This is a genomic window from Arthrobacter sp. NPDC057013, assembly GCF_042674585.1.
Taxonomy (GTDB): Bacteria; Actinomycetota; Actinomycetes; order Actinomycetales; family Micrococcaceae; genus Arthrobacter.
Genome location: NZ_JBHUSE010000015.1, coordinates 57,672 through 113,519, shown reverse-complemented (window position 1 = coordinate 113,519; position 55,848 = coordinate 57,672). Strand labels below are relative to the sequence as shown.

Sequence of the window (55,848 nt, the reverse complement as noted above, 5' to 3'; positions counted from 1 at the left end):
CCGTCCACGTCCAGGGCGATCATGAGTTTCTGTTGTGCTTCTCGCCGGTCTTCGATGCCGGCGGCTGAGGATTCAGTCAGTGTAGTCATGCTTCCTAGTAGAACAGACACCTCTGACACCAGCTAGGACGCAGAGCACAGCAACGGGTGAACAGCGGGTAAATACCCACAGGTTTTCCCCGGTGTGAGTGTTTACCCCCGCAACAGATTGGTGCTTAGAGAACCGGGAGAACCTCAAGGCCGCCGAGGTACTTCTGCAGTGCCGCCGGCACGTTAACCGAGCCGTCAGCGTTCTGGTGGTGCTCCAGCAGGGCCACGATCCAGCGGGTGGTTGCCAGCGTGCCGTTGAGCGTGGCCACAGCACGGGTGCCCTTGGGCGTACCATCCTCGGTGAACACGCGCTCACGGATGTTGAGGCGGCGGGCCTGGAAGGTGGTGCAGTTGGACGTGGACGTCAGCTCGCGGTACGCACCCTGCGTGGGGACCCAGGCCTCGCAGTCGAACTTGCGGGCCGCGGACATGCCCAGGTCGCCCGCGGCGGTGTCGATCACCCGGTACGGAAGCTCGCACTTGGCCAGCATCTGCTCTTCCCAGGCGAGCAGGCGCTCGTGCTCGGCCGCGGCTTCCTCCACCGTGGTGTAGATGAACATCTCCACCTTGTTGAACTGGTGAACGCGGATGATCCCGCGGGTGTCCTTGCCGTGCGAGCCGGCCTCACGGCGGTAGCAGGAGCTCTGGCCCGCGAAACGGATGGGGCCGGCGGAGAGGTCCAGGATCTCGTCCGCATGGTACCCGGCGAGCGGTACCTCCGAGGTGCCCACAAGGTAAAGGTCGTCTTCGGCGAGACGGTAGATCTCGGCGTCGTGCTTTACATCGAATCCGGTGCCCTGCATGGTCTCGGGGCGCACCAGGGTGGGGGTGATCATCGGAATGAAGCCGGCCTCGATGGCCTGCTCCATGGCCATCTGGAGCAGGGCCATTTCCAGCCGGGCGCCCACGCCGCGGAGGAAGTAGAAGCGGGCGCCGGAAACCTTGGCGCCGCGCTCCATGTCGATCGCGCCGATCAGCTCGCCGATCTCGAGGTGGTCGCGGGGTTCGAAGTCAGGGAATTCGCGCGGTGCGCCGACGGTCTTGACCACAACGTAGTCGTCTTCGCCGCCGGCGGGAACGCCGTCTTCAATGAGGTTGGGGATGGTGCGCAGCAGTTCTTCCTGCTTGGCCTGGGCGGCGTCGGCCTCGGCGGAGGCTGCCTTCACCGCACCCGCGAGTTCGCGGACCTCGGCGAGCAGTGCCTGCTTTTCCTCGCCCTTGGCCTGCGCCACCTTCTTGCCGAACGCGTTCTGTTCGGCCCGGAGGTTTTCGAAGCTGATCAGTGCTGTGCGGCGCGCGGCGTCGGCGTCGATGATCGCGTCCACCAGGGTTTCGTCCGCACCGCGGGCGCGCTGGCTGGCGCGGAACTTGTCCGGATTTTCGCTGAGGTCTTTTACGTCGATCACCAGACAAGGGTATCGAATCTGCGGGACACTCCGGGCGGGATAGTGTTGGAGCACCATGAGCGACCTGCTTCTTTACGTCCTGATCGCTGCAGCCCTGGCCTTCGCCGTCTCCAGCTGGTGGGGCGTGCGCAGGCTGAAGGCCCTGCACATCCGCAGCGCCGTGCGCGAAGAGGCCCACGAGCACGGCCTGGACCGCCAGCGCGTCGCCGTCATCCTCAACCCCGTCAAAGCCAAGGCCGATGAAGCCCGCGCCACCATCCAGCGCGCCTGCCTGGCCGCCGGCTGGGAGGAGCCCCGCTTCTTCGAAACGACGCCGGAGGACCCGGGCCACTCGCAGGTCAGGGCGGCGCTGGAGTATGGCGCCGACGTCGTCCTGGTGGGCGGCGGCGACGGCACAGTGCGCGTGGCGGCCGAGGCCCTGGCGCACAGCGGGGTGGCTATGGGGCTGATCCCGCTGGGCACCGGCAACCTGCTGGCCCGCAACGTGGACCTGGACGTCTACGATCTGTACGGCAGCATCCAGACCGCGCTCTTTGGCCACCAGCGGTACATCGACACGGCACGGATGGAGATCGAGAACTCGCTTACGGGCCATTCCTCAAGCCACTCGTTCCTCGTCATCGCCGGCATCGGGATGGACGCCGAGGTGGTGGGCGACACCAACGCTGACCTCAAGCGCGCTGTCGGCTGGCTGGCCTACACGGAGGCCGGCGTCCGCCACCTTCCCGGGCGCAGGAAGAAGGTCGCCATCTCGCTGGATGACCAGCCGGACCAGTCACGGAAGATCCGCAGCATTCTGTTCGCCAACTGCGGCCTGGTTCCGGGCGGCATCGACTTCATCCCGCAGGCCATGATCGACGACGGGATGCTGGACGTGGTGGTCATGAGCCCCCGCAGCGCCGTGGGCTGGCTGGCGATGTACGCCAAGATCCTGTTCAAGCACAAGCGGCACCTGCCCGTCATGAGCGTGTACCGCTCCGGCAAGGTGGTCATCAAAAGCCCTGAGCCCCTGCCGACGCAGCTCGACGGCGACACGTCCGGGGACGCCACGAAGGTGACTGTCCACGTGGAGCCCAGATCGCTGCTGGTGCGGGTCAGGGAAACCCTAGGATGACTGCGCCCTAGGCTGACTGCGCTGTGCCGGCATGCTTGGCTGACTCGGCAGCGGCCTTTGCGGCTGCCCGGGCTTCGGACTGTTCGCGGATCATGGCCTGCTCCTCTTCGAAGCGCAGGCGGTCCGCACGGTCGGCCTCGTCCCCGTCCCAGTCCTGGTTCTCGGCTGTGGGCTTGGGATTGACGATCATTCCTTGGCCGTCATTGTCATTCTTGTCCGACATGACCCGCTCCTTTCGTTGGGGCCATCCCTTTATTGATCATGCAAGCATACGCACAGCAACAGAGGCAGGGAAGTGCCCCGAGGGGCATTTATCTACGCTGACGGCGAAGCTTCCACCGGTGTCTCCGCGTTCAGGGAGCCGCTGGAGAGTATCCCTTTGACCCATGCATGCGCCGCTTGGAATGCCTCGTCGGACGTGTGCTCCGGCACCACGGCAGCCTGCGCATCGGCACGGCCGTAGGACCCAAGGAACCGGGTGGCGGGGCTGATGCGGTGCAGGCCTGCGAGGGCATCGGCCACCCGTGCATCGCCCACGTGGCCGTCGGCGTCGATGCTGAAGAAGTAGTGGCCCAGGTACTGCCCGGTAGGGCGCGACTCGATGCGGCTCAGATTCACGCCGCGGGTAGCGAACTGGTCCAGGATTTCCATCAGTGCGCCCGGCCGGTCCTCGGGAAGCGGCACCACCACAGTTGTCTTGTCCGCGCCGGTCCGGGCCGGCAGGACGCCCGGACGGCTGACCAGGATGAACCGGGTCACGGCGCCGGGGTTGTCGCCGATGTTCTCGGCCAGCACATGCAGCCCGGGCTGCTCCGCAGCGATGATCGGCGCGCAGATGGCGGCGTCGTAATGCGCGTCATCCTCCAGCAGGCCCAGCGCAGCAGCAGCCGTTGAGGACCCGGGAATGTATTCTGCGCCGGGAATATGCTCGTCCACCCACAGGCGGCACTGCGCCCAGGCGTGCCCGTGGGTGGAGATCCGGCGGATTTGGGACAACTCCATTCCGGGCCTCGCAACCAGCACGAAGCTGATGGGCACCAGGGCCTCACGGATGATCCGCAGTTCCTGTCCTGTGGCAATGGCGTCCAGGGTGGCCGTGACGCCGCCCTCCACAGAATTCTCGATGGGCACCATCGCAGCGTCGACAGACCCCTCCCGCACCCTGTCCAGCGCCGCGTTGACGTTGGAGGACGGAATGCGGACGGCTTCGGCAGCATCAGGAACCTGCAGGAGCGCCGCCTCCGTGAACGTGCCCTCGGGGCCGAGGAAAGTATAGGTGCGGCGGGCGGAGGGCATGAATATTCCTTTGCGGGTGGGAAGGGAAGGACGACGGCGGGCCCGCCTGATGGCGGAAAGGCCTACAGAACCACGGGCTTGAGGCCGTTGTCGGACACCAGCGGCTTGCCGGATTCCAGCCACTGGTCCATGCCGCCGGCCACGTTCACGGCCGAGTATCCCTGGCCCACCAGCCACTGCGCTGCGCGGAAGGAGCGCCCGCCGGTCCGGCAGATGACATACAGGTCCTCGTCCGGGTCGAGGTCGTCCAGGCGTCCGGGCAGCTGGTCCATCGGGATGTGCAGGGCACCTTCAGCGTGGCCTGCTGACCATTCGTAGTCCTCCCGCACGTCCAGGATGGTGGCGTCCGCGGGGACGTCCTTCACGGTGACGGTATCGAAGTCGCTCATGGGAGTCCTCTCCTTGGCCTCAAGCTCTCAGCTCCAGCGTATCGCCAGCACAGCGCCCCGCACCCGCCGGCCGGCACAGGTTACGCTGGTCCGAAGCCCGCGAGCCGGTTAAAAAGGAGCACAGCAAAGGAGCACAGTGTCCGCCCCAAACACCCTGGCTGACATCCACCGCCTGCCGGCCGTCGAACTGAGGGCAGCGCTGCGTTCCGGGGAGCTTTCCGCCCGCGAGGTCACGGAGCATTTCCTGGCGCGGATCGAGGAATCGAACCCGAGGCTGGGCGCGTTCATTACCGTCACCGGGCCGCGAGCGGTGGCCGAGGCCGCCGCAGCCGACGCCCTGTTCGCCCGGCGTCGTGCGGACGAACCACTCCCGCCGCTGCACGGGATGCCTGTTGCGTTCAAGGACCTCACCGACGTCGCCGGCGTGGTCACCACCCACGGCAGCGCGGCGCTGGACCGGCGTCCGGCACCGGCCGACGGCGCCCTCGCGGCGGCGCTCAGGGGCGCAGGTGCCATCTCCCTGGGCAAGACCCAGGTTCCCGAATTCGGTTTGACGGCCTACAGCGAAAACCGCATCGCACCGCCGTCGCGCAATCCCTATGCCCTGAGCAGGAGCTCGGGAGGTTCCTCGGGCGGCAGCGCCGCTGCCGTGGCGGCGGGGTTGGTGCCGTTCGCCCCCGGAACCGATGGCGGCGGCTCGATCCGGATTCCGGCGGCGGCATGCGGGCTGCTCGGCCTAAAGCCCGGCCGGGGCGTGGTCCCGGCGGGCGAAAGCAGCGGGGATCCCGCGAGCCTGGTGGCGGCCGGACCGCTGGCGCGTACGGCGGCCGACGCCGCACTGTTGCTGGATGTCCTGTCGCCCAAAGCCCCATCGCCCGGCGGTCCTGCCCCCAGAACCCCAGCTACCGGAAGCCCCGACGGGACGGGTTACCTGGATGCCGTGTACCGCGCCCCCGCTTCGCTGCGGATCGGCGTCAGTCTGGACAGCCCCTGGGCCGGGATCTTCCCGTTCACGTCGGATCCTGAGGCACTGGACGCGCTGGACGCCGGCATCCGACTGCTCACCGGTGCCGGGCACGACGTCGTCGAGGCCGGGATCCGGTACGACAACCGCTACCCCGACGCCTTCACCACCGCCTGGACGGCAGGGGTGGGCGCGGCCCGGATCGCGCCGCACCGCGAGGCCCTGCTGACGCCCCTGACGCGGACTTTCCGGCGGCGCGCGCAGCAGCGGAGCGCCGCCAAGCTCAACGAGTGCCTGGCGTTCCTGCGGCAGTTCGAGCGCGACACTCTGGCGCAGTACTCGGCCTGGGACCTGATTTTGACACCCGCGCTGGCTCAGACACCGCGCCCGGTGGGCTGGTTCACAGGGTCGGGGCACGGTGACGGCCGGTGGCCGTCACCGGAATGGGCAGGCGACGCCGACAGCGACTACCGCAGGCAGTGCGAATTCGCACCGTGGTCGTCCATGGTCAACGTGTGCGGCCTGCCGGCCGTCAGCATTCCCGTGCACTGGACCGGAGGCAGCCCCGGGACGGGGCTGCCGATGGGCATCCAGCTGATTGGCCGCCCCGGCTCGGAAGCACTGCTGCTTCAGGTGGCGGCCCAACTGGGGTTCTAACCGGTCAGATGGTGCTGGACGTGCCGGCGACGCTCGCCAGAATGGTGATCCCCACGATGGCGAGGACGGTCAGGACCAGGCCAAGGTACCCCATGACCAGTCCGGCAATGGCGAAGCCGCGGCCTGACGGTTCGCGGCGCAGCGCCAGGTGGCCCAGGATCACAGCGGCGATCTGCGGCAGGATGAAGAACCCGAAGCCCAGGTAGACGGCGATGCCGCAGCACAGGCTGGCGATGCTCAGGCCCTTCGGCTGGGGTGCCGCGCCGTAGTAGGACGGCTGGCCGTAAGGGCTCGAGTGCTGCTGACCGTACTGGCTCGAGTATTGCTGGCCGTACTGGTAGCCGTACTGCTGTCCGTAGGGGCTGGCCGGCTGGCTGTACTGCTGGCCAGCGTCACCGTATTGGCCGCCATACTGCTGGCCGGGCGGGGTGTACTGCGACGCGTTGTGCTGCGACGCGTTGTGCTGTGCCGGGTTGTACAGTGGCGGATCGTAGAGCGGCGGGGCCGGGATGTCCGGGCCCTGGGTGCTGTACGACGGTGGCTGGTTGTGGGTGTCCGGCGTCGGCTCGTCGCCGGATCCGGGACGCTGCTCTGTCATGGAAATCCCCCTCATTTGGTCCTCAACAGAACATTACCGCCGCCACCATGCAATGGCTCGGGAAGCCTGCTCACTTGGGGAGCAGCTCCCATATCAGCCACAGGGCCGGCGCCAGCAGCGCCGCGGAGACCAGTCCCGCGACGAGCGACCTTCCGACAACGCGCAGCACGGTGACCGGCCTCCGCTCCCGGCCGTATAGGTAGTGCGGCGGAAGGGAACGGCTCTGGACCGGACGCCTGACGACCAGGCGCTGTGGGGCCGGGCGGGGTGCAGCCGGGCACCCTGCGGCCGGCCGGTATGCAGGGTTCCGGACGGTTCCGGCCCCCGGCACCTGCGGTCGGGTGAGGAGCTGGCCGAGCTGCGCGTAGAGCAACAGGACCGAGGGCGAATCCAGCACATCCGGCAGGTTGGTCACGCCCGCCGCCACGCAGTCGATCCCCCGCACCTCAATGCCCGAGCCGGTGGTGGCCTGCATTTCCGGCTGGGCCGTCAGGCAGATCAGGGACCGGACCAGCCTCCGCCACGGCGCCGGCAGCACAGCAGCCACCGCCGCCGCCTGCGCCAGCGCAGTCTCCACGGCCGGGAACCGATCATGACCGTTCTGCCTAAGCGCGCCATCCACGACGTCGACCTCGCCGGACCACGTCTTGGCGTTGACCACCACCACACCGCCGGGCCCCACCAGGACATGCTCCAGCCGGGCCAGCGGACGGCCGGGCCAATGGACGTCGTGGAGGAGGAACCAGCCGTAAGGCGCCAGCTGGGCAAGTTTTTCGACTACCAGATGGCTGTTGCGCTCTGCGCTTGCAGGAGCAGCCAAGACGCCTTGGTCCGCGCGGCCAGCGCCGCCGGGGGCGTCCGGCTCAAGAGGGGCGAGATGACGCTTCAGCCGCGCGATCCGTTCGGAGGCGAGCCTCGTCCGTTCAAATGCTGCGTCTCCAGCCCCCATTGTTCACCTCTGCATTACTCGCTCGTCGGCCAAATGACCGGACCAATTCAACCGGACTGAATCTCCCTGCCGTTAAAGACCCGGCAGAAAATCCGGACAAATTACCGGCCCAAAGGGCCGAGAATTACCCCGGCAGCGGATGGCACGGCTGTAATTCAGCCACCGGCTTCCGGGACGTTTCCGCTGGTCCGGGCACCCGGCGTCGTACATGGCACCGGACGTTCCTGCCGTTTGAACGTAACAGCCTTGCCAGGGGCGGGTATATAAGTAGTTTTCTGCACTACTCAGTTTTTTATCGCGGATAAATGCAAGTAGTGCGGAAAAATGGTGACATTCTGCGTCACAGGGACCGGATTCCGGACACGTCGTGTTGCCGTTCGCCGTCGTCTGGCATGCTGGTGCAATGGCTAGCCGAGCGGGCACAGTTGCCCAACCCCAAGACCTTGTTGACCTGACCGCACTGCTCGACGCGTACTACGACGTCAAGCCTGATCTGGGGGACCCTGGCCAGCGCGTGGCCTTCGGCACCTCCGGGCACCGCGGATCAAGCCTGAAAGCGTCCTTCAATGAAGGACATATTGTGGCGATCACGCAGGCGATCGTGGAGTACCGCGCCGGAGAGGGCATCACCGGCCCGCTGTTCCTGGCCAAAGACACCCACGGGCTGAGCGAACCGGCGCAGAACTCCGCCCTTGAAGTCCTGGCGGCCAACGGCGTGAACGTCCTCATCGACGCGCGGCACGGCTACACCCCCACGCCCGCTCTGAGCCACGCCATCCTCACCTACAACCGCAACGCACCGGCCGGAGCCCCGCAGGCTGACGGCATTGTTGTCACTCCCAGCCACAACCCGCCGGCCGACGGCGGCTTCAAGTACAACCCTCCCCATGGCGGCCCGGCCGACACCGACGCGACGGGCTGGATTGCCAACCGCGCCAACGAACTGCTGGAGAACGGGCTCCGCGGCGTGAAGCGGATTCCGCTGGCCCAGGCACTCGAGGCCGAGACCACCGGAAAGTTCGATTTCCTGAGCAGCTACGTGGACGATCTGCCCTCCGTCCTGAACCTGGACGCCATCCGCGACGCCGGGGTCCGGATCGGGGCCGACCCCATGGGTGGCGCGTCCGTGGACTACTGGGGCGAGATCGGCGAACGCCACCAGCTGAACCTCACCGTGGTCAACCCCACCGTGGACCCGCAGTGGGCCTTCATGACGCTGGACTGGGACGAGAAGATCCGGATGGACTGCTCTTCGCCGTCGGCCATGGCCTCGCTCATCAACCGGATGGCTGTCGGTGCGGACGGATCCGCCGCCTACGACGTCGCCACCGGGAACGACGCCGACGCCGACCGGCACGGCATCGTCACCCCTGACGGCGGCCTGATGAACCCCAACCACTACCTCGCCGTGGCCATCGACTACCTCTACCGCAACCGCAGTGGCTGGAACCCGAATTCCGTTGTGGGCAAGACCCTCGTCTCCTCCTCGATCATCGACCGCGTGGCGGACGGCCTGGGCCGCAAGCTCGTGGAGGTCCCCGTGGGCTTCAAGTGGTTCGTGCCGGGCCTGCTTTCGGGCGAAGGTGCATTCGGCGGCGAGGAATCGGCCGGTGCTTCCTTCAACAAGCGCGACGGCAGCGTCTGGACCACGGACAAGGACGGCATCCTGCTGGCGCTGCTGGCCTCGGAAATCACCGCAGTCACCGGCAAGTCGCCGTCCCAGCTCTACAAGGGCCTCACGGACCAGTTCGGCGCTCCGGTCTATGCCCGGATCGACGCCGCCGCCACCCGGGACCAGAAAGCTGCGCTCGGCAAGCTGTCCCCGGAGGACGTCACCGCCACCGACCTGGCCGGTGAGACGATCACGGCCAAGCTGACCAAGGCGCCGGGCAACGGCGCCTCCATCGGCGGCCTGAAGGTGGTCACCGAGAATGCGTGGTTCGCCGCCCGCCCCTCCGGCACCGAGGACGTCTACAAGATCTACGCGGAGTCTTTCAAGGGCGCCGACCACCTCAAGCAGGTCCAGGCCGAAGCCAAGGCCCTGGTGGACGGGGTCATTTCCTAGGACCCTCTGGGGCTACCCGGGAACCAGAAAGCGCCGGATGGCTTAGCCATCCGGCGCTTTCTTGCTGCTCTCCCTGGCCCATCTGGCGCCAGGACGGACCCGCTCAACAGGTCGAAAGAGGACTAATATTGGAATTGGCCCGGATGCATGCCTTGCAGTTCTGAACTGCAAAAATACTGTCCCGAATGCCTCCGGAATGTCCCCCATATTGCCGGAGGCATTCCGTGTCCGGAGCTTGAGGCCCGGGCATCCAAGCGGCGATTAGACGGTGCGGACCACGTCTTCGTACGCGAACTTGGGCTTCGCGTCACCCCAGGCCTCGGGACCGGGCTGGCCGATGTTGACCACCAGGAAGCTCTTCTGGTCGCCTGCCGGGAAGAACTCGGCGTCGATGGCGGCGAAGTCCGCACCGGTCATCGGGCCGGCAGCGAAGCCGAGCGAGCGGACAGCCAGGATGAAGTAGCCGGCCTGCAGGTGGGCGTTGTTGTTGCCCGTCGAGGTGGCAAGGTCCGGGGAAGCGTCGTACATGGCCTTGGGAGCGTTGTAGCCCGGGAGGAAGTTGTCCCACTGCTCCTGCCAGGCGGTGTCGTAGCTGAGGATCGCTACCAGCGGCGCGGACGCCGTCTTGGCCCGGTTCCCGTTGGACAGCGTGGGCACGAGCTTGGCGCGGGCCTCCTCCGAGCGCACGTAGGTGACGCGCAGCGGCTGGGAGTTGAAGGCCGTGGGGCCGAACTTGGTGAGTTCATAGATGGCGCGGGCCTGCTGCTCGCTGACCTCGCCGGTGAAGGCGTTGGCGGTGCGGGCTTCGGCGAAGATGGCGTCCACGGCGGCGGAGTCGATCACTGCTTCTTCATGGGCGATGGTCATTCGCGCCCCTTTCACTAGGCCGACATCCCTGCGGGCGGCGTCGGGCAGTCCTGTTTGCTTTCGTGGGGTTCAACCGGATTCGGTGGGCCGCTCTTCCCGGAGCCGCCAAATAGGCCGCGTGACGTTTGACACACGCCGTCCCTAATGTGCTGGACAGTGCCGCGCATCCTGGCACCAGGAGGCCCTCTCGCGCCCGCGTCCGGCGGGGTATTCTTGCTCCTGAAGATCCAGCCCGGCGAGCGGGCACACTCCCCTCCGAAAGGCCCCGCCAATGAGCATGCTCGGAATCAAATGGAAGCTGCACGGCAACGGCAAGGCAGTCCGCCCGGGCGAGGTGGTGGCTCCCGGCGAACGGCTCGCGTGGCCGCTGACCATCGGCGTGGGGATGCAGCACGTTGTGGCCATGTTCGGCGCCACGTTCCTGGTGCCGATCATCACCGGAATGCCGCCGGCAACCACGCTCTTCTTCTCCGGCATAGGCACGCTCCTGTTCCTCGTGATCACCCAGGGCCGCGTTCCCAGCTACCTTGGCTCGAGCTTTGCGTTCATCGCGCCCATCTTGGCGTCCCAGCAACAGTTCGGGATCCCCGGAGCGCTCGGCGGCGTGGTGCTGGCCGGCGCTGCGCTGGCAGTGGTCGGTGCGATCGTGCAGAAGTTCGGTGCCGGCTGGATCAATCGGCTGATGCCACCGATTGTCACCGGCGCCATCGTGGCCCTGATCGGGTTGAACCTGGCTCCGGCCGCCAAGAACAACTTTGACGCCGCCCCCGTGACGGCGCTGATCACGCTGGTGACCATCATCGCGGTGAGCGTCCTGTTCCGCGGCATCTTTGGCCGCCTGAGCATCCTGGTGGGCGTGGTGGCGGGCTACCTCGTGGCCATGATCCGGGGCGAAGTGGACTACTCCAAGATGGACGCCGCCGCCTGGGTGGGCCTCCCCCACTTCCAGACCCCCGAGTTCCACCTCGGCGTGGTGGGCCTCTTCGTGCCGGTGGTCCTGGTCCTTGTCGCGGAGAACATCGGCCACGTGAAGTCCGTGTCCGCGATGACCGGCCAGAACCTCGACGGTGTGTCCGGCCGTGCCCTGCTGGCCGACGGCGCCGCCACGGTGCTTGCCGGCTTCGGCGGCGGCTCCGGCACCACCACCTATGCGGAAAACATCGGCGTGATGGCGGCCACCAAGGTCTACTCCACTGCCGCCTACTGGGTGGCCGGCATCTTCGCCATCCTGCTGAGCTTCTCGCCGAAGTTCGGCGAACTGATCGCCACCGTTCCGCCCGGCGTGCTGGGCGGCGCCGCCACCATGCTGTACGGCATGATCGGCATCCTCGGCGTGAAGATCTGGGTCCAGAACAAGGTCAACTTTTCGAACCCGGTCAACCTGACCACGGCCGCCGTTTCCCTGATCATCGGCATCGCGGACTACACCTGGACCGTCGGGGACCTGAAGTTCACGGGCATCGCGCTCGGGTCCGCCGCAGCCCTGGTGATCTACCACGGCATGCGGGCCATCGCGAAGGCGCGCGGTACCGCTGCAGAGCCCGAGACCGAGCAGCAGGGCCTGCCGCCGGCTGCCAAGGCCGCCATCAACGCCGCGGCAAAGAGGCAGCCCAGGAAGCGCTGACGCTTCCCGGGCTGGTACCCGGCGCATTTCTGCTCCACTTCAGGCAGGCAAAAGGCCCTGGCACCCCGGAATTGCAGGGGAACCAGGGCCTTGCCGGTTTCAAAGTGGTGCAGAAATGCAGGCACCCGGGCTACGTGGCCGTGGGCTTATCCGGCGTCGAACGTTTCGTCGTCGTCATTGGGTGACTGTTCCTTTGGCAGGTCGTTTCCGCTGCCGTCCGGAAGGCCCGCCGCCTCTTGGCCCGGCTCCGAGGAAAACTGCCCGGCACCGGATTCGTCAGCGTTGCCCTCGTCAATTTCGGCTTCCGCTGAGGGCACAGCCGTGTCTCCGTCCTCGGCGCCGGCCCCGGGTGAGGCGTCCGGATCCCGCGGCAGGGGTGACTCACCGGGAACCGGGTCAAAGCCCGCCACGGTACTCTCGCTCTCGGCATGGAGCTGATCGTCGGTACCACCGAAGCGTCCTGCCCCGGGCTCGCCGGAGCTATCCTGGTCCTCCTCGGCGAAGTGGCTGAGGTTCGGCGTGCCGGTCTGGAAGGTCTCACCCTCCGGGCTGTTCTGGTTCAGGCCCGCGGCGTCAAAGTCCTCCTCCTCGCGCGGCTGGGCGAACTGCTGGCCGCCGGCTTCCTGTTCCGCCGTAGGCGTGCCATAGCCCCCCGCTTCCTCTTCGGGGGCTGCGTGCTGGTTGTCCTGGCTCATCTGTTCCTCCTGCTTGGTGGGGAATTACTTGGCTGGGAAATCTCTGGCTGGGAACGAGGGAAATTCAAAGGCCCTTGCCGCCGGTGACGGGAACCACCGCTCCGGAGATGTACGAACCGGCATCGGAGGCCAGCAGTACGTAGGCGGGCGCCAGCTCGGCGGGCTGCCCGGCGCGCTGCAGCGGGGTGTCCTGACCGAACGTGGGCAGCTTGTCCGGCCATTCTGTGGCCGGGATAAGCGGCGTCCAGATGGGCCCGGGCGCCACCGCATTGACCCGGATCCCCTTGGGTCCGAGTTCCTGGGCCAGGGCCTTGGTGAATGCCACCTGTGCGGCCTTGGTCATGGCGTAGTCAATCAGTCCGGGAGACGGATTGAAGGCCTGGATGGAGGCCGTGGTGATGATCGAGGCGCCGGCGTTCAGGTGCGGCACCGCTGCCCGGGCGGTCCACAGCAGGGAGTACAGGTTGGTCTTGAAGACGCGGTCGAATTCCTCGGTGGGCAGCGTCTCAAGGCTGTCACGGTTCTTCTGGTACGCCGCGTTCAGCACCACCACATCCAGCTGGCCAAACTCGGCGACGGTGTCCTGCACTATCGCCGTGCTGAAGTCCTCATTCCTGCCGTCACCGGCCAGGAGCAGTGCCCTCCGTCCGGTCTTGCGGATCCACTCGGCGGTGTCCTGTGCGTCGTCTTCCTCCTCGGGAAGATAGGAAATGGCGACGTCGGCCCCCTCGCGTGCGAAGGCGATGGCCACCGCCTTGCCGATGCCCGAATCGCCGCCCGTGATCAGCGCCGCCTTGCCCTCCAGCGCCCCGCTGCCCTCGTAGCTCAGCTCACCGTGGTCCGGCTGCGGATCCATCGGCGCGGTCAGGCCCGGCTGCTTCTGTTCCTGCCTGGGAAAGGGCCCTGAATGGTACGTTCCCCGGGGATCACCGGGCTGGTCAGACTGTTTTCCTGGGTCGCTCATTGTCCACCTGCTCACATTGTCGGGCTGCCGGTTGTTCGAACCTAACGCAGGTCTGAGGAGCAAGTCCACCACCTGGCGCAAAGTTAGTCAGCAAGCTTAGCATTTGTTGAGTTAGGGCAGACTTGAGCCTAGGTTTGGAGCAAGCACGCCCGCTGCGGGCCCAGACAGAGGAGGTTCCATGACCGATCCGGACGCCTTGGCTGGCAGCGGCAGAAACGAGACCCGCGAGGAGCAGCTGGATCGGAACTGGGGGGAGCTGCTCCAGGAATTGCGCGTCCTTCAGACAGGCGTCCAGATCCTTGCCGGGTTCCTGCTGACGCTGCCGTTCCAGCAGCGTTTCCAGACCCTCGATCAATTCCAGATCACGCTTTACCTCGTGAACGTGACCCTCGCGGCGCTGACCACGGCGTTCATCCTCCTGCCGGTCAGCGTCCACCGCCGCCTGTTCCGGAAGCGGCTCAAGGCAACCCTCGTGGCCAGCGCGGACAACATCACCAAGATCGCCCTCGGCGGGGTCGCCGCCCTGAGCGTGGGAACCGCCGCGCTGGTGTTCGACGTCACGGCCGGGCGCACCGTGGGCCTCATCGCCGGCGGCGTTCTCTTCGCCGTGCTGGCCATCCTCCTGGCCTATGTCCCGGTCCATCTGCACCGGAAGGCCAAGAAGGCGGAGCAGTAGCGTCAGGCGCCTTCGAGCACCTGGCGTGTGGCCCACGCGAGGTATTTGCCGGCGTCGGAAATCGCGTCCTGCGTGCTGGGCGCGACGTCCAGAAGCTGCGCCGCAGCGACCACACCGTGTTCGGCCAGTTCCTCTGGCGTGACCAGGATGCGTCCTGCCACCGCCACCACGGGAATCCCGCGCTCCCGGGCGGCCTCGGCGAGCGCGATCGGGGCCTTTCCGGTGAGCGACTGGGAGTCCATGGAGCCCTCGCCGGTGATCACGAGGTCGGCGTCGGCAAGTTTCTCGGCCAACCCCGTCAGCGCGGCCACCAGCGCGAAGCCGCCTTCCAGCGTGGCCTGGGTGAAGGCCAGGAACGACGCCGGGAAGCCGCCGGCGGCGCCGGCACCCGGCACGTTGACGTCCCGGCCCGTCGCTTCCCGGAGGAGGGACGCCCAGTTGCGCAGCCCGGCGTCGAGCTTCTCAACGGCGTCGTCGTCGGCGCCTTTCTGGCGGCCAAAGACATGGGCGGCGCCGGTGGTGCCGTAAAGGGGGCTTTGGACGTCGCAGGCGATCCGGAACCTGACGGCGGACAGCCGCGGGTCCAGCCCGGTGACGTCCAGGGAAACCGCGTCGGCCAGCGAACCGCCTCCCAGCGGCACCACGTTCCCGGCGGCGTCGAGCGGTTTGAGCCCCAGCGCGCGCAGGGCGCCGCTGCCGGCGTCGGTCATGGCCGAGCCGCCGACCCCCAGCACGATTTCGGTGGCGCCGGCGTCCAGGGCCGCGGCTATGAGCTGCCCGCAGCCGTAGCTGTGCGCCCGGAGGGAGTTTTCCGGCGTGGGCTCCATGTGGGCCAGGCCGGAAGCCTGCGCCGTTTCAATGACTGCGGTGGTGGCGCCGGACACGTCCTTCCGGAGCGCCCAGGCCGCACCGATGGGGGCCAGGATGGGACCAACGACGGCGTTGATCCGCTCCTCGTAGCCGGCGGCTACGGCGGCTTCGAGGGTTCCCTCGCCGCCGTCGGCCACCGGGAACTGGGTGGTCACGGCGTCCGGGTAGACGCGGAGTGCACCCTCGGCGATGGCGGCGGCGGCTTCGACGGCGGTGAGTGATCCCTTGAACTTGTCAGGGGCGATGAGGATACGCATGCCCCCTATCCTGCCATTTCCGTTCCGGAATGCGCTTGCCGGACGCGTAATGGAAGTCACACAGTCCGGTCGGTCAGCTGCGGGACTCCTCCTGGCCCGCATAGGTGTCCAGCAGGGTCGCCGCACCCTCCCCGGATTCGCCCTCTTGGGTGAGCGCGGACCGCATGCCGTCCAGTTTTTCCGCCCCTGCGGGGAAAGGCGGCAGCAGGGGCACGTCCGGATCGGTCAGGACCTCGATCACCACCGGGCGCTCCGCCGCCAGTGCGCGGTCCCACGCACTGGCGAGCTGTTCGGGAGCGTCCACGCGGATGCCGGCCAGCCCCAGCAGCTCTGCGTATCCGGCGTAGGGGAAGTCAGGGATTTCCTGGCTGTCCGGGAACCTCGGCTCGGACTCGGTTTCGCGCTGCTCCCACGTGACTTCGGCCAGCTCGCGGTTGTTGAAGACGCACACTACGAAGCGCGGGTCGGCCCACCGCCGCCAGCGGTGGGCCACGGTGACCAGCTCGGCGATCCCTGCCATCTGCATGGCCCCATCGCCGGCCAACGCCACCACGGGCCTGTCCGGACGTGCCAGCTTGGCCGCGATCCCGTACGGGACCGAGCACCCCATGCTGGCGAGCGTCCCGGAAAGGTGGGCCGGCACTCCGGCCGGAAGGGTCAGCTGGCGGGCATACCAGTAAACGCAGCTCCCGACGTCGACGCTCATCTGGGCGTTGCGCGGCAGCCGGCCGCTGAGCTCCCGGACCACGAGCTCCGGATTGATTGGTTTGGCCGGGACGCGGGAGCGCTCCTCGGAAAGGGCCCGCCAGCTGCGGACCTGCTCCTCCACGTCCGCGCGCCACTGCTTGCGGGCGTCTGCCTGCTGCTGGCCGTCTGCTTGCCCGCCTGGCTGCCCGTCAGCGCCGTTCAGCAGCTCCGCGAGCCTGGCAAGGGTTTCGGCGGCATCGCCCACCAGGCCCACCTCGACGGGGTAGCGGTTGCCGACCTTGCGGCCGTCGATGTCCACCTGGACAGCGCGGGCAGCGCCGGGTTTGGGATAAAACTCGGTCCAGGGGTCGTTGGAGCCGATGATCAGGAGGGTGTCGCAGTTCCCCATCAGGTGGGCGCTGGCCGTGGAGCCGAGGTGCCCCATGGTGCCCGCAGCGAAGGGCAGCGTCTCGTCCATGTACGGCTTACCCAGGAGGCTGGTGGTGATGCCGGCGTCCAGCTGCTGCGCCAGTGCGGTCACCTCGGCCTGGGCGTTCTTGGCGCCCTGCCCCACCAGGAACGCCACCTTGCTGCCGGCCCGCAGCACCGCAGCCGCCCTGGCCAGGTCGTCATCGTGGGGCAGCACCCGGGCGGGCTGCCATTCCGGCGCGGTGACAATGATGCCGTGCTCCTGGTCGAGCTCGGGCGCCGGGGCCTTCTGGATATCGTGCGGCACAATCACGACGCACGGCGTGCGGGTTTCGAGGGCCGTGCGGAAGGCGCGGTCCAGCACCATCGGAAGCTGTTCCGGGGTGGTGACCATCTGCGCGAACTGCGCCGCCACGTCCTTGAAGAGCGTGAGGAGATCGATTTCCTGCATGTAGGCCGACCCCAGTACGCTGCGGCTCTGCTGGCCGATGATGGCCACTACCGGGGCGCCGTCCAGTTTGGCGTCGTAGAGCCCGTTGAGGAGGTGCACCGCGCCCGGCCCCTGCGTGGAGGTCACCACGCCCACCTTGCCGGTGTACTTGGCGTGCCCGACGGCCATGAACGCCGCCGTTTCCTCGTGCCGGGCCTGGACGAATTCGACGCCGGCACTGCCGTTCTCCCCGGATCCCCCGGCGCCGCTGCTGCGACCCTCGGTGCTGCGGCGGAGGGCGCCCATGAAGCCGTTGATGCCGTCCCCGCTGTAGCCGAAGACCCTGTTGACGCCCCAGGCCCTGAGGCGTTCCACCATTACGTCGGCAACCAGCCGGTCAGCCATCGCACACTCCTTCTGATTGTTGTCCCGTTTATTCCTCGTGGCCCTTATTCGTCGTGCCCCTGGTCACCGCTCATCTGGTCTTCGGCCGGCGGCGTCTCACCCGGAGGCACTCCCCCGCCGGGCTCGAGTCCCGTGACGTTGCCGTTCAAGGGGTCGGGGTTGGGCGTGGCGGCCGAGTCCCCGCCTGCATTTTTGTTCGCGTCCCGGCTGTTGGCGGCGTCCCGGTCCGGGTTGGCCGGGTCGTTTTCGGGGTGGTAGCTGCTCATGATCGGGCGGTCCTCCTTGATTCAGGCCGCCGGTGCGGCGGCGGACTTCGGTAACGGACTCGTGCAGCCCCGGCCTGGCTACTCGGGACCCGTCTGGCAAACCCGGGACCCACGCGGCAGCACTGGACCGGTCCGGCAGCACTGGACTAATTGTAAGCATGCTGATAATTCTGGAACAGTCAGATGCCGCAGAGTCCGGCCCGGCGCCGGAACGTATCGAAGGAGCAAACTGATGGGAATCGGCGACAGCATTGGCAAAGCAGCGGAAAACGCGATGGAGGACCTGGCGCAGACGTCTGATCCCACGGATGACGCCCATGCGCCTGAGCCCGGAGCATCCGACGAGGATATCCAGGTGCACTCCTCCATCAGCGAGGGCTCCAACGCGAGGGACGGCGAAGCCGGCCCGAGGGCGGGCGTCCACACGACCTCCACTCCGCAGGACACGGGCACCGGGGCGAGCGGCGGCCAGGCGTCTGCCGGAGCGGGCAGCGCCCAGGGCACGTCCGGCTCGGCCAGCACGTCCAATCCGGCCAGCACGTCCAACCCGGCCAGCACGTACGGCTCAGACGCGGCAGACGGGTCAGCCGGGACGGCCACGTCCGGCGGCATCGGCGCGGCCGGCAGCACGGACGCCCCGGAAGCAGCGCGCGGCGTCCCGGGCCCGGCAGGTCTTCCCGATCCGGATCCGGAAGAAATGCGGGCAGATCCTTCCGAAGGGGACCAGGATCCGGGCACCGGCCTGGGACGCGGCTAACCCCACAGCCCCGCTAACCCCACAGCCCAGTCAAGCCCACTGCCCGCGCGCCTGCAGGACGTCCTTCAGCAGGTCGGCGCGATCGGAGACAATCCCGTCGACGCCGAGATCGAGCAGCCGGTGCATCTCGGCGGGGTCGTTGATGGTCCAGACGTGCACATAGAGCCCGAGCTCATGCGCCCGGCGCACAAATCCCGCCGTGACGACGGGTATGGCCCGGTAGCGGACCGGCACCTGCAGGGCATCGACGTCGCGCAGTGCCCGGCGCAGCACGGCCCTCGCCGGGGACCCCAGTACGCGCGCGGACAGCAGCGGCCCCAGCACCAGGAACAGCGTGTCCGCCATCGTCCCCGCCGATGATGCGGTCCTGCGGCTGAGCTGCTTCAGAACCGCGCGGCGCCGGCGGTCGGAGAAACTGGCGATCAGCACGCGGTCGTGGACCTGATGCCGCTCGATCGCGGCCACGGTGCTGGGCACGGAGTGCCAGTCCTTGACGTCGAGGTTGAACCGCGCATCCGGAAACGCCGCCACGAGTTCGTCGAAGGTGGGCACAGGCTCCGTCCCGCCGATGCGCGCCCGCCGCACCTCGTCCGCCGTGAGGTCATGGATCCTGCCGTGGCCGTCGGTGACGCGGTTCAGGGTGCCGTCGTGGAAAAGGAGGAGCTCGCCGTCGGACGTGGTGTGGACGTCCGTCTCCAGGTGGGAATAGCCGAGTTCGACGGCGGCGCGGAACGCCGCCAAAGTATTCTCCAGACCGGCCAGCGAGAACCCGCGGTGGGCCATGGCCACCGGCCTGCCCAGCCCGGGCCCGGAAGCAGACCGCGGAGCAGTCCCGGATTCAGAGCCCAGAGCAGCGAAGTAAGGCAGCGTTCCCGTCATCCCCGAAGCTTAACGGAGCACCCTCAGGCGGGCAGGATCTCCACGCCGTCGCTGCAGTGCAGGAGCGTGCGGCCCCGGCCGCCGTCGAGATCCACCCACACCACGGTGCGGTCCGGCGTAACGGCAGAGACGCGGCCGCCGGTTTCAAATCCCGGCGCCAGCCGGACGTTGACCCGGTCCCCCTCGGCCAGTTCCGACCAGTGCGGGGCCGGCTCCACGGGGCGCAGCGGAGCCTCGGCAGCATTTTTGGTCTTTTTCCTGGCCACGATGTCCCCTATCGGTCACTCACCCAACAGGCCACACCCTATGGTGCGGACATGAACGCAAGTTGACCGCCAGCCGGGAGTTCGGTGGCAGGCGGGCGACGTCAGCCTTACGGGCGCTGAAGGCCCAGCGCGGCAAGCTTTTCCTCGAGAATCTGGGCCACGCCGTCGTCGTCAAAGTGCGGCGCCTGCTGGCCGGCCGCGCGGATGGCTTCCGGGTGCCCACTGGCCATGGCGTAGCCGTGGCCGGCCCAGCGGAGCATCTCGATGTCGTTGGGCATGTCGCCGAACGCCACGACGTCCGCGGCGTCGATCCCCAGCGAGGCGGCGTAGTCGGCCAGCGTGACGGCCTTGTTGATCCCCGGAACGGCGAGCTCCAGCATGGCGACGGTGGGTGCCGAGTGCGTCACGGAGGCGAGGTCCCCGACGGCGGGGCCCACTTCTGCGAGGAACTCGTCGGCAGTGCCTTCGCGGACAATCGCCAGGAATTTGACGACGGCGTCTTCCGCGGTGAGCGTCGAGTCCAGCGGGGCGGGCGTGAATTCGGAGAGCAGCTCGCTCGAGCCGTTCTCGATGAAGCCGGGCTCGAGGTGGAAACCGGTCAGGGTCTCGGCGGCGAAAAGGGCCGCGGGGCGCAGCTTCTTGATGATGCGGCGGATCTCGAAAATGTCCTTGATGGCCATGGTCTGCGCCGAGACCACCTTGTCCGCCTCAAGGTCCCACACCACGGCACCGTTCGAACAGATCACCGTGCCCGTGTGGCCCAGCTGCTCCTCGAGCGGGTGCAGCCAGCGCGGCGGGCGGCCGGTGACAAAGACGAGTTCGACGCCGGCACTACGGCAGGCGTGGAAGGCACGGACGGTGCGGTCACTGATTTTTCCGTCGTGCCCAAGGATCGTTCCGTCTATGTCACTCGCTACCAACCGCATGCTGCCAGTTTACGTGGGCGGGCCGGATGCTCAGGCGACGGGGAGACGCACCGTCACCGTGGTCCCCTTGCCCGGCGCACTCCCCAGGCTGATGGAACCGCCGTGGCCCTCCACGATGGTCTTGCTGATGGGCAACCCCAGGCCGGCGCCGGGAATGGCCGTTTCGCGTGAGCGGGCGGACCGGAAAAACTTGGTGAATGCCTGCTCCTGTTCCTGGCTGTCCATGCCGATGCCGGTGTCCGCGATGGAGCAGACGACGTGGCTGTTCGCCCGGTAGGCACGGGCGATGACGCGCCCCCCGTCCGGCGAGAACTTGATCGCGTTGGAGACCAGGTTGCCGAACACCTGGCGGATCCGCCCGGGGTCGATGCGGGCGGTCAGGGGCTCCTCGACGTCGAGGACGAGTTCCACACCGCTGACCGTCGCCCTGGCGTGCGAGGAGGCCACGACGCCGGCCAGCAGTCCGGCGACGTCGGTATCCTGCAGGGTCAGCTCGATCCGCTCCGAGGCAACCGCAATCAGATCGTTCACGAGGCCCAGCAGATGGTGGGCGTTGCGCTCCACAATCCGCAATTCCTCCTCGATGTCCTCGTGGCCGGGCTCGTCGAGGACGAGCTCAAGGTAGCCCAGGATGGACGTCAGCGGGGTGCGGAGCTCGTGGGAGACAGTGGCCACGAAGTTGTCCTTGGCCGACAGGGCCCGGATCAGTGCCGTGACCTCGGCGAAGGTGATCACCGCACCCGCATGCTTTCCGTCGGTGGAACTCATGGTGCGGGCCGTGACGGAGTAGGCGCGCATCTCCTCGCCCTCGCCTGCCCAGTACAACTCGTCGGTGAACGTTTCGCCGCCGGCCGCACGCGCCGTCGGGAAGCGCTCCGGCGGCACCGGAGTGGTGCGGTCAGACTGGAACAGCCGCGGCTGGTTGCCGGACGGTGCCGGTCCTGACAGTGCTGCTCCAGACAATGCCGCGTCCGTCTCCAGCGCCCTGTTGGTCAGCACGTCCCGTCCGTCCTGGTCCACGACCCATACGGCTACGTTGACCGTGGAAAGCACAGCATCCAGGAGCCGCTGCCGCCGGATGCTCTCGGCGGCTGTTTCCGCCAGGGCTTCGTCCTTTCTGACCAGCGTCCGGCGCTGGCGGTAGAGCGTGCCCGCCACCACATGCGCCGTGACCGCGATGGCGGCCATGACCAGCGGCAGGAAAATCGTCCGGATCATCGAGCCCTGCGTGACCGGGGTGCCCAAGGCCGCCGAAGGCAGCACAGTGCTCATGACAGTTGAGGCCACGGCGAGGACGACGCCGGCCCGGTTGCGGTCCACGGACAGCCACACCACCGGGAAGACCAGCAGGAGACTCAGGACGTTAAAGTTCGGGCCGCCGGCCTCCCTCGTAAAGCCGATGGCCACGCAGTCCAGCGCCGGAATCACGGCGTAGGCTCCTTTCGGGAGCCTCCCCCAGGGCACGGCAACGCTCACGACAAAAAGCGCGGTATGGGCCAGCAAGGCCAGGCGGAAGCTTGGATCCGCCAGCGTCTCCGGGTGGAAGACCGCGGCGGCTGCAACCACCAGCAGCACAGTGATTGAGAGGGGCAACTGCCGCACGATGACGCGGCCGCGCTCCCCGAGGCGGCCAAAGAAGGCGTCTATCTTGTCGGCCAGGTGGGACTTGTCGGCCGACGTTGAGTTGTCGGGAAGTCCAGAACGGGCGCCGCCGCCAGGCCGAAGGTCCTGCTGGACGCCCGGTTCCCCCACACGACTCATCAGTCTCTTCCCCCGGAGCAGCCTCAAGTAAGGCCTCCGGCTGCTTGAAGGACACTGGTCTCAGAATAACCCGCAGGTGGGGACCGGACGGAGGCCATCCCGGGAAAATCCCATCTTTACGGAGCCGGATTTTTACGGGGCCGGATTCTTATGAGGCCAATCCCTTCCGGGCGCTGCCCTCCCGAAGGCTGTCACTCCGGGGCGGCGCGGTGGACTCCCTGACCACCAGCTCAGTGGCAAGCTCCACCCTTCGCGAATCCAGCAGCTCCCCGCGCATCTGGCGCAGAACGAACCGCAGGGCGGTGGCACCCATCTCCTGGAGGGGCTGGGAAACCGACGTCAGCGGCGGCACCGACTCCTCGGCCTGGTAGGTGCCGTCGAAGCCCACTAGGCTCATGTCCTCGGGCACCCGGATTCCCTGCCGGCGCGCTTCGGCGAGAACCCCGAGCGCAATGCTGTCGCTGCCGGCAAAGATGGCGGTGGGAGGCTGGTCCAGTCCAAGCAGGTGCTTCATACCCTTGGCCCCGTGTTCCGACCGGAACTGGCCCGACAGCACATACTCGTCCTCGACGCCCACACCTGCCGACCTCATGGCGGCCATGAAGCCGTGCAGCCTCGCCTGGTTGCATTCGGCTGCATCGGGGCCGCCGAGGTAGGCAATCCTGCGGTGGCCAAGCTCCAGCAAGTGGGTGGTCGCAGCCTTTCCCCCCGCCCAGTTGCTTGCCCCGACGCTGACCACGTCCCCCGGCGGAGGATTCAGTGGATCAATGACCACCACCGGGATGTCCCGCCGGTGAAAGGCATCCAGCTGGGCATCCCCGAAGGCTGATGTCACAACGATCATGCCGCACCGGCCCTCATCGATGATCCGCTGGGCACGCTGCTCCGGAGTCAGGGTTGATGCGCCTTGCTTGCCGGTGACGTTCAGCAGCACTTCGATGTCCGAGACGGCTGCGGACTCCACCACTCCGTTGAGCACCTCTACGGCATAGCCGGACTCGAGGCTGTCGATGACCACCTCGACCATCTGCCGCCCCGAAACGTTCCTGCGGTTCTGCAGCGGGGACTTGTAACCCGTCCTCGCCAGCGCGGTCAGCACTTTGGCGCGGGTGTCCGCAGAGACGTCGTCCCTGCCGTTAATCACCTTGGAGACGGTGGGAGTGGAGACACCCGCCTCCCTGGCCACGGCCGCCAAGGTGAGCTTGCCTTGAGATTCGATCCTGGACATCCGTTCCCTTTTCGAAAGTTTTCGAGCCCTCAGTCTGCAGGGCGCATCCAGTTTCGTCAACGCCCTCCCGCTCTACAAACCCACCGGAGGCTCTTGACGCATCAGGAACGGCTCGTTATGTTGTATCTCACACCGCAAGTTTTATCGAAATATTTCGAAACGGCGGTGAACGTCTCAGCAACCAGTTCAAGGGCAGTGCCGCCTTCTTCAGGGCGGCCTCCCGTACAGGCTAAAACCGGGCGATCAGCGTCGAGCCCGATGGATGAATGGAAATGTGTAGATGACAACTCGAAAGTTGCGCTCAGTCGCGATGGCAATCTCGGCGGCCGCCCTCTCGGTGAGCCTGGCGGCCTGCGGTTCCAGCGGGCCGGCGGGATCGACAGGTGCCAGCGGAGGCTCGGCCACGATGTGGGGCCTCACGGGCGGAAACCAGCCGGTGCTGCAGAAGTCAGTGGAAGCCTGGAACAGTGCACACTCCGGCCAGTCCATCAAGCTGGACTTCTTCGCCAACGATGCCTACAAGACCAAGGTGCGCACCGCTGTCGGCGCCGGCGAAGGCCCCACCTTCATCTACGGGTGGGGCGGCGGCGTCCTGAAGTCCTACGTTGATGCTGGTCAGGTGGAGGACCTCTCGGCCTTCGTCAAGGACAACCCCGAGGTTAAGGACCGCTATCTTCCCGCCGTTCTGAAGAACGGCGAAATCGGCGGCAAGACCTACGCCCTGCCCAACAACAACGTCCAGCCCGTGGTTCTGTACTACAACAAGGAAGTCTTCGACAAGGTCGGCGCGCAGCCGCCGAAGACCTGGGACGAGCTGATGGCACTCGTACCGAAATTCAAGGAAGCCGGAGTCGCGCCGTTCTCCTTGGGCGGCCAGTCCAAGTGGCCGGACCTGATGTGGCTGGAGTACCTCGTTGAGCGCATCGGCGGTCCCGAGGTCTTCACGAGCATCGCCGCCAACAAGCCCAACGCCTGGTCCGATCCCGCAGTGACCGAGGCGCTGACCAAAATCCAGCAGCTGGTGGAGGCCGGCGGCTTCGTGAACGGCTTCTCCTCCATCGCCGCGGACAGCAATGCCGACCAGGCCCTGCTCTACACGGGCAAGGCGGCCATGGTCCTGCAGGGCGGCTGGATCTACCAGGGAATGAAGAAGGACGCCGGAAATTTCGTTACCGGAGGCAAGCTCGGCTTCACCACCTTCCCCACCGTCGAAGGCGGCAAGGGCGACCCCGCGAACGTGGTGGGCAACCCGTCCAACTTCTGGTCCATCTCTTCCAAGGCCACTGACGAGCAAAAGAAGGCTGCCCTCGAATACGTCAAGGACGGCATGTTCACCGACGCCGACACCGACGCCCTCATTGCTTCCGGAGCCGTTCCGGTGATCAACGGCATCGAAAGCAAGCTCGAGGCATCACCGGACAAGGACTTCCTGTCCTTCGTTTACGGCCTGGCCAAGAAGGCCCCGAGCTTCACCCTCTCCTGGGACCAGGCGCTGAGCCCGGCCCAGGGCGATGCAATGCTGTCCAACCTGGACCAGATCTTCCTCAAGAAGATCACCCCGGAGCAGTTCGTCGCCACGATGAACGCCACGATCGGGAAGTAACGGCGTGTCCTCCACCAGTCCCATCCGCCGTGGGGTCCGCGACGCGGGCCCCACGGGGTGGCTGGCAGTGCCAGCCCTTGTCTTCTTCCTGGTGTTCGCTGTCGTGCCGCTGGGCGGCGTCGTCTTTCTCAGCTTCACCAGCTGGGACGGCCTGCGCGAGATCCGGCTCGAGGGTCTGGCCAGCTGGACCACGGTACTCACGGACCCGGTCACCGGCAACGCCCTCTTGGTGACCGCCAAGATCATGTTCTTCTCGTTTATCGTCCAGGCACCGATCAGCCTGCTGCTCGGCGTCTTCACGGCAGGAGGCCAGAAATACCGGGCAGCCCTCGCGGTCCTGTACTTCCTGCCGCTGCTGCTCTCCTCGGCCGCCGTTGCCATTGCCTTCAAGGCGCTGCTGGACCCGAACTTCGGCCTCGGCCCGGGCCTCCAGGTGCCCATCCTGATTCAGGACTGGCTGGGCAACTCGGACCTCGTCCTGTTCGTGGTCGTCTTCGTCATCGCGTGGCAGTTCGTCCCGTTCCACACGCTCATCTACCAAGGCGGTGTCCGGCAGATCCCCGCCTCGCTGTATGAGGCCGCGGAAATCGACGGCGCCGGGCGGGTCCGGCAGTTCCTGAACATCACGCTGCCCCAGCTGAAATACACGGTCATCACCTCCTCCACCCTCATGGTGGTGGGCAGCCTGGCCTACTTCGACCTGATCTTCGTGCTCACCGGCGGAGGCCCGGGCTACAGCACGCGCCTGCTGCCGCTGCACATGTACCTGACGGGCTTCAAAGCGAATGACATGGGTGCTGCGAGCGCACTGGGCGTCATCCTGATCGTCATCGGGCTGGGCCTGGCCCTGCTCCTGCAGCGCCTCGGCGGCAAGAACCGGAACGACAGCCAATTGGAAGGAGCCTGATGGCTTCCACGACTCAGCTCCCCGCAGCGCCGGAGGCGCCCGTCCTCCCCCAAGCGGCACCGCGCCAGAACTCCAGGCGCGCCGGCCGGCGCCGGCCAAACCTGCCCGGCGGGCTCGGCGGCTGGCTCTGGCTCGCGGTGATCGTGCTGCCCATTTACTACGTGGTGGTCACAAGCCTGAAGAACCAGGCAGGCTTCTTCGCCACCAACCCGATGCTCCCGCCCGCCGAGCCGACGCTGGACAACTACAAGCTCGTCCTTGAAAACGATTTTGCGCGGTACTTCCTGAACAGCGTGGTGGTTACGCTGGGCACGGTCATTCCTGCGCTGTTCGTCTCCTTCATGGCCGCCTACGCGATCGTCCGGGGCAAGGGACGGTTCGTGAACTGGACCAACAACCTGTTCCTTTTGGGCCTGGCCATTCCGTTGCATGCCACCATCATCCCGATCTACTGGATGATCACCCGGGCCCACCTCTACGACACCCTGCTGGCACTGATCCTGCCGTCCATCGCGTTCGCCATTCCGGTCTCAGTCCTGATCCTCTCGAACTTCATGCGGGACGTCCCGAACGAACTGTTCGAGTCGATGCGGCTGGACGGCTGCTCGGACTGGGCCATGCTGTGGCGGCTGGCCCTGCCGATGACCAAGCCGGCAGTGATCACGGTGGGTATCTACAACGCCCTCCACGTCTGGAACGGCTTCCTCTTCCCGCTGATCCTCACCCAAAGCCCGGGCACCCGGGTGCTGCCGCTGTCGCTGTGGACGTTCCAGGGCGAATTCAGCGTCAACATCCCGGCCGTGCTCGCCTCGGTGGTACTGGCCACGCTGCCGCTGCTGGTTCTGTACATCGTTGCCCGCCGCCAGTTGATCAGCGGCCTGACGGCCGGTTTCAGCAAGTAACCAGACAGATTTTCACGAAGGGACATTGGATGACAACCGTTAAGCCGCTGCGGGTAGGCATGGTGGGCTACGCCTTCATGGGCGCCGCCCACTCCCACGCCTGGCGGACAGCACCCCGTTTCTTCGACCTGCCCCTGCAGCCGCAGCTCACCGCCGTCGCCGGCCGGAACGCCAGCGGCGTCAGGGCAGCCGCGGACAAACTCGGCTGGGAGTCGACCGAAACGGACTGGCGCCGCCTGGTGGAACGGGACGATATCGACCTGATCGACATCTGCACCCCTGGCAACACGCACGCCGAGATCGCGACCGCCGCGCTCGAGGCCGGCAAGCACGTGCTGTGCGAAAAGCCGCTCGCCAACTCCGTCGAGGAGGCGGAGCGGATGACCGTCGTGGCTGAAGCCGCCGCCAAGCGGGGCGTCTTTGCGATGTGCGGGTTCAGCTACCGCCGCACGCCTGCGCTGGCGCTGGCCAAACGGATGGTGGAGGAAGGCCGGCTCGGAACCATCCGGCACGTCCGCGCGCAGTACCTGCAGGACTGGCTGTCCGATGAGAACGCCCCCATGACCTGGCGGCTGGACAGGAGCAAGTCCGGATCCGGGTCGCTGGGCGACATCGGTGCGCACAGCATTGACGCAGCGCAGTGGATCACCGGGCAGAACATCACCGGCGTTTCCGCGCTTCTGGAGACTTTTGTTCCCGAGCGGCCCCTTGCCGGGGACCTGGTGGGCCTGGGTGGTCACGGCGACGCAGGCCGGGACGCGCCGCGCGGGGCAGTCACCGTGGATGACGCCGCTATCTTCAGTGCCAGGTTCGACGGCGGCGGTACTTCAGCGGGCGCCGTCGGGGTTTTCGAGGCAACGCGCTACGCGCTGGGACGGAAGAACGCCATGCGGCTGGAACTGAACGGCACCAAGGCATCCCTCGCCTTCGACTTCGAGGACATGAACGCGCTCTCCTTCTACGATGCCGCCGAATCGCCAGACGCCGGCTTCCGCCGGATCTTCGTCACCGAACCCGAGCATCCCTACGCCGGCAACTGGTGGCCCACCGGCCACGGTCTGGGGTACGAGCACGGCTTTACCCATCAGGTGGTGGACCTGGTCACCGCGATCGCGCACGGCACGCAGCCGGAGCCGTCCTTCGCGGACGCCCTGCAGGTCCAGCGCGTGCTGGCGGCGGTGGAGGCCAGCGCCGCCAACTCCAGCCAGTGGCAGAAAGTCTGAGAAACGTGAGTGCAGAAGGAACCCCGATGACGCGACCCATTACTCTTTTCACCGGCCAGTGGGCCGATCTGCCCTTCGAGGAGGTGGCCCGGCTCGCCGGCCAGTGGGGCTTTGACGGCCTGGAGATCGCCTGCTGGGGCGACCACCTCGATCCGCGCCGAGCCGCAGAGGACGATTCCTATCTCCAGGGGCGGCTGGACATCCTCGAGAAGAACAACCTTCAGGTGTTTGCCATCGCCAACCACCTCACCGGGCAAGCCGTTTGCGACGACCCGATCGACGAGCGCCATCAAGGCATCCTGACCCCTGAAGTCTGGGGCAACGGCGAACCCGAGGGCGTACGGGCCCGGGCAACACAGTCCATGATGGATACCGCCAGGGCCGCGGCCAGGCTGGGAGTCGAAACAGTAACCGGGTTCACCGGCTCCTCCATCTGGAAGGCCGTGGCCATGTTTCCGCCCGCTTCGGAGGCCATGATCGACGCCGGCTACCGGGACTTCGCGGACAGGTGGAACCCCATCCTCGACGTCTTTGACGAGGTGGGGGTCCGCTTCGCCCTCGAGGTGCACCCCTCCGAGATCGCCTACGACTACTGGACCACCAAGCGCACCCTGGAGGCCATCGGGCACCGGAGTGCCTTCGGCCTGAACTTCGACCCCTCCCACTTCATCTGGCAGGACCTTGACCCTGTGATGTTCCTGCAGGACTTCGCCGAGCACATCCTGCACGTGCACGTGAAGGAGTCGGTGCGCCAGCTCGACGGGCGCAACGGCCGGCTCGGCTCGCACCTGGCCTGGGCCGATCCGCGACGCGGCTGGGACTTCGTCACCGCGGGGCACGGCGACGTGCAGTGGAACAGGATCTTCCGCACCCTGAACGCGATCGGCTATACCGGCCCCACCAGCATCGAATGGGAAGACGCCGGGATGGACCGGCTGACCGGCGCGCCGCAGGCACTGGCCCTGGTCAGGGACCTGGCGGCCATCGCCCCGCCCGCCGCGGCCTTCGACGCCGCTTTTGCCACCCGCTGAACCACCAAACCTGTTAACCAAAGGAGCCCTGTCATGTCCGAAAACAAGTCCGCCCTGGTGGTGCGCGGCGGCTGGGACGGCCACCAGCCCTTCGAAGCCACCGAACTGTTTATCCCGTACCTGAAACGGAGCGGGTACGACGTCCGGGTCGAGGAATCGCCCAAGGTCTATGCCGACGCCGGTTACATGGCGGGTGTGGACCTGATCGTGCAGTGCATGACCATGACCACCATCGAGAAGGACGAGTTTGAGGGGCTGCGGGCCGCCGTCGAAAATGGCACAGGCCTGGCCGGCTGGCACGGCGGGATCGCGGATTCCTACCGCAACAACTCCGACTACCTGCACCTGATCGGCGGTCAGTTCGCCTGCCACCCGGGCAAGCACCCGGACGAGCGCACCGGCGAGCAGTCCGACAACTACGTGCCGTACACCGTCAACATGCTCCCGGCAGCCGCAGACCACCCCATCACCGAAGGCATCGGCGACTTCGAACTTGTCACGGAACAGTACTGGGTCCTGGCAGACGACTACATCGACGTCCTCGCCACCACCACCCAAAAGGTCCGCGAATGGGACCCCTGGCACCGGGAAGTGACCTCACCCGCCATCTGGACCCGCCAGTGGGGCAAGGGCCGCATCTTCGTGGCCACCCCCGGCCACCGCGTCGACATCCTCCAGGACACCAACGTCCGCACCATCATCGAAAGGGGCGTGCTGTGGGCAAGCCGGTAAATGTAGGAATCATTGGCTGCGGCGCCATCATCGCCCAGTACCTCGCGAACTTCCGCCGGCTCGACCAAATCGAACTGGTGGCAGTGGCCGACTTGGATCAGGCGCGTGCCCAGGCCGTTGCGGACGACTACGACGGCGTCCGGGCGCTTTCCGTGGACGGCCTCCTGGCCGCGGACGACGTCGATCTCGTCCTCAACCTGACCATTCCCGCCGCCCATGCAGAGGTGGCGCTGAAGGCCATCGCCGCGGGAAAGAGCGTCTACGGGGAGAAGCCGCTGGCGGCCACAACCGCCGAGGCGCGGCAGGTGCTGGAGGCGGCACGTGAGGCGGGCGTCGTCGTCGGCTGTGCCCCGGACACGGTGCTCGGCACCGGGATCCAGACAGCCCGCAAGGCGATCGACGACGGCCTGATCGGCGCGCCTATCAGCGCAACAGCCACCATGGTGACGCCCGGCCATGAACGCTGGCACCCGAACCCGGACTTCTACTACCAGCCCGGCGGGGGTCCCCTGCTGGACATGGGTCCGTACTACGTCAGCGCGCTGGTCACGCTGCTGGGGCCGGTGGTCTCGGTCATCGGTGCCGCGAGCCACACCCGCAGCGAACGGACCATCGGTTCCGGGGCGCGTGCCGGCGAGACTGTGCCGGTAAACATTGATTCCCACGTCACGGGGGTCCTGGTGCACGCCTCCGGTGCCCTGTCGACGCTGTTCATGAGCTTCGATGCCGTGAAGTCCAAGTCACCGAACATCGAAATCCACGGAGAGCGCGGCTCGCTGGTGGTCCCGGACCCGAATCATTTCGACGGCGACGTCCAGCTTTTCGCGCTGGGCGCCGATGACTGGCAGACACTTCCCGTCTCGGCCGGTTATGTGGATTCGGGGCGGGGATTCGGGATCGCCGACCTCGCGGCCACCCCGTCGGGCTCCGAACCTCGCGCGGGCGGCCAGCTTGCCTACCACGCCCTCGAGGTGATGGAGTCGGTGCTCGCGTCAGCCCGAACGGGTTCCGCGGTGCAGATCCAGAGCACGGCGGAACGCCCGGAGGCCGTGGAACTGACAACCCTGGCAGCGCAGGTCGCGGAGGTCAGCTCGTAGGGCCGGCCAGCTCATAGGGCTGGAACCTGGTACCGCCCGGTTCTTATTGCCCGATTCGGCGGCGGCGGAATTTTCCGCCGCCGCCTTACTCATAGGGTGGGCCGTGGCCACTCCGCTGACCGTTTTCGGGCAGGCAGGCGGTGGATCGGCTGGTTCCCGGGAGCGGCGGTGCTGTGGAGCGGTAGGTATGACCGGTGGGGGTGGTGATTTCGAAGATATGCCGCGGCCCTGGTCTGGGTTGGGCTTTCCAGCCGGGGAGTTCTTTGGTGTGGTTGCAGGCTTAGCAGAGTCCGGCGCCGTTGGCGAGGGATGTTGGACCATCGTCGTGCCACGGGATGATGTGGTCGTGGTGGCGGATTGGTGCGTCGCAGTATGGGGTGCGGCAGGTGTCGTCTCTTACTTGGATGAAGCGGCGCAGTGGTGGAGGGAAGAGCCGCCGTTTCGAGTCCATGGCGACAAGGTCACCGGTTTCCGGGGCCGTGTAGAGCCGCCGGAGCCAGATCTTGAGGTCGGCCACGGTGTCTTTCTGGCCGGTGCTTTCGCCCGATGCGTTTGAGCCACCGGCGGCTGACCGGCCACCTGTCTGCCCTGCTTGTCCTTGCTCATCCCCCTGTCCGACGAGTTCGCGTGCCCATCCTGCGGGGACGATGCCGTAGCCTGCGAGTCTTGCGGGTTCACTGTCCCCTTGGAGGAGGGTGCGGTCGGTCATGACGAGATTTATGTCGATGCCGGTGATCCCGCCGGGCATGCCGGTGGTCCATTCGACGAGGGTGTCGGCCATGGCCTGATTCCGGGGGCGCGGGTCGCCGGCGGAGCGGAGGGCATCGGCCTGCCGGGAGAGCGCCTTGTAGACGGCGACGCCCTGGTGGGCGGGCAGCAGGGCGGTCAGGTAGGTCATGCAATCTGGGGCCGGGCGCAAGCTCACACCCCGTTCCGACGCGGCGTGGCTGGCCCGCTGGGTGACCGAGCGGGGGTCCCGCCGGGTGGCGGCGGCTTTGACTGCGGCGATGACGCCGCGGGTCCCGACCCCGTCGAAGGTCCCGGTATCGGCAGCGAGTTCTTCATCCACCGCTGCCCGGTCTTCCACCGTCAGGCAGGCTGTTTCCTTAACGACATACATGGCCTCTTCTTCACTCAGCTGGCCGCTATCCAAGGCTCCCAGGGTGTGCGGCATTTCGATGACCAGGGCTTTGGCCATGCCCAGCAGCCGGCCCCCGCGGTGCGGGGATTCACCACGGGCGAGGGCGATCTGCTCAGCCACACCCAGGGAGCGTTCCTTGGGTCGCTTCCTGCCCAAGTCCTCAGCCGACAGGGTTCCGGGACTGGTCTGCGCGGGGCTGGTCCCGGTCGCGAGTTCGGCTTGTTCCTGGCGCTGTCTCGCTTCGAACTCGACGGCAAGCCCGGCTTGTTGGCCGGTGGCCCAGCGTTTGAATTTCTCCAGCGCCTTGGTCTGGTCGATCAGTCCAGGACCGTCGGCGCTGAGATCGGCGCGTAAAAGTGTCTTTGCCGCCCCGACCCGGCTGTCGAGTTTGAGCGCAGAGGCAGTAGGTGTATCAGCGCCGGGGAGAGTGCCTCCTACACTGGAAGCCGCGCCGGAGGCGTCCGCGAACAGATGGTCCTTAGAACGGAGCTCGAGAAACGGGTTATCGAGGAGCTCGGGAAAGAGGTCCTCCGGAAAAACGTGGTCGGGATACTCCCCACCGGGGAAGAGGTCCTCCGGAACCATCGCGCCGAGGTAATCGTCATACACGAACCCGCCAGCCGCGAATTCATCATCGGACAGAAACGCTTCGCCCGTGAACCAGCCGTCGAGAACGGCGCCAAGGGGGAAGGCTGCGTCGGGGAAAAGGGCATCCGGAACTTTGCCCTCGGGAACTGCGGCAGCATGCGGAGCGCTGCCGTGCAGCGCCCCTACCTTTACTGCTGAATTCCCGAGAACCTCCATGAACACAGTCTGCCTCGGGGGACTGACATTTAGGGGCTGTTCGGAGCCCAAACGAAGACTGATCTAAAACTTTTTTCGATCCGTCCTGGGACGAATCCAATAAGCCGGATCAGGGCGCTTCCAGCTTTGAAAACGCCCTGATCGACGATGAGTCTGGCCCATCGGCCGGGAGAGGTTCCGCAGGTTTCGGCAAGCTCAACCGGCGGCCTCGGCCACCTTGCGCTGCTCTACGCGGTACTGTTCCGCAATGGCAGGCCGAAAATCCGGCTCGGGATGGCCGTCCAGTGCCACGTTCCACGCCGGCCGCTCCCCCGTCAGCGCCCAGGCCGCCTGCACCGCCGCGCCCCTGGCCACGTACTCGCCTGGGCTCGGAACCAGCACAGGCAGGTCGAACACCTGGGCTGCAATCCGCTGGACCGCCGGGTTCTGCACGGCGCCGCCAATCAGCAGAAGCCGCTCGGCCGGATGGCCCAGGCCGCGGAGCGCGTCCAGTCCTCCCGCCAGCCCGCACAGCATCCCCTCGACGGCGGCCCGGGCAATGTTGCTGCGCGTCGTCGAGGCGATGGACAGCCCGGAGAAGCTGGCCGTCGCGTGCGGAAGGTTGGGCGTCCGCTCTCCCTCAAAGTACGGCACCAGGACCACGCCGCCCGCACCCGGTTCCGCCTCCAGCGCCAATTGGGACAGCTCGTCGAAGTCCACACCGAGCAGACCTGCGACCGACGTCAGCACGCGGGCGGCGTTGAGGGTCACGGCGATCGGCAGGAACATGCCGCTCGCGTCCGCGAAGCCCGCCACCGTCCCGCTCGGGTCGCCGATGGGCTCGTCGGAGACGGCAAACACCGTCCCGCTGGTGCCCACGGACACGACGACGTCACCCGCCCGGGCGCCCAGCCCCAGTGCCGCTGCGGCGTTATCCCCGGCCCCGGCTCCCAGCTTTACGGGCTGAGCGGGCTGCCCCAGCACCGCAGCACCCAGCACGGAAGCATGCACCTCGCCGGGTGACGCACCGGGGGCCAGGACCCGGGGCAGGATCACGGCATCCCCGGCTGACCCCGCCGCGCCAAACGCATCCGTACCCGCCTCGACGGCGCCGCGTCCGAAGGCGAGGCGGAACAGCTCCAGGTCGTAGGTGCCGGCCGCCGGGTTCCAGTAGCCGGTGCCGCTGGCGTCGGAGCGGTCGGTGGTGAGCTGACCCAGGTCGGGTCCCAGGGGGCTGGCGCCGGCGGGGCCGTAACCCCGCAGCCGCCACGTCAGCCAGTCATGCGGGAGCGCGACGGCGGCCACCCGGGCGGCGATGTCCGGCTCATGGTCGCGGACCCAGCGGACCTTGGTGACCGTGAAGGAGGCCACGGGCACCAGGCCCGTCCGCTTCGCATAGTCCTCCGCCCCGACTTCCTCGGTGAGGGCCGCAGCCGACTCAGCAGAACGGGTGTCGTTCCAGAGCAGGGCCTGCCGCAGCACGTTGCCCTCACGGTCCAGCAGCACCATGCCGTGCTGCTGGCCGCCCACGGAAAGCGCGCTGACCCCGGAAAGTCCGCCGGCGTCGTCGAGCGCTTCGGAAAGCGCCCGCCACCAGTGGTCCGGGTGGACCTCGGTTCCGTCCGGATGGCCTGCACGGCCTTCCCGGACCAGTGCGCCGGTGCCGGCGTCCAGCACTACCACCTTGCAGCTTTGGGTCGAGGAATCGATGCCGGCAACGAGAGACACAGGAGCAGCCGTCACAGTACTAGCGGGCGCCGAGCAGGTGCTCGATGAAGAGCTGCTGGAGCTTGACGAAACCGAAGCCCTTGCCGCCGAAGTAGGCGTCGGCGTCGAAATCCTCGTAGGACGAGCGGTCCGCGAGGAGCTGTTCGTAGCCTTCGCCCGGGTTCAGCGTTGGGACGTTGATCTCGGAGACGCGCGAGGCCTCCAGGGCTGCCTGCACCTCAGGATCGGAGCGGAAGGCCTTGGCGCGTTCCTTGAGCAGCAGGTAGGTCTGCATGTTGGCAGCCGCGGAATCCCAGACACCGTTGATGTCCTCGGTGCGGCTGGGCTTGTAGTCGAAGTGGCGCGGGCCGTCGTAGGCCGGACCACCCTGCGGACCGCCGTTTTCCAGCAGGTCAACGAGCGAGAAGGCGTTCTGCAGGTCGCCGTGGCCGAACACCAGGTCCTGGTCGAATTTGATGCTGCGCTGGCCGTTAAGGTCGATGTGGAAGAGCTTGCCCTGGTACAGCGCCTGCGCGATGCCGTGGGTGAAGTTCAGCCCGGCCATCTGCTCGTGTCCGGTTTCGGGGTTGATGCCCACCAGCTCCGGGCGTTCGAGGGTCTCGATGAACGCCAGGGCGTGGCCAAGCGTGGGCAGCAGGATGTCGCCGCGCGGCTCGTTGGGCTTGGGCTCGATCGCGAAGCGGATGTTGTAGCCCTTGTCCGTCACGTAGTCGCCGAGCAGGTTCACGGCCTCGCGGTAGCGCTCGAGGGCACCGCGGATGTCCTTGGCGGCGTCGTACTCGCTGCCTTCCCGGCCGCCCCACATCACGAATGTCCCGGCACCCAGTTCGGCGGCGAGGTCGATGTTCTCCAGGACCTTGCGGAGGGCAAAGCGGCGCACACCCCGGTCGTTGCTGGTGAAGCCGCCGTCCTTGAAGACCGGGTGGCTGAACAGGTTGGTGGTAATCATGGGCACCACCATGCCGGTGGCCTTCAGGGCGCCCGTCAGGCGGTCGATCTCCCGCTGCCGGTCAGCCGCGGAGCAGCCGAACGGGAAGAGGTCGTTGTCGTGGAAGGTGATGCCGTAGGCGCCCAGGTCACTGAGGCGGTTGATGGCCTCAACCGTGTCCAGCGGCGGGCGGGTAGCGGACCCGAACTGGTCCTGCGCCTCCCAGCCGACAGTCCACAGGCCGAAGGAAAACTTGTCATCACGCGTGGGCTGAATCGCCATTGAGTGCTCCCGTTTGATTTGGAGGGACCTGTCCCGCGGGAAGATCCGGTAAATGTTCCACAAACAAACATATTCGCTTTTGAGCTGATGTCAACCACTTTTTCAAGAGGAAACTCCCCGGCTGGATATCCAAAAACCCCTATCCGACCCTATGCGGGCGGGACCTGCCGGTGTTATGTTCTCTGAAACACCAAAAAGAAGGGCAGGCGATGGTCAGCGAAGCAGGAACTGAGCTGCACACCGAGGAGTACAACTGGGCCGGCAACCTCAGGTATGCAGCCGCGGAGATCCGCGAACCGCGGACGGTGCCGGAACTGCAGGAACTCGTGTCCGGCGCTTCCCGGCTTCGCGCGCTTGGATCGCGGCACTCCTTCAACCGCATCGCCGACACCGAGGGCGTCCTGGTTTCGCTCGAGCACCTTGCCCCCGCTATCGACGTCGATCCTGAGTCCCTGACGGTGACCGTGAGCGGCGGCGTCCGCTACGGAACCCTGACGGCCGAACTGCAGCGGCAGGGCTTCGCCCTGCACAACCTGGCTTCCCTCCCCCACATCTCGGTGGCCGGCGCCGTCGCCACCGCCACCCACGGCTCCGGCGACCGCAACGGGAACCTGGCCACCGCCGTCGCCGGCCTTGAAATTGTCACGGCCGACGGCGGGATCCTCACCTTCCGCCGCGGCGACGCCGACTTCGACGGCATGGTGGTGAACCTGGGCGCCCTGGGCGTGGTCAGCAGCCTGACCCTGGACATCGAGCCTGCCTTCACGGTGGCGCAGACGGTCTTTGAAGACCTTTCATGGGATCAGGTGCTGGAGAATTTCGACGACGTGACCTCCGCGGCCTACAGCGTCAGCCTCTTCACGAACTGGAGCGGGGACAGAATTGCGCAGGCGTGGCTGAAGTCCCGCGCGGCAGCGGATGCAAACGCGGAACCGCAGGGGACTGCGTTCTTCGGCGGCACCCCGGCAACGGAGGCCCGGCACCCCATTCCCGGGGTCTCCGGCAGCACCTGCACGCAGCAGTTGGGCGTCCCGGGCCCGTGGTCGGACAGGCTGGCCCACTTCCGGATGGAGTTCACGCCGAGCAAGGGCGACGAGCTGCAGAGCGAATACCTGGTCCCCCGCAAGCACGCCGTGGACGCCATCCGGGCCATGCGCCGGCTGTCCCATCTGGTGTCTCCGCTGCTGCTGGTCTCGGAAATCCGAACCATGGCCGCGGACAGCCTCTGGCTGAGCCCGAACTACCGAACGGACAGCATCGGCCTTCACCTCACGTGGCGGCAGGACCAGCCCGCCGTCGAGGCCGTGCTCCCGGTGATCGAGGCCGAGCTGGCGCCGTTCGCCGCCCGTCCGCACTGGGGCAAACTGTTCGACGGCGACGCCTCCCGCGTCGCGCCGCTGTACCCGCGCTTCGCCGACTTCAAGGCCCTCGCGGGCCGTCTCGATCCCGAAGGAAAGTTCCGCAACGGCTTCCTCGACACCAAGGTCTTCGGCAGCTGATATCGTTCCGATGATGTCTTCCCCCCGCCAACGGGCCGCCCCGACCGCCGCGCCCAGCGAGCTGGACCCCTCGCGGCGGAACAACCTGGCGCTGATCACGTCCCTGGTCCACCATCACCGTGTCCTCAGCCGGGCACAGCTGACGAAACGAACAGGGCTCAACAGGTCAACGGTCGGAACCCTGATCGGCCAGCTCACGTCACTCGGCCTGGTCTACGAGACCGCGCCCACCGGCGAGGCCCAGGTGGGCCGGCCGAGCCCCGAGGTGCGGCCGAGCCCGTCCATTGCGGCGCTGGCTGTTTATCCGGAGATCGACGCGGTTACCATCGGGCTGGTCAACCTCGGCGGCATCGTCCAGAAGAAGATCCGGTTCGCCACGGAACGGATTCCCAGCGCACGGGAGGCGGCGAATATTGCCGCAGCCGTAATTGAGGGGATGCGCACGGAGCTGGAGCACTCGTACCGGATCACCGGCATCGGCGTGGCGGTCCCGGGCCTGGTAAACCCCGACGACGGAACGGTCACCCATGCGCCGCACCTGGGCTGGCGGGACGAACCGGTGGCCCGGATGCTCAGCGAGGCCACGGGCTACGACTGCCAGGCAGCCAACGATGCCTCGCTGGCGGCCGAGGCGGAGCTGATCTTCGGGGCCGGCGCCGGGCGGGACAACCTCATCTACCTCAACGGCGGAGCCAGCGGCATCGGCGGCGGGATCATTTCCGACGGCAGGCTGCTGCGCGGGGCGTCCGGCTATGCCGGGGAACTGGGCCATACCTTCGTCCGGACGGATGGCGAACAGTGCCACTGCGGCGCCACCGGCTGCCTGGAAACCGAGGTGTCGCAGGGTCGGCTTTTTGAGTTCCTCGGCCTCAGCGGCGGCGACACGCCCCAGCTGGAACAGGCGCTCCGGGCGTCGGGCAGCCCCGCCGTCGCCGAGGAGATCTCCCGGCAGCTGGGCTACCTGGCCATCGCGCTGCGGAATGCCGTCAACACCTTCAACCCGGAGGTGATCATTCTCGACGGCTTCCTGGGGGTCCTCTATGCGCTGGCGCCGTCCACCCTCGACGGCCTGCTGCTGTCCCAGGCGATGGACGGCCCCGCCGGCCAGGTCAAGGTGCACCCCGCGGCGCTGGGATCCAACCTCATGATGATTGGCGCAGCGGAGCTCGGGTTCGCCAGGTTCCTGGCCGACCCCGCAGGCTTCGGGGCGGCCGCGGACTAAGGGCTGCGGCGAAGGCTCAGAAACACGGAAGCAGGGCACCGGGTGCGCCCTAAGGGGATGCACCTGCTGCCCTGCCATGAGCTGCCAGACCTACCGGCCGAAAACGACCTCGTACGTCCGGGTCTGGCTGCCGTCCTCGCTCCGGACGGTTACGACGGCGGTGCCGGACTTCGCGTCAACCTGACGCACAGTGACCGTGGCGTAGGGGTCTGCCGCGGTGGCCGTGACCTCCTGGTGCTGCCCCTGGACACCGGTCAGGTAGGAGGTGACGCCCGGGTCGAAGCCGGCAAGTGGCCGGCCGTTGACGGAAATTCCCGCTGCCGCGGCATAAGAGGACTGGCCTGGTGCCTGCGCGAGGACCTGCACTTCGCTGACGGTCATGTGCGTGTTCGCCCGGGCGGTGAGCACCACGCGCACGTCCTTGGTGTCCGCATTGGAAACCGGAACCGTCACCACCGGGGCGGGGCTGCCGCTGGGAACCTGGACCGCAGTGCCCGCGTTCTTCCACGTGCCGTCGGCGGCCCTCGTCTGCACCTGAAGGCTCTGGGCGTAGCTGTCGGTTGATCCGTCACGGTAGAAGTGGACCTTCACGCCGGTCACCATCTTCTGGCCGGCCAGCGACACGGACAGCGTGTCGGTGGTGTTCTTGGTGCCGGATTTCCAGTTGGACCAGGCCTTGTCGGTGAGGTTGCCGTTGCCCAGTCCGGCCGTTCCGTAGCCGGGCTCGGTGAACGAGGCGCTGAACGTGGTACCGGGGTCATCCGCAACGTTGTCGGCCGTTCCCGCCGTGACCTGCACACGCACCGTGGCCGGCAGCGTGCGTCCGTCGGCGGCGTCCGCGGTGCCGGCAACGCTCACCACGCCAGTTTCGGTGAACGTGGGAGCCGCATGCCAGGCCACGGGCCGTTCCACCTTGCTACGTCCTGCAGCAGCTCCGCATCAACACCACGGAACCTTCGTCACCCTGGTACCCACCCAGCTTGTCATCCGGGCGAGCACGGCGGCACCGCATGCGGCTCACGGTGCAGGATAGCTCCTTGTCATCCAGCAAAGGCGGGGAGCGATTGTTGATATGATCAATGATTGTTTTTCACCACTACCGGAGCAGGCAACGCTATGCACGACACTAAAGCCGGAACGCCGCGGCTGGCGGCCGCCAAGGTCGGCGACGACGCCGGCCTCCTGCTGGCCAAGCTGCACACGGCGGGGTCCGCGCTTAACAACCGGGCCCTCGGGGACTTTGGGCTGCGGGAGCGGTCGTTCTGGATTCTGACGCTCGCCTGCAGCGGACTGGAGCCGACCCAGCGGGAACTCGCCACTTTCCTGAGCCTGGACCCCAGCCAGGTAGTCAGCCTCGTGGACGACCTCGAACGCCGGGGGCTCGTGGAGCGCGCCACCGGCAAGCAGGACCGGCGTGCCAGGATCATCGTCTCCACCGCGGAGGGCCGCCGGATCCACACGAAAGCCCGCGCCTTGCTGGAAGCCTGCGAACACGAACAGCTCACCGCGCTTTCAGAGGACGAAGCCGGCCAGTTGAGGACGCTGCTGCGCAAGGCCCTGTGGGGCGGGACGGACTAGACGCCCCGCGTGTGCCGTGATTTAACGGCGAAAGCCCCGCCCCGTCCGCCTGAGCGAACGGAGCGGGGCCTCCCCGGCAACATCAGCCAGTTACTTCTCCACGAGGGAAACATCCCGGACGGCGCCCTTGTCCGCAGACAGGGCCATGGCGGCATAGGCGCGCAGGGCAGCGGAAACCTGGCGGTCCCGGTTCTTGGGCTTGTAACCGCCGTTGACTTCCAGTTTTTCACGGCGTTCGGCGAGGACCTCGTCGGAGACCTCCAACTGCATTGAGCGCTGGCTGATGTCGATGCTGATGATGTCGCCGTTCTCCACCAGGGCGATGGTGCCGCCGGAGGCTGCCTCAGGGGAAATGTGCCCGATCGACAGGCCGGAGGTGCCGCCGGAGAAGCGGCCGTCCGTGATGAGGGCGCACTTCTTGCCCAGGCCGCGGCCCTTGAGGAACGACGTGGGGTAGAGCATTTCCTGCATGCCCGGACCGCCCTTGGGGCCTTCGTAGCGGATGACCACTACGTCGCCTTCCTTGACGGTCTTGTTCAGGATCTTTTCCACCGCTTCGTCCTGGGACTCGCACACAACGGCCGGGCCGGAGAAGGTCCAGATGGACTCGTCCACGCCGGCGGTCTTCACCACGGCGCCGTCGACGGCCACGTTGCCCCGGAGCACGGCCAGTCCGCCATCCTGGGAGTAGGCATGCTCCACGGAACGGATGCAGCCTTCCGCGGCGTCGGTGTCCAAAGAGGTCCACTCGTTCGACTGCGAGAATGCGGTGGAGGACCGGACGCCGCCGGGGGCAGCGTGCCACAGGGCCTGTGCTTCCTCAGTGGCCTTGCCGCCGCGGATGTCCCAGTCATCCAGCCAGCCGTCCAGGTCGGCGGAGTGCACGGAGTGGACGTCCTTGTGCAGGAGACCGCCGCGGTTCAGCTCGCCCAGCAGGGCGGGGATGCCGCCGGCGCGGTGCACGTCCTCCATGTAATAGGTCTTGTCCTTGGCGACGTTCGGGGCCACCTTGGCCAGGCAGGGCACCTGGCGGGACTTGGCGTCCATCTCGGCGAGCCCGTAATCCACGCCTGCCTCCTGGGCCGCGGCCAGCAGGTGCAGGATGGTGTTGGTGGAGCCGCCCATGGAGATGTCCAGGGCCATGGCGTTGTCGAAGGCATTGGCGGTGGCGATGGAGCGCGGCAGCACGGAGGCGTCGTCGCCGTCGTAATAGCGTTTCACCAGCTCGACGACGGTGGAACCGGCCTTCTCGTACAGTGCCTTGCGCGCGGTGTGGGTGGCCAGAACGGAGCCGTTGCCCGGCAGGGACAGGCCGATGGCCTCGGTGAGGCAGTTCATTGAGTTGGCGGTGAACATGCCGGAGCAGGAACCGCAGGTGGGACAGGCGTTCTCTTCGATGAGGTTGATGTCCGCATCGGAGATGGACTCGTCCACGGCGTCGGCAATGGCGTTCACCAGGTCCAGGGAGCGCACGGAGCCGTCGGTCAGGGTCACGCGGCCGGCCTCCATGGGGCCACCGGAGACGAACACGGTGGGGATGTTCAGGCGCAGCGCGGCCATGAGCATGCCGGGGGTGATCTTGTCGCAGTTGGAGATGCAGACCAGGGCGTCGGCGCAGTGGGCATTGACCATGTACTCCACAGAGTCGGCGATCAAATCGCGGGAAGGCAGCGAGTAGAGCATGCCGGAGTGGCCCATGGCGATGCCGTCATCCACGGCGATGGTGTTGAACTCGCGCGGCACCGCGCCGGCGGCGAGGATCGCATCGGAGACGATCCGGCCCACGGGGGCGAGGTGCGTGTGCCCGGGCACGAACTCGGTGAAGGAGTTGGCCACGGCGATGATGGGCTTGCCGATGTCTGAGTTGGCGACGCCGGAGGCGCGCAGCAGCGCGCGGGCTCCGGCCATGTTGCGGCCATGGGTGACTGTTTTTGAGCGTAGAGCAGGCATGAATATCATCCTGTCCGCTCCGTCCCGCACGCGGAAGTCGCTCCTAATACTAGTAGTTGGAGTACTAGAGTAATAGTATTTGCGGATGCAGGGATCTGAGAGACGGAAGGAGCTTGGCCTCTTCCTCCGGGCCCGCCGGGACCAGGCAGTGCGGGCCGAGTACGGCCTTCCGCCCATAGCCCGCAAGCGCGAGGGCGAGCGCGGCCTCCGCCGGGAAGAGATCGCGTTCCTCTCCGGGGTGAGCGTCACCTGGTACACGTGGCTTGAGCAGGGCAGGGACATCAGTCCGTCCCGGCAGGTCCTGGAGTCCATCTGCCGCTCCCTCCATCTTTCGGACACCGGGCTCGCCTACGTCCTGTCGCTCGCCGGCTACGCAACAACGGCCCCTGCCAGCCCCGCGGCCGCCAGCGCGCCGGCCCACGTTCAGCGGTTGATGGATGCACTGGATCCCAACCCCGCCTTCGCCTTGTTCCCTGACTGGGGAGTCGCCGGCTGGAACACGGCATACGCGGCGCTCTACCCCAACATCGCAAAGGTTCCTGCTCCGGACCGCAATCTTTTGTGGCTGGTTTTCACGGACCCCTACGTCCGGGACCTGCTTCCCGACTGGGAGGTTACGAGCAAACGCTTCCTTGCGGAGTTCCGGGCCGAAACCGGACAGCGCCTCGGCGATCCGGATATCAAGTACCAAGTGGAACGGCTCCGGGGGGCCAGCCCCGAATTCCGGGCGGCCTGGGACCGGTACGACATCCTCGGCTTCGAATCCCGCGAGCGGCTTTTCCACCATCCTGCAGTCGGAATCCTGCAGCTGGAACACCACCAACTTTCCCCTTCGGACCGGCCCGATCTCCACCTCGTGGTGTATACACCGGCCCCCGGAAGCGAGGCCAGCGACCAGATGCTGCGCCTCATATCCGGCTCCCGCTAGACATATTTCACATGGCCGGCGGTTGCGGCAGCGCCAGCTTCGGACGACAATAGTTAGCAATGCTAATTAGCTACGCTAATCATCACCTTTAGGAGGCGTAGGATGTCACCAGCACCAGCGACAGACGCAGAAGCTATCGATTCCATCAGCCCCGATTCCCTGGCCATCGATCTCCGCACAGCAGTTATGCGGACATCCCGTCGGCTCCGCGTCGAGGCAACAGGCGAGACCATCACTCCCGGCCAGTACACCGTGCTGGCCCAGCTCCACAGCGACGGCCCGCGGACACCCCGGGAACTGGCGGCACGGGAACACGTGCAGGCACCGTCGATGACCCGGATTGTGAACGCCCTCGCAGAGCAGGGGTTTGTATCCCGGTCTGCGCACCCGGAGGACGGCCGCCAGATCCAGGTGTGCATCACCCCTGCCGGCGTGGAAGTCCTGGAGGAGGCGCGGGAACAGCGGACCGCCTGGCTGGCACAGCGTGTGGCCGGCCTGAGCCCGGAGGACCGGCTGACCCTGAGCCGTGCCGCGCAGATCATGCAGCAGATGAGCGGCCGATGAGCGCCACCTTCCGGGCATTGCAGAACCCCAACTACCGTCTCTGGGCCGGCGGGGCGCTCGTGTCCAACATCGGCACCTGGATGCAGAGGGTCGCACAGGACTGGCTGGTGCTGACCGTCCTCACGGACCATTCCGGGACCGCCGTCGGCATCACCACGGCCCTGCAGTTCCTGCCCATGCTGCTGCTTGGCCCCTACGCCGGCGTCCTCGCCGACCGGCACCGGAAACGCGTGATCCTGCTGTGGACCCAGACGGCAATGGGCCTGTGCGGGCTGGCCGTCGGGCTCGTGGTGGTGACCGGCGTGGCCCAATTGTGGCAGGTGTACGCGGCCGCCCTCTGCCTGGGGCTGGCCAGCGCCATTGACGGGCCGGCACGCCAGGCCTTCGTCTCCGAACTCGTGGGGCACGATGACATCGCCAATGCGGTGTCCCTTAACTCCGCATCCTTCAACACCGCGCGGCTGACGGGACCTGCGATCGCCGGAGTGCTCATCGCCTGGGTGGGCACAGGTCCAGTGTTCCTGCTCAACGCCGCCAGCTTCGCGGCCGTCCTGGTCTCGCTGGCCAGGATCCGCACGGCAGAGCTGGCCCCGGCCGCACAGGCAGTCCGCAGCAAGCACCAGGTGGTGGAGGGGCTGGGCTATGTGCGCAGGCGCCCGGATCTGGTGCTGATCCTCGTCCTCGTGGGCATTCTGGGGGCCTTCGGCATGAATTTCCCCATCACTAATGCGCTGATGTCCACGGCGGAATTCGGCATGGGCCCCGGTGAATTCGGCCTCCTGGGCTCCATCATGGCTGTCGGGACCCTGGCCGGAGCGTTGCTGGCCGCCCGCCGGTCCGGCCCCCGGCTGCGTTTCCTGCTCGGCGGGGCGCTGGGCCTGGGTTTCTTCTTGCTTGTCGGCAGCGTCTCGCCGTCGTTCTGGCTGTACGCCGCCATCCTTGTTCCGGTAGGACTGGCCTCGATGACCTTCCTGAACAGCTGCAATACGAGCATCCAGCTTTCGGTGGAGCCGCAGTTCCGGGGCCGTGTGCTGGCCCTCTACCTGGCAACTCTGCAGGGCGGGACGGCCCTGGGGGCTCCGCTCATGGGCTGGCTCGGCAGCACCTTCGGCGCCCGCTGGTCGGTGGCCGCTGGCGGCGCCGTCGTGCTACTGGCCGGACTGCTCGGCGTGTTTGTGGTGGTCCGGAGCAGCCGGCTCACCATGCGGCAGCAGCTGCTGGCTTCCTTCCCGCGGAGGGGTCGCGCGGTCAGCTCTGCGCCGGGAGCGGGTGCTCCAGAATGAAGTCGCTCTCCACCGAGTCGCCCAGGGTGAAGGACTTCGTCCCGATCCTGGTGAAGCCGGACTTTTCGTAGAAGCGGATGGCCTTGGCGTTCTGGCCATTGACTCCGAGCCAGACGCTCGCCGCACCCTGCTCCGCTGCCCAGTCCAGCGAGGCCCGCATCAGCGCGGCGGCCGCGCCCCGTCCGTGGCGGTCCGGGTGAACGTAGCATTTGCTCAGCTCAACGGACCGGTGGCCGCCCAGGGCACGGAGCACATCAGGGTCCGTTGACTCCCGGTCGACGAGCAGGGTGTACCCGTCAAGCCGGCCGTCCCCGTCAAGTACCAGGATGGCGATTTTGTTGTCCGCGAGGTACTCCGCGAACCGCTCCTCGCTGAGTGTCCGGTTGAGGTGCAGCCGGATGTCCTCCGGCGAGGAGCCAGGCGGGCAAGCCAGCGGGAAAGTCGCCGCCGCCAGGTCAGCAAGGGCGCGGGCGTCCCCGGCAACAGCCTTCCGGATCATTGAAACTCCAAAGCGTGGGGCGGGCAGAAATCACTAAGAGGATTCTAGGCCGCCAGGAGCTTACCGCCGGGGTCAGCGGTTACCGGACACCCTCGGCTCAACGGCCCAGGCGAGGCAGTGCAGTGCGCTGGCGGTCCTGCCCCGGAAGCTGTTCCAGGCAGTTGACCGCGGCGCCCGCTCCTCGGTGACCGTGGGGGCCTGGGGCAGGGCGCTTGTGGCCAGGCTGTCAGAGCCAGCCAGAAAGAGGGCCATCATGCCAGTGCTTTCCATACTTTTGCTCCAGAAAGATTCTCAGAAATTTTTGCGGATCGGGACGGAGCCCGCAGTCAACCCCATCCATTATTCCTCACTGGTCAACCGGTTGATGAATAATGCGACCGCCGCCACATCCGCAGGCGGCCGCCGCCTACCAACTGCCGCACGCCGAGGGCCGTCAACTTTCGTTGACACACCATCCGTCGTCAACTAACGTTGACGCCATGGAGGTGGACCGGTTGAAAACTTTGGTGGGATCCATGGACGGCGACAACCCGGTGAATGGTCTGCAGGCCGTGGCGGAACTGCACCGGGAAATCGGGCGGGCGGAGGCGGCCCTGGTGCGGCGGGCCCGGCTGGCGGGTTTGTCCTGGGAGGCGATCGCGCACGCACTTGGCGTCAGCAAGCAGGCCGTGCACAAGAAGTACGGCAAGAGATAGAGCGGAAAGAACAGGGGGTTCCGCCGGGACGGCGGAACCCCCTGTCAGCCATCGCTGCCATGGAGGGGTCGTCGTCGGCCTTCCTGCAGCGGGGTGGCCTGTCGGATGCTGCCGGCGCCTCCTTCGAGTCCGTGGACGTCCCGGGCTCCTACCTTGTGCTCCGGCAGGGTGCCCTTGCAGTGGCGAAGGTGGGCAAGAACGAGCGACCGGCAGCCACGTTCTTCCTGCGTTCCTAGCCACTCATGGCACTCGGGCAGGGCCGGCGGATTCTCCGCCGGCCCTGCTGTTTTTTGCGGCTTTCAACTGGCCCCACCCGAAAGGGTAGTCAGAACCGTCAGAAAACGGCGTTACCCCCGCCCGCTTGCTTCGGAATCATGGATGTCAGGCAGAAAGTACCAGCAACCGCTGGTTCAAGTTCCATTCGATAGGAAAGACCATGACTCGGGAAGAAGCTTATGCAAGGTGCCCTCCGGATTCGTATGTCGAGTTTTACGGCGGACGTTGGCTTGTCGTTCCGTTCGCACCGGTTGAGCAACCGGAATTCTTCGTGTGCTCGCCGGAAAGTGTGGGCGTCTTTAGCGCCGCGCGAGGGCTCGAAGTCGCGGGCTTTGAAGGTCAGCGGGCAGCATGAAGTTCCCGGAAACGGTGTAAAACTGCGCCTTGAAGAGACGCCGCTTTGGCCGCGTTGCCCTGTCAGCCTGCTGGGACCGCAAAGTCGCGGATGGTGATTCCGGAGAAGATCGCCGCGCCGCCGTCGGTATAGAGGGAGATCCCCGTGTCGCCCGCTGCGAAGTGCACCTGCTGCGAGAGCACAGTGTGGCCCGCATTGACGAACACCTCGACACTCTGGGTGTCCACAAAGATTCGCAGGTGCACCGAACGTGCGGCGGGGTCGATTGGCGCGGCAGCCCGGGTGTACGGCATGAGTGAGAAACCACCCTGGTCCGACGGTCCACGGTCCACGTACAGCTCGCCGCCGTACTTGCCGATGTTCGTGTGGCGGGCGCCGTCGACCGAGCGGCCCACTGAGACCCCGACGTTGGTGGCAGCATCCCACGAGATGTCGAGTTCGAGTTCGTAGGTGTTGCCGCTCCACGGCAGGACGGCACTGCCGTTCACGATGCGATCCGGAAGCACTGTTGTAGAGCTGACGTAGCTCGAGAGTGCCTCAACAGGAGTGCTGAGCAGGGTGTACCAGCCGCCCGACTGCCGAACGAGACGCAGCTCGCGCACGACCGAGTTCTGGCCGTTGTACCCGTCGGATGCGTCGGTGGGAACATCGCGGGCGGCGTACTTCCAGTTGTTCATCCAGGCCACCGCGTACCGTCGATCGTCCTGTGCTCCGGCCACCGGCCAAGTCACCGCGGCGTACCAGTCCCAGCCCCAGTCCAGCCATTGCGGGTCCAGGTCGTCGGCGATAAATTGCTCGCCGTCCCAATTGCCTGTCCAGTAGGCATACGTCATCGGCAGGCCTGTGCCGTACGCGTCCATGCTTGCCCCCAGCACCCAGTGCGGGGTGCCGTCGTCGGCCGTCATCTCGAACAAGTCCGGGCATTCGATCCCGCCTAGCGCGTGATTCGGATAGTCAAAATTGCGCTTCAGCTGCCAGTCGCGCAAATTCGTCGAAGTATAGAACGCTGCATATCGCGCCCTGCCAATGACGCACACCCACTCGCCGCGCGCGGCATCCCAGTGGATCTTCGGATCGCGGAACCATTCTGCGTTTTCGATTTCTGCCGGCGTGGTCGCAGTCCGGCCATCGGTGTTGACGAGCACGGGATCGGGAAGGGCGGTAAACGTGTAACCGCCATCGGTCGACCAGTACAGGTACTGATCCTGGTACTTGCGTATGCCGCCGGTGGGCTGCGTCGCGAGCACGACAATCGCATCCGCACCGAAGCCCGCGGTGTTAGCCGTGTCGACGACTGCCGATCCTGACCACACGGGAAAGTCCGGCTGCAGCGGCAGCGCGACTCCGTGATGGGTGAAGGTCACGCAATCCCTGGTTGTCGCATGGTCCCAGCCACCGGGGCCGTTATTCTGCCCGGAGTGCAGGTAGTACAGGTGGTAGGCACCGTCCACATGCACCGGACGCTGCGGGTCGCACAGCCAGCCGGCTGGCGGAGTCAGGTGATAGGCGGCGCGCAGCGATGGTTGGGCACTGGCGGTTGCAGCAGGCCCGGCGCCACTCATGAAAAGCGCTAATGCTCCGGCTCCTGTGCCTTGCAGGGCGTGGCGACGGGAAAATTCATGTGTCAAGGATGCTTCCTCTCAGAGGTATATGCGTCGTTGCGGCTACCCGGTACCGGTATCAGCAAAGGAAGGCTGTTGAATCGGAGCCCTCCCGAGCAGAGGGCCGTCTGAGCGGCCCGGAGATGAGTCGGTACGCAGAGAACCCTAAGAGTCCGAACCCGTGGTGGTCAAGCGCTTAAGCTGGCCAACGGAACAGGCATTCTTGACTTGCGGCTATTTTTGCTAAAACGCTTGATCACCAGAACGGTTCCGAGCTAGTCTGCGTTTGATCAAACGCTTTAGCAGAATGGACATCAGTGCCGATGAATCACCCAGTCTTCTTCCAGCCCGCCGACGGATGGGTTGGAGACCTCATTCCCTTTCAGAAGGACGGGGAGTTTTGGCTCTTTTATCTCCACGAGGTCCGCTCCGACCCTAAGCCGGGAACCTCTTGGAACCTCGTCACCACCAAGGACCTCATCCAGTTCCAGGACCATGGGGTGTCCCTCGCCCACGGAACCGCCGATGACCTGGACTTCAACGCCTACACAGGAAGCATCGCCGTCGACGAAACGGGTATCCACCACCTGTTTTACACAGGACAAAATCCGGCGAACCTGGGCGCGGACGGCGCTCCGCTGCAGCTCGTCATGCATGCCACCAGCAGCGACGGCATGAAGACCTGGACCAAGTATCCGGAACTCACCTTCGGGGCACCGGAAGGCTACGAGACCGGAGACTGGCGTGACCCCTTCGTCTTCCGGGACGAGGAAGCCGGGCAATGGCGGATGCTGCTGGCCGCACGTCACGCCGAAGGACCGGAACGCCGCCGCGGGGTGATTGCCCAGTGCGTGTCCTCGGACCTGATGAAATGGGAGCACACCGACCCGTTCTGGGACCCGCGGCGCTACATCACCCACGAGTGCCCCGACGTATTTGTCTGGGGCGACTGGTGGTACATGGTTTACTCAGAGTTCTCCGAGTCCTTCACCACCAGGTACAGGATGGCCAAAAGCCCCGACGGCCCCTGGACCGTGCCGCGCCTGGACAGCATCGACGGCCGCGCCTTCTACGCTTCCAAATCTGCCGAGCGTGACGGCCGGCGCTTTTTCTTCGGCTGGATCGCCAGCAAAGAGAACGCCCGCGACGACGGACCGTGGCAGTGGGCGGGCACCATGTCGGTGCTCGAGGCCTGCCAGAACGCGGACGGCACCTTGGCGTTCTCCTTCCCTGACGAACTCGTGGAGAGCTTCTGGAACGAGATCCCGGCATTCCTGGACCCGGAACTTCCCACCACGCTGACGGTCCCGGACGGGTACCAAGCCATCCTGACCCGCGACAGCATGCCGCGCCAGTTCTACGCCAGGACCGTCCTGCAGATCGGCGCCGGAACCACAGAATGCGGTCTGCTGCTGCGATCCAGCGCCGACGGGGACCGCTCCTACATCATCCGGCTCGAGCCGAAGCGCGGCCGCATGGTGTTTGACCGCTGGCCCCGGACTATCACCGGCGACGCACAGTGGCACGTCTCAGGGGACGTTCCCTTCGACATCGAACTGGAGCGCCCGTGCGACCTCAGCGCCGGGGAGCACACGCTCGAAGTTGTCGTGGACGGAGACCTGTGTGTCGCAGTCCTGGACCGGCGGGTGGCCCTCAGCACCAGAATTTACGACCTGGCGGACGGCCTGCTCGGCGTGTTCGCCGGTGAGGGCACCGTCACCGTTACCGAGCTTGAAATCCACCAGCGCACTCCCTAGCCATTCACCCCTATCAACAATTCCAATCAAGGAAGATTGCCGCCATGAAAAATCTGTTCCGAACGGCTGCCGTGGCCGCCGTCGCCGCACTGGCCCTCGCAGGGTGCGCCGGCGGAGGTGCCAGCAGCTCCTCCAACGTCACACCGACAGGGGAAATCAAGCCCCGCGAAATATCGTGGCTGTTGTCCCGGCCGGCCGACGGTGCCGTCATCAACATCATGAAAAAGCTCGCCAGTGACTACGCCAAGGACCACCCGGGCTTCTCGCTGAACCTGATCACCACTCCGGACCGTCCCTCCTACATCCAGAAACTGGAAACCCTGGCCGCCGCGAACAAGCTACCGGAGCTTTTCGACACCGATGCCACCCCGTTCGCCCAGCAGTTGGCGAAACAGGGCAAGATGGTCGACGCCGAAAAGCTGCTCAAGACCCTGGACGTCTACGACACCTACCGTCCCGCCGCGCTGGACTACCAGCGGTTCGACGACGGATCCCTCTACATGATCCCGTTCCAGTTCGAGCTGGAGTTCATCTGGTACAACAAGGCGCTGCTGCAGAAGGCAGGGGTGTCCGTCCCGAAGTCCCTGGACGACGTCCCTGCGATGTGCACCGCCCTGCGCAAGGCCGGCATCACCCCGATCGCGATCGACGGACAGGACCAGTGGCCGCTGGAACGCTACGTCGCCTATCAGCCCTTCCGGGCAGCCGGGCCGGACTTCGTCCAGAAGCTGAAGAAGGGCGAGGCCAAATTCTCTGATCCCGCTGGCCAGAAGACCGTTCAGTGGATGTCTGCCTTGGGCAAGGCCAACTGCTTCCAGGACGGCTTTTCCTCGCAGGGCTACTCCGATGCGCAGAACCAGTTCACCTCCGGCAAAGCTGCCATGTACAACATCGGCACGTGGGAACTCCCCAGCCTCGCCACCGACAAGTTGAACCCGGCGGTACGCCAGGACATCGACTTCACGACCCTTCCGGTGACGGAGGGATCGGTCACCGCGGCCAACGAATACGTTTCCCCGTCCGGTATCGGCATGGCGGTAAACACCAAGACCTACGACCCGCTCGTGAGCGACTTCCTGAAATTCGCCTTGGCGAAGTACCCCTCGCAATACGCCGCAACCGGTGCCCTCTCGCCGACGACCAATGTCCAGACCGCCGTTCCCGCCAACGCCACCCCGCTGTACAAGAAGGCCATCGAGAAGGCGAAGGACCTCGGGACCAAGCAGGCCATGCCGTGGGATACCCAGCTTGACCCGACCACCAACGGCCGGCTCCAGCAGGAGCTCGTGCTGCTCGTCCAGGGCGACATAACCCCCGAGCAGTTCACCAGCACGATGGACAGCACCGTCGCGCAGAACGCACCGAAGTTCTTCAAGTAAACCCAAGCGGCGGGGGACCCCGGTCCCCCGCCCGAAAGGCCCCGCCATGCTTCCCAACAGGTCACGACTTTCAGTCCTGGTGTTCCTGCTCCCGCCGCTGCTGCTCTACGGCGCAGCGGTTCTCTTCCCGATTCTCCAATCCCTCTTCCTGAGCTTCTTCTCGTGGAACGGCATCAGCGACATGGAATTCGTCGGCCTGGCCAACTATGTCCGGATGTTCACCGGCGATGACATCTTCTGGCGTTCCTTCTTCAACGCCCTCGGATACCTCGCGATCTGCCTCGTGCTGCAGCTCGGCGGAGCCCTCCTCGTGGCCAGCCTGCTGACGTCCCTGCGCCGCGGACGTGAGCTGATCAAGACCCTCTACCTGCTGCCGGCCGTCATCTCCACCGTGGCGATCGCCTTCCTGTTCGTCCGCATCTACTCGATCGACCCGGTGGGCCTGCTCAACCAGCTCCTCCAGTGGATCGGACTCGGAAGCCTGGAGCGCGCGTGGCTCTCCGACGTCAACACCGTCCTCGCCGCCGTCTCCGCGCCCGAAGGCTGGCGGTTCACGGGCCTCTACATGCTGATCATCTATGCAGCCCTGATCGCCGTGCCCAAGGAACTCGAGGAGGCAGCCGTCCTCGACGGCGCGTCCCGGTGGACGCTCTTCACCAAGATCCGCTTCCCGTATATCCGCCCGGTCTGGATCACCACCACCATCATGGCCACCACCTACGGGCTCCGCGGGTTCGACATCCCGTACCTCATGACCAACGGCGGCCCCGGCCAGTCCTCCGAACTCCTCACCACCTACATGTACAAAACAGCATTTACCAGTACCGACTTCGGGTACGCCAGCACCATCTCCGTGTTCATCGTGATCGAGTGCCTCGTCGCCGTCGGCCTCATCCTCTTCATGCTCAAGCGGAAGGCAGAGTCATGATCACCCAGACAGCCCCGGCCCCACCGACGTCGGCTCAGACACCTTTACCGCCCGCCGCACGCCGGCGCCGCCGCCCCAGCGCCGCCCGGACCCTGTCACGCGTGCTCATCGCCCTCATCGTCGTCGTCCAGGTCTACCCCCTCGCCTGGCTGTTCCTGACCAGCCTGCGCAGCGAGCACGACTTCGCCACCGGGGATCCCTTCGCGCTGCCCAAGGCACTCACCCTCGAAAACTACGCCCGGGCCTTTGAAACCGGAGACCTCGGGAAGAACATCCTGAACAGCTTCATCGTCACCATGGGCGCCAACATCCTGATCGTGCTGCTCGGCATGATGGCCGCGTACGCCATCCAGGTGCTCGGCTTCCGGCTCAGCCGCCTGGTCCGCGGACTGTTCCTGGTGGGCATCATCGTCCCCGTCCAGATCGCGTTGGTCCCGCTGTTCATCGACTACTCCACGGTCAACCTGCTCGACACCTACCAGGCGATGATCATCCCGCTGGCAGGTTTCTCCCTGCCCATGTCCGTCTACCTGTTCTCCTCGTTCTTCGAATACATCCCCCGCGAAACGTACGAGGCAGCCTCCCTGGACGGCGCCGGCCCGTACCGGATTTTCGGCCTGATCACCCTGCCGCTGTCACTGAACACGGTGGTGACCGTGGTGCTCGTCAACAGCATCTTCATCTGGAACGACTTCATCTTTGCCAACACGTTCGTCCTGTCCGAGGAGCTGAAGACAATCCCGCTCGGCCTGCAGAACTACATCGGCGCCATGGGCAAGGTCGACTGGACCGCTACCTTCGCCGCTGTCTGCGTCACCGTCACCCCGCTGCTGCTCGTCTTCCTGGTACTCAACAAGGCCATGATCCAGGGCCTGGAAAGCGGAGCGACCAAGGGATGAGGGCTGTGGCTGACGGATATACTCCAAAAGGAGGGCAGATGGTTTCAAAGGAGAAAAAGACGGGCAAGCCCGCGCCTGCGGCGCGGGCTGCCAGGGCCGCTGAGCGTGCGCACCCGGTCACCCTGCGCGAGGTCGCCGAAGCTGCCGGCGTCTCCACCGCCACAGTCTCCTTGGTCGTCAACCAGAAAAAGGATGCGCGTATCTCGGCCGAGACCCGAAAACGGGTCCGCGACGCGATTAACCATCTGGGCTACCGGCCCAACGCGATGGCCCAGACGCTGGTCAGCGGAGCCTCACGGTTCATCGGACTGGTTGCGGACGGCGTTGCCACCACACCCTTCGCAGGCCAGATCATCCACGGGGCACAGGACGAGGCATGGAAGCACGGGTACGCCCTCCTGATCGCCAATACCGAGGGAAACGCGGAGCTCGAGCAGGACGCGATAGCAATGATGCTGGAGTACAAGGTGCGCGGCATCCTGTACTCGACCTGGTTTCACCGCTCCGCCGACATCCCTGCTCCGCTCCGCGAGGCTGACTTCGTTCTGGTCAACTGCTTCGCCACCGAGCCAGGCGCCAGGGCAGTGGTGCCGGATGAAGAACAGGGCGGCCGCTCAGCCACCGAGATCCTGCTGCGGCACGGCCACCGGCGCATCGCCTTCATCAATGCCACCACCCCCGCGCCGGCCAAAGACGGGCGGCTTCACGGCTACCGCGAAGCACTTGGGGCGGCAGGCATACAGTTCGACCCGGACCTGGTACTGGAAGCCTACTCTGACCAGGAAGGCGGATACGGCGCGACCGAGGAGCTTCTGAAACTCGGCGTCACCGCCGTGTACTGCTACAACGACCGCATGGCCATGGGACTGTACGACGGCCTTCGGGAACACGGACTGTCCATCCCCGACGACATGGCTGTGGTCGGCTTCGACAACCAGGAAGTGATCGCCGCCCACCTCCGGCCCCCGCTTTCCACGGTGTCCCTCCCCCACTACGAACTCGGCGCAGCGGGGGTGCGGATGCTGCTCGGCGTTGACGAGGCGCCGGAGAACGGGGTCGCAAAGATCTACTGCCCCACGGTGGAACGGGCCTCGGTTCTCGCAGCGGCACACGCCTGACCGCTTCGGTCATCCCGGCTCCCCGCCTGGCGGGGAGCCAGGACGAACAGGCTTGCCAGCACCATGGCGACGCCGAGCCAGCCCAGTGCAGGCAACCGTTCACCCACGACGACGACGGCCAGCACCGCGGCGACGACGGTTTCCATGAGGGACAGGCCCGTTGCCGTGCTCGCGCGCACGCGCGCCAGTCCCCAGCCGAACAGGACGTAGCCCGCGAACATCGGGACAAGCGCCATGTAGGCGCCCACCGAGAAGTTGCCCCAGGATTCGAGCAGCGGCCGGCCGGTCACGGCGAGCACCGGCATCAGGAGCACTCCGCCCAGGCCGAACACCGCTCCCATGGCGGCACGGGATGACACTCCCCCGCTGATCAGGCGGTGGGCAGCCCACGAGTACAGCGCGTAGGTCACGCCGGCCACGAGGCCGAGAAGTACCCCCGCCGGCACGGCCCAGGCTTCTGCGAGCGCGCCCGGCCGCTCCGCGCTGTCACCGGCAAAACACAGGAGTCCGGCGCCAGCCACCCCGGTCAGCGCGCCGAGCATCCAGCGGCGGGTCAGCTCTTTCCGCTCTGCCAGGCGCTCGATGACTGCCGACGCCAGAGGGGCCGAGCCGATCGAAACGACCGTTCCGAGCGCCACCCCGGAAAGGTGCATGGAGCTGTAGAAGGCAAGCGGGTACACCGCGACCGCCGCCGCCCCGAGGGCGACCAGCAGCCACCGGCCGCGGAGGATGTCCCAGTGGTTCGCAATCGGCTGCACCGCGGACAGCGCCTGCAGCAGTCCGCCCACCCCCATGGCCACGGCGCCGATGGCCAGCGGACTCACCGACGGCGCGAATGTGGCAACAGTTCCGGTCGTGCCCCACAGCGTCGACGCAGCCACAACGAAAAACGCACCCAGGAGCGGCCCGTTCGCCCGGCCAAGCACCGCCTTCACAGCCCCTCCAGCATCTGAACAGCGATCGCCCGGGCCTCGTACAGGCAGCGGTCTTCGCCCTCAAGCCCTGCCCTTGCCATGGACCCTTCGAGCACGAACGCCAGATGCCGGGCCACCCTGGCCGACGCCTCGCCCGGTCCCGGCTTCAGTTCCGCCACATGCTTGAGCAGGAGGCCCTCGACCTCTTCCTTGTGCTGCCGGACGGCCTGCCTTCCGGGGGCGCCCGCCGGCAGTTCCGCTGCCGCGTTGAGCAGGCCGCACCCCCGGAAACCGTGCTCATAGGCCACGTTGGCGTGGTCAATGTAGGCGTCGAACACCGCCAGGACGCGCTCCTGCGGAGTGGCCGCCGTCCGGACCCGCTCCCGGTACAGGGAAAGCCATTCCTCATGCCGGGCGGCCAGGTAGGCGGCCACCAGGACCGCCTTGGAAGCGAAGTTGTTGTAGAGGCTCTTCTTGGCCACACCTGCCGCGGCAGTGATGGAGTCGATGCCCGTGGCCGCCACGCCGTTGG

Annotated in this window: 53 protein-coding genes and 1 pseudogene (2 of these 54 running past the window's edge); 26 read left to right on the top strand and 28 right to left on the bottom strand. The window is 66.5% G+C overall.

Features of this window, described 5'->3' with window-relative positions; all coding sequences use genetic code 11:
* Both ACFTSA_RS17695 and serS read right to left on the bottom strand, forming a co-directional pair.
* Positions 1-89, bottom strand: the 5' portion of a protein-coding gene (locus tag ACFTSA_RS17695; protein WP_377952921.1) for an HAD family hydrolase. The gene continues 757 nt to the left of window position 1, outside the view; the window shows 89 of its 846 coding nt (coding positions 1-89); its start codon is at positions 87-89; the stop codon falls past the left edge of the window.
* Positions 90-214: 125 nt separating this feature from the next.
* Positions 215-1,495: a serine--tRNA ligase gene (gene serS, locus ACFTSA_RS17690; protein ID WP_377952919.1), complete on the bottom strand. Its 1,281-nt coding sequence runs from the start codon at positions 1,493-1,495 to the stop codon at positions 215-217.
* Positions 1,496-1,550: 55 nt separating this feature from the next.
* Here serS and ACFTSA_RS17685 point away from each other — a divergent pair, with 55 nt between their 5' ends.
* Complete coding sequence (locus ACFTSA_RS17685) at positions 1,551-2,609, top strand: diacylglycerol/lipid kinase family protein (RefSeq protein ID WP_377952918.1); 1,059 nt, start codon at positions 1,551-1,553, stop codon at positions 2,607-2,609.
* Positions 2,610-2,616: 7 nt separating this feature from the next.
* On the opposite strand, the gene ACFTSA_RS17680 is transcribed toward ACFTSA_RS17685, so the two are convergent.
* From ACFTSA_RS17680 to ACFTSA_RS17670, 3 genes are all read right to left on the bottom strand, one after another.
* Positions 2,617-2,832, bottom strand: coding sequence for a hypothetical protein (locus ACFTSA_RS17680; RefSeq protein WP_190605680.1), 216 nt, complete (start codon positions 2,830-2,832; stop codon positions 2,617-2,619).
* A gap of 92 nt (positions 2,833-2,924) precedes the next feature.
* The gene (pheA, locus tag ACFTSA_RS17675; RefSeq protein WP_377952917.1) at positions 2,925-3,905 is read right to left on the bottom strand and encodes a prephenate dehydratase; all 981 of its coding nucleotides are present in this window, start codon (positions 3,903-3,905) and stop codon (positions 2,925-2,927) included.
* A gap of 62 nt (positions 3,906-3,967) precedes the next feature.
* Positions 3,968-4,294: a rhodanese-like domain-containing protein gene (locus ACFTSA_RS17670; protein WP_377952916.1), complete on the bottom strand. Its 327-nt coding sequence runs from the start codon at positions 4,292-4,294 to the stop codon at positions 3,968-3,970.
* Between the two features lie 154 nt (positions 4,295-4,448).
* On the opposite strand from ACFTSA_RS17670, the gene ACFTSA_RS17665 reads away from it, so the two are divergent.
* Positions 4,449-5,915 (top strand): amidase, encoded by a 1,467-nt coding sequence (locus ACFTSA_RS17665; protein ID WP_377952926.1) that lies wholly within the window; start codon positions 4,449-4,451, stop codon positions 5,913-5,915.
* A 4-nt stretch (positions 5,916-5,919) separates the two neighbouring features.
* Here ACFTSA_RS17665 and ACFTSA_RS17660 read toward each other — a convergent pair whose 3' ends face one another.
* Together ACFTSA_RS17660 and ACFTSA_RS17655 are read right to left on the bottom strand one after the other, a co-directional pair.
* Entirely contained in the window at positions 5,920-6,513 is a 594-nt protein-coding gene (locus tag ACFTSA_RS17660; protein WP_377952914.1) for a DUF4190 domain-containing protein, read from the bottom strand.
* A gap of 70 nt (positions 6,514-6,583) precedes the next feature.
* Complete coding sequence (locus ACFTSA_RS17655) at positions 6,584-7,462, bottom strand: NERD domain-containing protein (RefSeq protein WP_377952913.1); 879 nt, start codon at positions 7,460-7,462, stop codon at positions 6,584-6,586.
* A gap of 403 nt (positions 7,463-7,865) precedes the next feature.
* On the opposite strand from ACFTSA_RS17655, the gene pgm reads away from it, so the two are divergent.
* Positions 7,866-9,527, top strand: coding sequence for a phosphoglucomutase (alpha-D-glucose-1,6-bisphosphate-dependent) (gene pgm / locus ACFTSA_RS17650; RefSeq protein WP_377952912.1), 1,662 nt, complete (start codon positions 7,866-7,868; stop codon positions 9,525-9,527).
* 261 nt (positions 9,528-9,788) lie between these two features.
* Here pgm and ACFTSA_RS17645 read toward each other — a convergent pair whose 3' ends face one another.
* Complete coding sequence (locus tag ACFTSA_RS17645; protein WP_331570935.1) at positions 9,789-10,394, bottom strand: malonic semialdehyde reductase; 606 nt, start codon at positions 10,392-10,394, stop codon at positions 9,789-9,791.
* 271 nt (positions 10,395-10,665) lie between these two features.
* On the opposite strand from ACFTSA_RS17645, the gene ACFTSA_RS17640 reads away from it, so the two are divergent.
* Positions 10,666-12,018 carry a uracil-xanthine permease family protein gene (locus ACFTSA_RS17640; RefSeq protein ID WP_377952910.1) on the top strand — a complete coding sequence of 451 codons (1,353 nt, stop codon included), beginning with the start codon at positions 10,666-10,668 and terminating at the stop codon, positions 12,016-12,018.
* Positions 12,019-12,164: 146 nt separating this feature from the next.
* On the opposite strand, the gene ACFTSA_RS17635 is transcribed toward ACFTSA_RS17640, so the two are convergent.
* Complete coding sequence (locus ACFTSA_RS17635) at positions 12,165-12,713, bottom strand: hypothetical protein (protein WP_377952909.1); 549 nt, start codon at positions 12,711-12,713, stop codon at positions 12,165-12,167.
* Between the two features lie 64 nt (positions 12,714-12,777).
* Positions 12,778-13,677 (bottom strand): SDR family oxidoreductase, encoded by a 900-nt coding sequence (locus ACFTSA_RS17630; protein WP_377952908.1) that lies wholly within the window; start codon positions 13,675-13,677, stop codon positions 12,778-12,780.
* 178 nt (positions 13,678-13,855) lie between these two features.
* Here ACFTSA_RS17630 and ACFTSA_RS17625 point away from each other — a divergent pair, with 178 nt between their 5' ends.
* Positions 13,856-14,353 (top strand): DUF6328 family protein, encoded by a 498-nt coding sequence (locus ACFTSA_RS17625; RefSeq protein ID WP_377952907.1) that lies wholly within the window; start codon positions 13,856-13,858, stop codon positions 14,351-14,353.
* Positions 14,354-14,355: 2 nt separating this feature from the next.
* Here the strand turns inward: ACFTSA_RS17625 and ACFTSA_RS17620 are convergent, their stop codons facing one another.
* The 3 genes from ACFTSA_RS17620 to ACFTSA_RS17610 form a co-directional block, all read right to left on the bottom strand.
* Complete coding sequence (locus tag ACFTSA_RS17620) at positions 14,356-15,480, bottom strand: glycerate kinase (protein ID WP_377952906.1); 1,125 nt, start codon at positions 15,478-15,480, stop codon at positions 14,356-14,358.
* Between the two features lie 73 nt (positions 15,481-15,553).
* Positions 15,554-17,431, bottom strand: coding sequence for a thiamine pyrophosphate-requiring protein (locus ACFTSA_RS17615; protein WP_377952905.1), 1,878 nt, complete (start codon positions 17,429-17,431; stop codon positions 15,554-15,556).
* 44 nt (positions 17,432-17,475) lie between these two features.
* A complete protein-coding gene (locus ACFTSA_RS17610) occupies positions 17,476-17,697 on the bottom strand; it encodes a DUF6480 family protein (protein WP_377952904.1) in 222 nt (73 codons plus the stop codon).
* Positions 17,698-17,929: 232 nt separating this feature from the next.
* On the opposite strand from ACFTSA_RS17610, the gene ACFTSA_RS17605 reads away from it, so the two are divergent.
* Positions 17,930-18,454 (top strand): hypothetical protein, encoded by a 525-nt coding sequence (locus tag ACFTSA_RS17605; RefSeq protein WP_377952903.1) that lies wholly within the window; start codon positions 17,930-17,932, stop codon positions 18,452-18,454.
* A gap of 30 nt (positions 18,455-18,484) precedes the next feature.
* Here ACFTSA_RS17605 and ACFTSA_RS17600 read toward each other — a convergent pair whose 3' ends face one another.
* The 5 genes from ACFTSA_RS17600 to ACFTSA_RS17580 form a co-directional block, all read right to left on the bottom strand.
* A complete protein-coding gene (locus ACFTSA_RS17600) occupies positions 18,485-19,333 on the bottom strand; it encodes a glycerophosphodiester phosphodiesterase (RefSeq protein WP_377952902.1) in 849 nt (282 codons plus the stop codon).
* A 23-nt stretch (positions 19,334-19,356) separates the two neighbouring features.
* Positions 19,357-19,599, bottom strand: coding sequence for a hypothetical protein (locus tag ACFTSA_RS17595; protein ID WP_377952901.1), 243 nt, complete (start codon positions 19,597-19,599; stop codon positions 19,357-19,359).
* Between the two features lie 107 nt (positions 19,600-19,706).
* Positions 19,707-20,525, bottom strand: coding sequence for an HAD family hydrolase (locus tag ACFTSA_RS17590; RefSeq protein WP_377952900.1), 819 nt, complete (start codon positions 20,523-20,525; stop codon positions 19,707-19,709).
* Between the two features lie 30 nt (positions 20,526-20,555).
* Complete coding sequence (locus ACFTSA_RS17585; RefSeq protein ID WP_377952899.1) at positions 20,556-22,286, bottom strand: sensor histidine kinase; 1,731 nt, start codon at positions 22,284-22,286, stop codon at positions 20,556-20,558.
* Between the two features lie 148 nt (positions 22,287-22,434).
* On the bottom strand, positions 22,435-23,514 hold the full coding sequence (locus tag ACFTSA_RS17580; RefSeq protein ID WP_377952898.1) for a LacI family DNA-binding transcriptional regulator: 1,080 nt from the start codon (positions 23,512-23,514) through the stop codon (positions 22,435-22,437).
* A 280-nt stretch (positions 23,515-23,794) separates the two neighbouring features.
* On the opposite strand from ACFTSA_RS17580, the gene ACFTSA_RS17575 reads away from it, so the two are divergent.
* Genes ACFTSA_RS17575 through ACFTSA_RS17545 form a run of 7 tightly spaced genes read left to right on the top strand, consistent with a single transcriptional unit; the run spans position 23,795 to position 31,009 of the window.
* Complete coding sequence (locus ACFTSA_RS17575; RefSeq protein WP_377952897.1) at positions 23,795-25,117, top strand: extracellular solute-binding protein; 1,323 nt, start codon at positions 23,795-23,797, stop codon at positions 25,115-25,117.
* 4 nt (positions 25,118-25,121) lie between these two features.
* Positions 25,122-26,024, top strand: coding sequence for a carbohydrate ABC transporter permease (locus ACFTSA_RS17570; RefSeq protein WP_377952896.1), 903 nt, complete (start codon positions 25,122-25,124; stop codon positions 26,022-26,024).
* Positions 26,024-26,926: a carbohydrate ABC transporter permease gene (locus ACFTSA_RS17565; protein WP_377952895.1), complete on the top strand. Its 903-nt coding sequence runs from the start codon at positions 26,024-26,026 to the stop codon at positions 26,924-26,926. The genes ACFTSA_RS17570 and ACFTSA_RS17565 overlap by 1 nt, the downstream gene beginning before the upstream one ends.
* Positions 26,927-26,955: 29 nt before the next feature.
* Positions 26,956-28,149: a Gfo/Idh/MocA family protein gene (locus ACFTSA_RS17560; protein ID WP_377952894.1), complete on the top strand. Its 1,194-nt coding sequence runs from the start codon at positions 26,956-26,958 to the stop codon at positions 28,147-28,149.
* 26 nt (positions 28,150-28,175) lie between these two features.
* Positions 28,176-29,180, top strand: a complete 1,005-nt coding sequence (locus ACFTSA_RS17555) for a sugar phosphate isomerase/epimerase family protein (protein WP_377952892.1) — start codon at positions 28,176-28,178, stop codon at positions 29,178-29,180.
* Positions 29,181-29,213: 33 nt separating this feature from the next.
* A complete protein-coding gene (locus ACFTSA_RS17550) occupies positions 29,214-29,912 on the top strand; it encodes a ThuA domain-containing protein (RefSeq protein ID WP_377952890.1) in 699 nt (232 codons plus the stop codon).
* A complete protein-coding gene (locus tag ACFTSA_RS17545) occupies positions 29,897-31,009 on the top strand; it encodes a Gfo/Idh/MocA family protein (protein WP_377952889.1) in 1,113 nt (370 codons plus the stop codon). Before ACFTSA_RS17550 ends, ACFTSA_RS17545 begins: the two co-directional genes overlap by 16 nt.
* Before the next feature lie 85 nt (positions 31,010-31,094).
* Here ACFTSA_RS17545 and ACFTSA_RS17540 read toward each other — a convergent pair.
* The 3 genes and pseudogenes from ACFTSA_RS17540 to xylA all read right to left on the bottom strand — a co-directional run bounded on the left by ACFTSA_RS17540 (position 31,095) and on the right by xylA (position 35,871).
* Positions 31,095-32,621, bottom strand: a pseudogene (locus ACFTSA_RS17540) (HNH endonuclease).
* A gap of 528 nt (positions 32,622-33,149) precedes the next feature.
* The gene (locus ACFTSA_RS17535; RefSeq protein ID WP_377952888.1) at positions 33,150-34,661 is read right to left on the bottom strand and encodes a xylulokinase; all 1,512 of its coding nucleotides are present in this window, start codon (positions 34,659-34,661) and stop codon (positions 33,150-33,152) included.
* Between the two features lie 19 nt (positions 34,662-34,680).
* Positions 34,681-35,871, bottom strand: a complete 1,191-nt coding sequence (gene xylA / locus ACFTSA_RS17530) for a xylose isomerase (RefSeq protein WP_377952886.1) — start codon at positions 35,869-35,871, stop codon at positions 34,681-34,683.
* Positions 35,872-36,080: 209 nt separating this feature from the next.
* Between xylA and ACFTSA_RS17525 the strand changes: the two genes are divergently transcribed.
* Together ACFTSA_RS17525 and ACFTSA_RS17520 are read left to right on the top strand one after the other, a co-directional pair.
* Complete coding sequence (locus tag ACFTSA_RS17525; RefSeq protein ID WP_377952885.1) at positions 36,081-37,370, top strand: FAD-binding protein; 1,290 nt, start codon at positions 36,081-36,083, stop codon at positions 37,368-37,370.
* Positions 37,371-37,383: 13 nt separating this feature from the next.
* Positions 37,384-38,592: an ROK family protein gene (locus tag ACFTSA_RS17520; RefSeq protein WP_377952883.1), complete on the top strand. Its 1,209-nt coding sequence runs from the start codon at positions 37,384-37,386 to the stop codon at positions 38,590-38,592.
* Between the two features lie 90 nt (positions 38,593-38,682).
* Here the strand turns inward: ACFTSA_RS17520 and ACFTSA_RS17515 are convergent, their stop codons facing one another.
* Complete coding sequence (locus ACFTSA_RS17515) at positions 38,683-39,492, bottom strand: discoidin domain-containing protein (protein ID WP_377952881.1); 810 nt, start codon at positions 39,490-39,492, stop codon at positions 38,683-38,685.
* Positions 39,493-39,708: 216 nt separating this feature from the next.
* On the opposite strand from ACFTSA_RS17515, the gene ACFTSA_RS17510 reads away from it, so the two are divergent.
* Entirely contained in the window at positions 39,709-40,170 is a 462-nt protein-coding gene (locus tag ACFTSA_RS17510) for a MarR family winged helix-turn-helix transcriptional regulator (protein ID WP_377952879.1), read from the top strand.
* 90 nt (positions 40,171-40,260) lie between these two features.
* Here ACFTSA_RS17510 and ilvD read toward each other — a convergent pair whose 3' ends face one another.
* Complete coding sequence (gene ilvD / locus ACFTSA_RS17505) at positions 40,261-42,120, bottom strand: dihydroxy-acid dehydratase (protein ID WP_377952878.1); 1,860 nt, start codon at positions 42,118-42,120, stop codon at positions 40,261-40,263.
* 85 nt (positions 42,121-42,205) lie between these two features.
* Between ilvD and ACFTSA_RS17500 the strand changes: the two genes are divergently transcribed.
* From ACFTSA_RS17500 to ACFTSA_RS17490, 3 genes are all read left to right on the top strand, one after another.
* Entirely contained in the window at positions 42,206-43,048 is an 843-nt protein-coding gene (locus tag ACFTSA_RS17500; protein ID WP_377952877.1) for a helix-turn-helix transcriptional regulator, read from the top strand.
* 102 nt (positions 43,049-43,150) lie between these two features.
* Positions 43,151-43,612 (top strand): MarR family winged helix-turn-helix transcriptional regulator, encoded by a 462-nt coding sequence (locus ACFTSA_RS17495; protein ID WP_377952876.1) that lies wholly within the window; start codon positions 43,151-43,153, stop codon positions 43,610-43,612.
* Complete coding sequence (locus ACFTSA_RS17490; protein ID WP_377952875.1) at positions 43,609-44,895, top strand: MFS transporter; 1,287 nt, start codon at positions 43,609-43,611, stop codon at positions 44,893-44,895. Before ACFTSA_RS17495 ends, ACFTSA_RS17490 begins: the two co-directional genes overlap by 4 nt.
* On the opposite strand, the gene ACFTSA_RS17485 is transcribed toward ACFTSA_RS17490, so the two are convergent.
* Both ACFTSA_RS17485 and ACFTSA_RS17480 read right to left on the bottom strand, forming a co-directional pair.
* The gene (locus ACFTSA_RS17485) at positions 44,861-45,394 is read right to left on the bottom strand and encodes a GNAT family N-acetyltransferase (protein ID WP_377952874.1); all 534 of its coding nucleotides are present in this window, start codon (positions 45,392-45,394) and stop codon (positions 44,861-44,863) included. The two genes, ACFTSA_RS17490 and ACFTSA_RS17485, sit on opposite strands and share 35 nt — an antisense overlap.
* A gap of 72 nt (positions 45,395-45,466) precedes the next feature.
* Positions 45,467-45,649: a hypothetical protein gene (locus ACFTSA_RS17480; protein ID WP_377952873.1), complete on the bottom strand. Its 183-nt coding sequence runs from the start codon at positions 45,647-45,649 to the stop codon at positions 45,467-45,469.
* 224 nt (positions 45,650-45,873) lie between these two features.
* On the opposite strand from ACFTSA_RS17480, the gene ACFTSA_RS17475 reads away from it, so the two are divergent.
* Complete coding sequence (locus ACFTSA_RS17475; protein WP_190605760.1) at positions 45,874-46,089, top strand: AsnC family protein; 216 nt, start codon at positions 45,874-45,876, stop codon at positions 46,087-46,089.
* Positions 46,090-46,148: 59 nt separating this feature from the next.
* Positions 46,149-46,325 carry an AbfB domain-containing protein gene (locus ACFTSA_RS17470; RefSeq protein ID WP_377952871.1) on the top strand — a complete coding sequence of 59 codons (177 nt, stop codon included), beginning with the start codon at positions 46,149-46,151 and terminating at the stop codon, positions 46,323-46,325.
* A gap of 457 nt (positions 46,326-46,782) precedes the next feature.
* Here ACFTSA_RS17470 and ACFTSA_RS17465 read toward each other — a convergent pair whose 3' ends face one another.
* The gene (locus ACFTSA_RS17465; RefSeq protein WP_377952869.1) at positions 46,783-48,348 is read right to left on the bottom strand and encodes a glycoside hydrolase family 32 protein; all 1,566 of its coding nucleotides are present in this window, start codon (positions 48,346-48,348) and stop codon (positions 46,783-46,785) included.
* Positions 48,349-48,644: 296 nt separating this feature from the next.
* On the opposite strand from ACFTSA_RS17465, the gene ACFTSA_RS17460 reads away from it, so the two are divergent.
* Genes ACFTSA_RS17460 through ACFTSA_RS17440 form a run of 5 tightly spaced genes read left to right on the top strand, consistent with a single transcriptional unit; the run spans position 48,645 to position 54,402 of the window.
* Positions 48,645-50,078 carry a GH32 C-terminal domain-containing protein gene (locus tag ACFTSA_RS17460; RefSeq protein ID WP_377952867.1) on the top strand — a complete coding sequence of 478 codons (1,434 nt, stop codon included), beginning with the start codon at positions 48,645-48,647 and terminating at the stop codon, positions 50,076-50,078.
* A gap of 44 nt (positions 50,079-50,122) precedes the next feature.
* Entirely contained in the window at positions 50,123-51,457 is a 1,335-nt protein-coding gene (locus tag ACFTSA_RS17455; protein WP_377952865.1) for an ABC transporter substrate-binding protein, read from the top strand.
* Positions 51,458-51,503: 46 nt separating this feature from the next.
* Positions 51,504-52,385 carry a carbohydrate ABC transporter permease gene (locus tag ACFTSA_RS17450; RefSeq protein ID WP_377952863.1) on the top strand — a complete coding sequence of 294 codons (882 nt, stop codon included), beginning with the start codon at positions 51,504-51,506 and terminating at the stop codon, positions 52,383-52,385.
* Entirely contained in the window at positions 52,382-53,284 is a 903-nt protein-coding gene (locus tag ACFTSA_RS17445; protein ID WP_377952861.1) for a carbohydrate ABC transporter permease, read from the top strand. The genes ACFTSA_RS17450 and ACFTSA_RS17445 overlap by 4 nt, the downstream gene beginning before the upstream one ends.
* A gap of 38 nt (positions 53,285-53,322) precedes the next feature.
* The gene (locus ACFTSA_RS17440; protein WP_377952859.1) at positions 53,323-54,402 is read left to right on the top strand and encodes a LacI family DNA-binding transcriptional regulator; all 1,080 of its coding nucleotides are present in this window, start codon (positions 53,323-53,325) and stop codon (positions 54,400-54,402) included.
* Here ACFTSA_RS17440 and ACFTSA_RS17435 read toward each other — a convergent pair.
* Both ACFTSA_RS17435 and ACFTSA_RS17430 read right to left on the bottom strand, forming a co-directional pair.
* A complete protein-coding gene (locus tag ACFTSA_RS17435; protein WP_377952858.1) occupies positions 54,351-55,337 on the bottom strand; it encodes a DMT family transporter in 987 nt (328 codons plus the stop codon). The two genes, ACFTSA_RS17440 and ACFTSA_RS17435, sit on opposite strands and share 52 nt — an antisense overlap.
* Positions 55,334-55,848: the 3' portion of a TetR/AcrR family transcriptional regulator gene (locus tag ACFTSA_RS17430; RefSeq protein ID WP_377952857.1), read on the bottom strand. The gene runs 79 nt beyond the window's last position; the window shows 515 of its 594 coding nt (coding positions 80-594); its start codon lies beyond the right edge, outside the window; the stop codon is at positions 55,334-55,336. Before ACFTSA_RS17430 ends, ACFTSA_RS17435 begins: the two co-directional genes overlap by 4 nt.

Coding starts and splice junctions, on each gene's coding strand:
- ACFTSA_RS17490 (WP_377952875.1), top strand. CDS start 43,609: ATGAGCGCCACCTTCCGGGCATTGCAGAACCCCAACTACCGTCTCTGG.
- ACFTSA_RS17635 (WP_377952909.1), bottom strand. CDS start 12,713: ATGAGCCAGGACAACCAGCACGCAGCCCCCGAAGAGGAAGCGGGGGGC.
- ACFTSA_RS17485 (WP_377952874.1), bottom strand. CDS start 45,394: ATGATCCGGAAGGCTGTTGCCGGGGACGCCCGCGCCCTTGCTGACCTG.
- pgm (WP_377952912.1), top strand. CDS start 7,866: ATGGCTAGCCGAGCGGGCACAGTTGCCCAACCCCAAGACCTTGTTGAC.
- ACFTSA_RS17585 (WP_377952899.1), bottom strand. CDS start 22,286: ATGAGTCGTGTGGGGGAACCGGGCGTCCAGCAGGACCTTCGGCCTGGC.
- ACFTSA_RS17625 (WP_377952907.1), top strand. CDS start 13,856: ATGACCGATCCGGACGCCTTGGCTGGCAGCGGCAGAAACGAGACCCGC.
- ACFTSA_RS17630 (WP_377952908.1), bottom strand. CDS start 13,677: ATGAGCGACCCAGGAAAACAGTCTGACCAGCCCGGTGATCCCCGGGGA.
- ACFTSA_RS17565 (WP_377952895.1), top strand. CDS start 26,024: ATGGCTTCCACGACTCAGCTCCCCGCAGCGCCGGAGGCGCCCGTCCTC.
- ACFTSA_RS17555 (WP_377952892.1), top strand. CDS start 28,176: ATGACGCGACCCATTACTCTTTTCACCGGCCAGTGGGCCGATCTGCCC.
- ACFTSA_RS17640 (WP_377952910.1), top strand. CDS start 10,666: ATGAGCATGCTCGGAATCAAATGGAAGCTGCACGGCAACGGCAAGGCA.
- ACFTSA_RS17460 (WP_377952867.1), top strand. CDS start 48,645: ATGAATCACCCAGTCTTCTTCCAGCCCGCCGACGGATGGGTTGGAGAC.
- ACFTSA_RS17525 (WP_377952885.1), top strand. CDS start 36,081: ATGGTCAGCGAAGCAGGAACTGAGCTGCACACCGAGGAGTACAACTGG.
- ACFTSA_RS17580 (WP_377952898.1), bottom strand. CDS start 23,514: ATGTCCAGGATCGAATCTCAAGGCAAGCTCACCTTGGCGGCCGTGGCC.
- ACFTSA_RS17440 (WP_377952859.1), top strand. CDS start 53,323: ATGGTTTCAAAGGAGAAAAAGACGGGCAAGCCCGCGCCTGCGGCGCGG.
- ACFTSA_RS17450 (WP_377952863.1), top strand. CDS start 51,504: ATGCTTCCCAACAGGTCACGACTTTCAGTCCTGGTGTTCCTGCTCCCG.
- ilvD (WP_377952878.1), bottom strand. CDS start 42,120: ATGCCTGCTCTACGCTCAAAAACAGTCACCCATGGCCGCAACATGGCC.
- ACFTSA_RS17655 (WP_377952913.1), bottom strand. CDS start 7,462: ATGGGGGCTGGAGACGCAGCATTTGAACGGACGAGGCTCGCCTCCGAA.
- ACFTSA_RS17680 (WP_190605680.1), bottom strand. CDS start 2,832: ATGTCGGACAAGAATGACAATGACGGCCAAGGAATGATCGTCAATCCC.
- ACFTSA_RS17610 (WP_377952904.1), bottom strand. CDS start 17,697: ATGAGCAGCTACCACCCCGAAAACGACCCGGCCAACCCGGACCGGGAC.
- ACFTSA_RS17645 (WP_331570935.1), bottom strand. CDS start 10,394: ATGACCATCGCCCATGAAGAAGCAGTGATCGACTCCGCCGCCGTGGAC.
- ACFTSA_RS17605 (WP_377952903.1), top strand. CDS start 17,930: ATGGGAATCGGCGACAGCATTGGCAAAGCAGCGGAAAACGCGATGGAG.
- ACFTSA_RS17470 (WP_377952871.1), top strand. CDS start 46,149: ATGGAGGGGTCGTCGTCGGCCTTCCTGCAGCGGGGTGGCCTGTCGGAT.
- ACFTSA_RS17550 (WP_377952890.1), top strand. CDS start 29,214: ATGTCCGAAAACAAGTCCGCCCTGGTGGTGCGCGGCGGCTGGGACGGC.
- ACFTSA_RS17600 (WP_377952902.1), bottom strand. CDS start 19,333: ATGACGGGAACGCTGCCTTACTTCGCTGCTCTGGGCTCTGAATCCGGG.
- ACFTSA_RS17475 (WP_190605760.1), top strand. CDS start 45,874: ATGGAGGTGGACCGGTTGAAAACTTTGGTGGGATCCATGGACGGCGAC.
- ACFTSA_RS17480 (WP_377952873.1), bottom strand. CDS start 45,649: ATGATGGCCCTCTTTCTGGCTGGCTCTGACAGCCTGGCCACAAGCGCC.
- ACFTSA_RS17615 (WP_377952905.1), bottom strand. CDS start 17,431: ATGGCTGACCGGCTGGTTGCCGACGTAATGGTGGAACGCCTCAGGGCC.
- ACFTSA_RS17575 (WP_377952897.1), top strand. CDS start 23,795: ATGACAACTCGAAAGTTGCGCTCAGTCGCGATGGCAATCTCGGCGGCC.
- ACFTSA_RS17670 (WP_377952916.1), bottom strand. CDS start 4,294: ATGAGCGACTTCGATACCGTCACCGTGAAGGACGTCCCCGCGGACGCC.
- pheA (WP_377952917.1), bottom strand. CDS start 3,905: ATGCCCTCCGCCCGCCGCACCTATACTTTCCTCGGCCCCGAGGGCACG.
- ACFTSA_RS17520 (WP_377952883.1), top strand. CDS start 37,384: ATGTCTTCCCCCCGCCAACGGGCCGCCCCGACCGCCGCGCCCAGCGAG.
- ACFTSA_RS17510 (WP_377952879.1), top strand. CDS start 39,709: ATGCACGACACTAAAGCCGGAACGCCGCGGCTGGCGGCCGCCAAGGTC.
- ACFTSA_RS17590 (WP_377952900.1), bottom strand. CDS start 20,525: ATGCGGTTGGTAGCGAGTGACATAGACGGAACGATCCTTGGGCACGAC.
- ACFTSA_RS17500 (WP_377952877.1), top strand. CDS start 42,206: ATGCAGGGATCTGAGAGACGGAAGGAGCTTGGCCTCTTCCTCCGGGCC.
- xylA (WP_377952886.1), bottom strand. CDS start 35,871: ATGGCGATTCAGCCCACGCGTGATGACAAGTTTTCCTTCGGCCTGTGG.
- ACFTSA_RS17445 (WP_377952861.1), top strand. CDS start 52,382: ATGATCACCCAGACAGCCCCGGCCCCACCGACGTCGGCTCAGACACCT.
- ACFTSA_RS17495 (WP_377952876.1), top strand. CDS start 43,151: ATGTCACCAGCACCAGCGACAGACGCAGAAGCTATCGATTCCATCAGC.
- ACFTSA_RS17455 (WP_377952865.1), top strand. CDS start 50,123: ATGAAAAATCTGTTCCGAACGGCTGCCGTGGCCGCCGTCGCCGCACTG.
- ACFTSA_RS17620 (WP_377952906.1), bottom strand. CDS start 15,480: ATGCGTATCCTCATCGCCCCTGACAAGTTCAAGGGATCACTCACCGCC.
- ACFTSA_RS17685 (WP_377952918.1), top strand. CDS start 1,551: ATGAGCGACCTGCTTCTTTACGTCCTGATCGCTGCAGCCCTGGCCTTC.
- ACFTSA_RS17560 (WP_377952894.1), top strand. CDS start 26,956: ATGACAACCGTTAAGCCGCTGCGGGTAGGCATGGTGGGCTACGCCTTC.
- ACFTSA_RS17660 (WP_377952914.1), bottom strand. CDS start 6,513: ATGACAGAGCAGCGTCCCGGATCCGGCGACGAGCCGACGCCGGACACC.